The sequence below is a fragment of the Amycolatopsis sp. WAC 01376 genome, assembly GCF_003947415.1.
In the GTDB taxonomy this organism is placed as follows: Bacteria; Actinomycetota; Actinomycetes; order Mycobacteriales; family Pseudonocardiaceae; genus Amycolatopsis.
Genome location: NZ_QHKL01000004.1, coordinates 111,828 through 168,988, shown reverse-complemented (window position 1 = coordinate 168,988; position 57,161 = coordinate 111,828). Strand labels below are relative to the sequence as shown.

Below are 57,161 nucleotides of genomic sequence, written 5' to 3'. Positions count from 1 at the left end.
AACCGAGAATGTCGGAGACAGCGAGCACAGCGCTCGGAAGACGGGTAGCGTCGGGATTGCCGTCGCTTGGTCGTCGAGACAAGCGTTGCAGCCCGTGCGCACGAGAGGGAGGCGAAGCCCGATGAGCGAGATGCGCGTCGTCGGCGTGCGGGTGGAGCTACCCGCGAATCAGCCGATCTTGTTGCTACGGGAAACCGAAGGCGAGCGTTACCTGCCGATCTGGATCGGCTCGGTCGAGGCCACCGCCATCGCCTTGGAGCAGCAGGGAGTCCGCCCGGCCCGTCCGCTCACCCATGACCTGCTCAAGGAGGTCATCGGGGCGCTGGGCCGTGAACTGGAGCAGGTCGTCATCACCGACTTGAAGGAAGGCACGTTCTTCGCGGAACTGGTCTTCGACGGGGACATCCGGGTTTCCGCGCGACCGAGCGATTCGGTGGCGCTGGCGCTGCGGGTGGGGGTCCCGATCCACGCCGTCGACGCGGTGCTGGAGGAAGCGGGCCTCATCATCCCCGACGAGCAGGAGGACGAGGTCGAGAAGTTCCGCGAGTTCCTCGACTCGGTCTCGCCGGAGGACTTCCGCGGCGCGGACACCTGAGCACATCCTGGATCTCGTACGAAGGGGCGGCGCCGCTGGGCGCCGCCCCTTCGTCGTACGTGCGGTCGCCCTTCGCGAGCGTCCGGATGTCATGAAAGGGTCGTTCAGGACGAAAAACGTCCTGAACGACCCTTTCATGACACTTGGCCTGCCAGGGCTCAGGCCGCGGTCGCCTTGACGAACAGGTCCGCCAGCTCCCGCCCGTACCGCTCCAGGTCCAGCTTCCGGTCCGCCGCGAACTTCGCCGCGACACCGTCGATGGCCTGCGCGATCGACAGCGCCATCACGTCCGGCGCGAACTCGCCGAAAGCGCCTTCCTGCTGTCCCTGCCGCAGCTGGCGTTCGAGCCGGCCGGTCCGGAACTCCTCGACGAGCGGCGCCGACATGAACCAGCCCTCGGCGTCCGAGCCGCTCGAAGCCATCTCGACCATGACCCGCACCAGTTCCGGGTACGAGCCGAGGAACGCGATCTCCGACTCGATGTAACCGCGCAGCAGCCCGGCCCGGTCGGTCGTGCCCTGGATCCGGTCCTCGAGGAACTTGTCCTTCATCCCGGTCGCGGTGGTGACCACGGCCTGCATCAGGCCCGCCTTGTTGGTGAAGTGGTACGAGATGATCCGGGTGCTGGAGAGCCCGGCGCGCTCCTTGATCTTCGCGAACGACGTCTTGTGGTAGCCGAGGTCGGAGATCGTCGCGATCGTGGCTCCGATGATCTGGGCCCGCCGGGCCGCCTCGGTGACCGAGAGCCCCAGCTCCGCCTGAACCTCTTGCATGGCACTTTGGGTGGAGGGAGTTACTTGCATGAGTAAAAATTAACACGACCGAGTAAAAGTGGCAAGCGTGCGGCCGAACGGGGGACGGTGCTCGGCAAGCCTCAAGAAGAGCTTGAGGCCGACCGCGCGTCGCGTTGACCGGTTTGCCGGACGCGCTTACCGTCAATGAGGGTGAATCGCCAAGGTGTGATTCGGATGTCTGGGGCATTCGTCTTGACGAGGAACTCCGGTGCGGGCTCACGTGGGTCCGCGCGGCTTTGTTCGCCGGCCGCCAGGTCGGGCGAGGGGAGGCATGGCGTGGTCGAGGCTGGTAGCCCTCAAGAGCCGCTCGTTCCGGTCGCTGACGGCGAGCAGGGCGAGCTGTTCCCCGACTCTTCCCTCCCGGACGAACTCGTCGGTTACCGCGGTCCCGCAGCCTGCCAGATCGCCGGGATCACGTACCGGCAGCTCGACTACTGGGCCAGGACGAAGCTGGTCGCGCCGAGTATCCGCACGGCGCACGGTTCCGGTTCGCAGCGGCTCTACTCGTTCAAGGACATCCTCGTCCTGAAGGTCGTCAAGCGGCTGCTGGACACCGGCGTCTCGCTGCAGAACATCCGCGTCGCCGTCGACCACCTGCGCCTGCGCGGTGTCCGCGACCTCGCCAGGGTCACCCTGTTCTCCGACGGCACCACCGTCTACGAGTGCACCTCGCCCGAAGAGATCGTCGATTTACTGCAAGGTGGCCAGGGCGTTTTCGGGATCGCGGTCAGCGGTGCGATGCAGGAGATCAGCGGCACCATCCACGAGTTCCAGGCCGAACGCGCCGACGGCGGCGTGATCGAAACGGTCACGCCGGACGAGCTCACGCAGCGCCGTAACGCACGTCGCACCGGCTGATCATGAAGCCGCGCGGGCGGCAGGGTAGGCTCACTTCCGCGGTCGACGAATCCGCGCGGGAGAGACCGAGCCGATAACCGTTGAGCTCGGCGCCGAAGGAGCAAGTCCTCCCCGGAACCTCTCAGGCACCCTGGACCGCGCGGAAGAGACGCCTCTGGAAAGTGGTTCGCCAGGTCACAGCCTGGCGGCCCCGCCGACGGTGCAAGCCCGGCTCAACACTCGGGCGAAACTCTCAGGCGCCCCCACGGGGGTACGGACAGAGTGGGGAGGGCCAGGACAATCCGTCCCGGCCCCACCCCCGCGTCTTGGGAGGTCCCCGTTGGAGCCCGTTTCACTGGCCGCTCTCGAATCCGGGACCCCCTTCGCGGACCGGCACATCGGTCCCGGCGCCGAAGAGCTCGCGCGCATCCTCGACGTCGTCGGCGTCGCCTCGCTGGACGAGCTCGGCGAGCGGGCCGTTCCCGCGTCACTGCGGGAATCCGCGACACCCCTGGAGCTTCCGCCGCCCGCCACCGAGACCGGCGCGCTCGCCGAACTCCGCGCGCTGGCCGCGCGCAACCGGCCGATGGTCCAGATGATCGGCCTCGGCTACCACGACACCGTGACCCCGCCGGTGATCCGCCGGAACGTGCTGGAGAGCCCGGCCTGGTACACCGCGTACACGCCGTATCAGCCGGAGATCTCGCAGGGCCGCCTCGAAGCGCTGCTCAATTTCCAGACCATGGTTGCCGATCTGACCGGCCTGCCGATCGCCAACGCGTCGATGCTGGACGAGGCGACCGCCGGGGCGGAGGCGATGACGCTGGTCCGCCGGGCGGGCAAGGCGAAGTCGGCCCGCTTCGTCGTCGACGAGGACACCCTTCCGCAGACGATCGAGGTCCTGCGTACCCGCGCCGAACCGCTCGGCATCGAGCTGGTGACCGCGGATCTGTCCCAAGGCATCACCGGGCTCGGGCTCGGCGGCGACTTCTTCGGCGTGCTGCTGTCCTATCCGGGCGCGTCGGGCGTCGTCCGCGAATGGGACCACACCATCGCCGAGGCCAAGGCACTGGGCGCGGCGGTGGTGATGGCCGCGGATCCGCTGGCACTGACGCTGCTGCGGTCGCCCGGTGAGCTCGGCGCCGACGTCGCGATCGGGTCGACGCAGCGATTCGGTGTCCCGATGGGCTTCGGCGGGCCGCACGCGGCGTACCTCGCCGTCCGGCAAGGGCTCGAGCGGCAGCTGCCCGGCAGGCTGGTCGGGGTGTCGAAGGACGCCGATGGCGCGCCCGCGTACCGGCTCGCGTTGCAGACCCGCGAGCAGCACATCCGCCGCGAGAAGGCGACGAGCAACATCTGCACCGCCCAGGTGCTGCTGGCGGTCATCGCGTCGATGTACGCGGTGTACCACGGTCCTGAAGGCCTGCGTGCCATCGCGAACCGCGCGCACCGGATGGCCACCGTGCTCGCGGCGGGGCTCGCCGAAAGCGGTGTCGACGTCGTGCACTGCGAGTTCTTCGACACCGTCATGGTCGCCGTCCCCGGCCGCGCGACCGGGATCGTCGTCACCGCCAGGGAACTCGGGGTCAACCTGCGGCTCGTGGATGCGGACCACGTCGCCATCGCCTGTGACGAGACGACGACCCGTGAGCACCTTTCCCTGGTGTGGAAGGCGTTCGGGGTCGCGGTGTCCGATGTGGACTCACTCGACGCGGACACCGCCGACGGCTTTCCGCCGGATCTGCGCCGCACCAGTGCGTACCTGACGCATCCGGTCTTCCACGCGCACCGCTCGGAGACGGCGCTGCTCCGGTACCTGAGGGCGTTGTCCGACAAGGACGTCGCGCTCGACCGGAGCATGATCCCGCTCGGCTCCTGCACGATGAAACTCAACGCCACGGCCGAGATGGAGCCGATCACCTGGCCCGAGTTCGCCGGTCTGCACCCGTTCGCGCCCGCCGAGGACGCGGCCGGGCTGCTCACCGTCGTGAAGGATCTGGAGCGGTGGCTCGCCGGCATCACCGGCTACGACGCGGTCTCCCTGCAACCGAACGCGGGAAGCCAGGGCGAGTTCGCCGGGCTGCTGGCGATCCGTGCCTATCACCGCGAACGCGGGAACGCGGCACGTGACGTCTGCCTGATCCCGTCCAGCGCGCACGGGACGAACGCGGCCAGCGCGGTCATGGCGGGGATGCGCGTGGTCGTGGTGAAATGCGACGACGAGGGCAACATCGACCTCGGCCACCTCAGGTCCACTGTGGACGAGCACGCGGACGACCTCGCCGCGATCATGATCACCTACCCCTCGACACACGGTGTCTACGAGGACACCGTCCGCGAGGTCTGCGCGCTGGTGCACGACGCGGGCGGCCAGGTGTACGTCGACGGCGCGAACCTGAACGCGCTGATCGGGGTGGCGCAGTACGGGAAGTTCGGCGCCGACGTCTCCCATCTGAACCTGCACAAGACCTTCTGCATCCCGCACGGTGGCGGCGGGCCGGGCATCGGGCCGATCGGCGTCCGCGCGCATCTGGCGCCGTACCTGCCGAACCACCCGCTGCAACCGGAGGCAGGCCCGGCCACCGGTGTGGGCCCGATCAGCGCCGCGCCGTGGGGGAGCGCGTCGATCCTGCCGATCTCCTGGGCCTACGTCCGGATGATGGGCGCCGACGGCCTGCGGCGCGCGACCCTGACGGCGGTCGCGAACGCGAACTACGTCGCCAAACGTCTCGCCGGGCACTATCCGGTGCTGTACTCCGGGCACGAGGGACTCGTGGCGCACGAATGCATCCTCGATCTCCGCGCGATCACCAAACGGACCGGCGTCACGGTCGACGACGTCGCCAAGCGGCTGGCCGACTACGGCCTCCACGCGCCGACGATGTCGTTCCCGGTCGCGGGAACGCTCATGGTCGAGCCCACCGAGAGCGAGGACCTCGGCGAACTCGACCGGTTCTGCGACGCGATGATCGCGATCCGCGGCGAGATCGAGAAGGTCGCCGCGGGGGAGTGGCCGGTGGCCGAAAGCCCGCTGCGCAACGCCCCGCACACCGCACGCTGTCTCGCCGGTGAGTGGGATCGCCCGTACAGCAGGGAGATCGCGGTCTTCCCCGCCGGTTTCACCGCCGCGAAGATCTGGCCTCCGGTGCGGCGGATCGACGGGGCCGCGGGCGACCGCAACCTCGTCTGCTCCTGCCCGCCACCGGAGGCCTTCGCCTGATTGTCAGCCGGGCATCTTGTCGAGAAAGCCCAGCACCTGCTTGATCCGCCCGTCCTCGACGGTGATGACGTCGAAGCCGATCGCCAGCGGCTCTTCGGCGCCTTCCGGCGCGAGGTACCACTGGAACCGCGCGATGTCGTGGTGCGCGTCGGGAGCGGCCGGCAGGCTGAACCTCAGACCCGCGAACTGGGCCTGCGCGCCGGCGATGAAGCCGTCGACCCCGTCGTGGCCGGTGACGGCGCCGAGCGGGTCGGTGTAGGTGGTGTCCTCGGTGAACACTTCGGCGATGAGGGCGCGGCGCTTGTCCGCGTCGGTCTCGTTCCACACGGCGATGTACTGCTCGGCGACGCGCTGGATGTCCGACATGGTGTCTCCTCGTTTTCTTGGGGGCTGACCGATGCCACAACTCTGTCGGCTGAGGGCGGGGCCCGTCGATTACGCGGGAGGTAATGGCGGCCCGTCATCCGTGGCCGTAGGTTCGTTATCGTGACGACCACAGTGACCGTGAGCCGCGCGGGCCGCCCCGTCGGCGAACTCCTCCGCGAATGGCGCGACCGCCGCCGGATCAGCCAGCTGGATCTCGCCATCTCGGCGGACATCTCCACCCGGCACCTGAGCTTCGTGGAGACCGGCCGCTCCAAGCCCAGCCGCGACATGGTGCTGCGGCTCGGCGAACATCTGGAGGTGCCCTTGCGGGAACGCAATCAGCTGTTGCTGGCGGCGGGATACGCGCCCGCGTACGCCGAAAGCGGTCTCGGCGCCCCGGAGATGGCGGCGGTCCGCAAGGCGGTCCGGCAGCTGATGACCAGCCACGAACCGTATCCGGCCGCCGTCGCCGACCGCTGGTGGAACCTGGTCGACGCCAACTCGAGCATCTCGATCATGACCGGCCTGGTCTCGCCCGCCCTGATGACGCCACCGGTCAACGTCCTGCGGGTGACGCTGCATCCGGACGGGATGGCGCCGCATGTGCTGAACCTGGGGGAGTGGCGCGCTCATCTGCTTGGCAGGCTGCGGCGTCAGGTGACCCAGACGGCTGATCCGGTCCTGACCGATCTCCTCGAGGAACTGCTCACCTACCCGTGTGCGGATCCCGTCCCCGAAGTGGAGGTCCCCGGACCGGGCGACATCTTCGTCCCGTTGCGGCTGCGGCACGAGGGCACCGAACTCACCTTCTTCAGCACGGTCTCCACATTCGGGACGCCGTTGGACATCACGGTCGCCGAGCTGGTGATCGAATCCTTCTTCCCCGCCGACGCGGACACGGCGGAGTATTTGCGCGCGTACGCCGCGCGCGGGGTGGAATGATGCGGGGCAAGAAGCCCCGCCGCAGACCCCAGTGAGGATTCCCCTTCCATGGCCGTGCCTTCCGTCGTCCTGAACAACGAGGTAGCCATCCCCCAACTCGGTTTCGGCGTCTGGCAGGTACCCGCCGGCGACACGGCCAAGGTCGTTCGGACCGCCATCGAAGCCGGGTACCGCAGCATCGACACCGCCGCGTCGTATGGGAACGAAGCCGGTGTCGGCGAAGCGATCCGCTCCGCCGGGGTACCGCGCGACGAACTGTTCATCACCACGAAGCTGCCGAATCCGGGCCACGGCTACGACGAGGCGCTCCGGGCGTTCGACGCGAGTCTCGCGGAGCTCGGCCTGGACCACGTCGACCTGTACCTGATCCACTGGCCGATGCCGACCCGCGGGAAGTACGTCGAAACGTGGCGGGCGCTGGAAAAGCTGTACGAGGACGGCCGGACACGGGCCATCGGCGTGTCGAACTTCCACGTCCCGCATCTGCGGCGGCTGTTCGACGAGACCGGGATAGTGCCCGCGGTCAACCAGGTCGAGCTGCACCCCAGGCTCCAGCAGAAGGCGCTGCGGGACTTCCACGCCGAGAACGGCATCGTCACCGAGGCGTGGAGCCCGCTCGCGCAGGGGTCGTTGCTCTCGGACCCGACGCTGACCGCCCTCGCGGCCAAATACGGCAAGAGCCCGGCGCAACTGGTGCTGCGCTGGCATCTCCAGCTCGGCACCGTGGCCATCCCGAAATCCGTGACCCCGTCCCGGATCCGCGAGAACTTCGCCGTCTTCGACTTCGAACTCGCCGAGGACGACCTCGCGGCCCTCGCCGAGTTCGACGACGGCACCCGTACCGGCCCCGACCCGGACACGTTCGGCTCGTGAGGCTTGAGCGGCTCGGTACCTCGGCAACGTGTGAAGGCCGAGTTTCTTCGGCTGAGCCGAGGGAAGGGGGCCTTCACGGACTCGGGCCTGGCATCAACCGGAGCCGGAATCCAGGCAGGTACCTAAGCCACCCTTGGCTCTAACTGTCCCTACCACTCACGAGACTCGAGATACGGGAAAGGCCCCTTCCCGAGCGGTGAAGGGGCCTTTCCCGTAAGTCCGAAGGCTCAGGTGGCCTTGATACCCGCGGCGGCGAAGTCGGCCTGCTGGGCGGGCTGCTGCAGGAATTGCCGGAACGTCTGCGAGGCGCGCATCTGGACCTCGTCGATGTTCTTCCCGGCGAGCCCGACGAGCGGGTAATCGGCCGAACGCGCCGTCGCGACCGACTGGGCGGGCGAACCGACCAGTTCGGGCTTGGCGGTGTTCAGCTCGGTCACCCAGTAGGTGGACTCGGGGATCCAGGCGGCGGGGAGCCCGCCGATCGCGTCCAGGTTCGTCCGTCCGACGAGGCCGTCGAGCACGGACGCGGAGGACAGCGCGTCGATCTGGATGATCACACAGTGGTCGCGGACCACGGTCGCGGCGTTGTTCCACCGCTCGGCCGCCGCCCGGACCGGCTTCTCGATGCTGGGGGTGACGATGACCCGCATCGGGGTGTCGCCGGCGCTGCAGGCCTTGGCCTGGGCTTCGGCGCGGGTGTTGAGCTCCCCGTCCGCCCAGTTCCAGCCGAAGACGCCGATCGCGACCAGTACCAGGAGGACCAGGCAAGCGATGGGCCACTTGGCGATCCGTCGCCGCGGGGCCTTCTTCCCGACGATCCGGTGCGAACCGGTCGCCTCACCGCGACCCTGCGGCAGCTTCGGGTCGAGGGGATGCGGCACCGGCTCTTCGGCCACGCTGTGTCGCCCCATCGTTGTCCTTTCGAAACGTGCGCGCTCGCGCTGCGTATGCAATCAAACCGTTATCACTCTAACAGGGGAGGATGTTACGGGGAATGCGGCAACTCACAGTTGTTTTCCGCGTGTCGCGGGCGCCTTCTTTAACTCGGTCAGGAGCCGTTGGCAATGCGCTATCAGGTGCTCACGCAGCGGCGCGGCCCGGCGGGCGAAACCGGCCTGCGCGCGGGCGTACTCGGCCCGGCCCTCCGGGGTCTCGATCCGGACGGGCGAGTACCCGAACTCCGCCAGGTCGTACGGGCTGGCCCGCATGTCCAGCTCACGGATGTCCGCCGCCAGCTCGAAGCAGTCCCCGACCAGCTCGGCGGGCACGAACGGGTCGAGTTTGTACGCCCACTTGAACAAATCCATGTTGGCGTGCAGGCAGCCCGGCTGCTCGAACTCGATCTGGTTCTCCCGCTCCGGCCGCAGCGTGTTGCGCGGCCGGGCGGGTTCGGTGAAGAACCGAAAAGCGTCGAAATGTCCGCACCGGATCTCCAGCGACTCGACGACGCCGTCCGTTCCGGCCGAACCGAGCCGGAGCGGAAGTTGTGAGTGACGAACCTCATCCGCCGATTCCCGGTAAACCATTGCCCATTCGTGAAGTCCGAAACAACTGAGTCTCGGCGAGCGGGACGCCGTCGCGGAAAGCAGTCCGAGGACGAATTCTGCGGTCTTGGCCCGACCTTCGGTGAAGCCCGCCGGATCGAGCATGACTCCGTCCGGCGTCTCCAGATAGCCCTTGCGCTCCAGGAACCGGCGCGCGGACGCGCCTTCGAGCAGGACACCCGCGCCCGGCTGCCAGCGTTCGACATGCCCGGGCCGGTGCGAGTAATAGGTGAAGAGGAAGTCGAGCACCGGATGCTTCTCGCCCCGCGAGCGGCGGCGCTGGTGCGGTGTCGTCCAGCGCCGCATCCGCGTGACGTGGTCCTCTTCCCGAGCCCGCCACACGGGCTCGGGAAGAACGATCGGACCGGTCATGACATGACGTGGGTACCGTCGCGGACAGTTCCCACGTATTCCTCGACGAGGTCCTCCAGCGCGACGACGCCCACGGCGGCCCCCGCCGGGCTCAGCGCCCGCGCCAGGTGACTGCCTTCCTTGCGCATCGCCGAAAGCGCCTCGTCCAGCCGGGCGTCGGCGTGCAGTTCGGTCAGCGCCCGCGTCTTGTCCGACGGCACCACGGTGCCCGGGTCCTCGCCCACGAGGTCGAGGATGTCCTTCACGTGGATGTAGCCGGTCAGTGTCCCGTCGTCGGTGCACACCGGGAAGCGGGAGAAGCCGGTGGAGGACACCGCGCGCTCGACGTCGCCCAGCGTGGGCGAGCAGGGCAGCGTGGTCAGTTGCGCCGTCGGGACCAGGACGTCGGCCACCGTCTTCTCGACCGAAGACAGCGTCTTGCTCAGCCGCTGGTGCTCGGAGTGCTCCAACAGGCCCTCGCGCCGCGACTCGCTGAGCAGTTCGGCGAGTTCGTCGGAGGTGTAGGCGGTTTCGAGCTCGTCCTTCGGCTCGACCTTGAACAGCCGCAGCAGCGAGTTCGCCACGAAGTTCAGCAGCCAGATGAACGGGTTGGCGAGCTTCACCCAGGCCACGTGGACCGGGACCAGCCACAGCGCCAGCCGCTCGGGCTCGGCGATCGCGAGGTTCTTCGGCACCATCTCGCCGACGAGGACGTGCAGGACGGTGATGAACGCCAGCGCGATCGCGAACGAGATCGGGTGCAGCAGCACCTCCGGAATCCCGAACAGTTCGAAGAACCCGGCCAGCTGATGTGCGATGGCGGGCTCACCGAGCCGCCCCAGCAGCAGCGAGCAGATCGTGATGCCGAGCTGCGCGCCCGCGAGCATCAGCGAGACGTTCTTGCTCGCGTTGATGACGATCCGGGCGCGGGTCTTTCCCTGCTCCAGCAAGGCTTCCAGCCTGTCGCGCCGCGAAGAGATCAGCGCGAACTCGGCACCGACGAAGAACGCGTTGGCCAGCAGCAGGATCACGACGAGGAAGATGTTGAACCAGTCGCTCATCGGGCGGGCTCCTGCTCGGCGGAGGTGGCGGTCTCGCTGACCCGGCGGACTTCGACCTCGGCGATGCGGAGACGGTCCATTTTGGTCACCGTGAGCCGCCAGGCGTCGAGTTCGGTGGCGTCGCCGGGGGAGGGGATCCGGCCGAGCCGCTCGAGGATCAGCCCCGCGATGGTCTCGTAGTCGCCGTCGGGCATCCGGAATCCGGTCTCGTCGGTGACCTCGTCGGCGCGAAGCTGTCCCGAAACGAGCCAGTTGTCGGTGCCGACCTGCTGGGAGGACGGCGCTTCACGCTCGTCGTGCTCGTCGCGGACGTCGCCGATGATCTCCTCGACGACGTCCTCCAGCGTCACCAGCCCCGCGGTGCCGCCGTACTCGTCGACGACGATCGCGAGCTGGAACCGGGAATCACGCAGCCGGTTGAGCAGCGAGTCGCCCGGCAGCGATTCGGGCACCGTTGGGATCGGCCGCATGACCGAACCGATCCGCACCGTGGCGCGCTGGGCGGCCGGGACGGTGAACGCCTGCTTGATGTGCACCGCGCCCTGTACGTCGTCGAGATCCTCGGTGTAGACCGGGAAACGCGAGAAGCCGGTACGGCTCGAGATCTCGATGAGGTCGGAGATCGTGTCGTCCACGGTCAGCGATTCGAGCTGCACGCGCGGGGTCATCAGCTCGTCGGCCGTCCGCTCGCCGAAGCGCAGGGACTTGTCCAGCAGTTCGGCGGTCGACGTGTCGAGCGTGCCGCTTTCCGCGCTGGAGCGCACGATCGAGCCCAGCTCCTGCGGCGAACGGGCCGAACGCAGTTCCTCCTGCGGCTCGACGCCGAACTTGCGGACAAGGAAGTTGGCGCTGTTGTTCATCAGCGTGATCAACCAGCGGAACAGCGACGAGAACCGCGAGTGGTACCCCGCGACGGCTCGCGCGGTCTGCAGCGGCCGGGCGATCGCGAGGTTCTTCGGCATCATTTCGCCGAGGATCATCGACAGCGACGTCGCCAGGATCAGCGCGACGGCCAGCGACACGCCGTTCGCCACGCCTTCGGAGAAGCCGACGGCGGTGAACAGCGGGTGCAGCAGGTCGCCGATCACCGGCTCCGCGAGATAACCGGTGATCAGGGTGGTGATGGTGATCGCCACCTGCGCGCCGGAGAGCTGGAACGAGAGCGTGCGGTGCGCCTTCTGCACGGTGTGCGCGCGCCGGTCGCCGACCTGGCGGACGTTCGCGTCGACCGTGCTGCGCTCGAGCGCGGTGAGGGAGAACTCGGCGGCGACGGCGAGGCCGGTGCCGACCGTCAGCAGGAGGAACAGGAGAATGCCGAGAACGGCGAGCAGGACTTCCATCATTTCCTGCCGATGGGGTCGGCGGGAAAGTCCGCGGAACAGCCGGGTGTGCCACCCGGCTCGATACTGTCACCAGGTGACTGCGCGTCGCGCACGAAAAGAGTCACTCCTCGATCGAAACCAACGAATACCGCCGCTGTACTGCGGCGATAGGACAATCTTAACGCGTTCCCCCGGCAGCGTGGGCGCGGTGCCGCCGTACGCTCTCCTCGACCAGGTCGAGCACCGGACCGAGATCATCACCCGGCTGGCCCATCGCGAGGTGCGAGACGAGTCCCTCGAGGACGAGCTCGAGATACGCGGTCAGGACGTCGACGTCGACGTCGTCGCGCAGGATCCCGGCGTCGCGTTGGCGCAGCAGACGACGTCGGGTCGCGGCCGTCAGCTGATGGGACCGCTCGGCCCAGCGGGCACGGAACTCGGGGTCGGTGCGCAGCCGGCGGGAGACCTCCAGCCGCGTGCCGAGCCAATCGGCGGGATGCTCACTGCGGTTCGTCAGCAGCTCGCGCATCACCTGGACGAGACCCTGCTCGGCGACGATGTCCGCCATGCGGACCGCGTCATCCTCGGCCAAGGCGAGGAAGAGGGACTCCTTGTCGCGGAAATGGTGGAAGATCGCACCGCGGGACAGACCGGTGGCTTCCTCCAACCGCCGGACAGTGGCACCCTCGTAGCCATAACGTGCGAAGCACACGCGGGAGCCGTCGAGGATCTGGCGCCGGCGTGCGTCGAGGTGATCCTGGCTGACCCGTGGCATCCTGGAATCCTGTCACCGGGAACCCGGTTAAGCAATCCGTACGTACGTACTGTGACCAGTTCGCGGGACGTCCGGCCGGCCGGGGAACCGGACGGCCGCGCAACACGTCCGACTACTCGGCCGGATCGGCTGACACGCCGTCCGCCACTTGGCTACGCTTTGTCCGTCACGGTGCGTGAATGCTGAGGGGAAGGTGCGGGCGTGAACATCATCGAAGACGCCGCGAGCGCGATCAAGGCCGTCTGGGGTGACCTCACCACGCCGAAGGAGCCGACCGTTTACGGCGGTGGCGGCGGTGGTGGCGGCGGGTTCGAGATGAGCCCGGAGGAGCTGAAGACCGTCATCGGGCTGTGGCAGGACGAGCTGAAGAAGGTCTCCAAGGACGGTATGAAGATCCAGGACATCCTCGCCGATCTGATGCCGCCTGGTCAGGACGAAGCCAGCTCCAGCTACGTCGATTCCGGGGTCGACTCGTTGCTCGCCCTGCAGAAGCAGAATGATTCGATGAAGACGTACATCGAGGGCTACATCGAGAAGCTCGAGATCGCCCGCTCTAAGACGATGGCCACCGACCAGGCCAACACCCTGCGCACGACCTGAGGATGCCGAACGTGTTGAGGAATCGCGTCGCCGCGGCGGCGCTCGTGCTCGTTTCCGTCGCGGTAGCGGGCTGCACAGGGGAGAACCCCGGGACACCGTCGCCCGGTACCGGATCGGCGCCGTCATCGGCTTCGTCGGTAGCGCCCGAGGATCCGAACGTCCCGAAGGTGGCGATTCCGCTGGACGCCTCGGCCTACGCCGGTGACGCCTGCAAACTGCTTCCGGCTGCCGCCGCTGCGGAACTGGGGTTCACCGAGCCTGGCGAACCCAGTTCCGAGTCGAGCAATCCGAGTTGTGGCTGGTTCATCAAGGGCAAGGCGGACACGCTGCAGATCATTCTCGGCAGCGGCAACCGTGAAAAGGGCATGGGTGGCCTGGCCGGGATGCACAAGGCCAAGGAAGCCGGGCAACTCAGGTTCCTGGAGGCCGGCCCGGACGTTGACGGCTATCCGACCGTCTATTACGGAATTCAAGACAGGCGGGCGCGCGGCAACTGCGATCTCGCGGTGGGGGTCGCGGACGATCTGACGATCAACACGCTCGCCGGCGGTTATGACAACGAGCAGGATTCCTGTGGGACCGCGCAGAAACTTGCGTCGGCCGTGATCAAGACACTCAAGGGGGCATGAGGGTGGACGGCAAGCAGATCTACGAAAACTTCACCCAGGGCGACACCCGCAATTTGCGCTCCGCGGCCGATGGCGTCGCCGAACTCGCTGACGCCTATGTCGAACGCGGCATGGCCATCAAGTCGCTGCAGACGCGGATGGCGTCCTCCTGGACGGGGTCCGGCGCCGACGCGGCGAACGCCGGCGCCGGCCCGCTTGAGCAGGCTTTCAAGGAGACGGCGGACCCGCTGTTCACCACGAAGGCCTCGGTCACCATGCAGGCCGACAGCTTCGACGACTCGGGGTCCTCGGTCGTGCCCGTGCCGCCGAAGCCGGACAAGCCCAACCCCTGGACCACCGGCCTGAAGGGCGCGATTCCGTTCGCCGGGCCGTTCATGGTCAACAACGACATCAAGAACTACCAAGAGGGCGTCGCGAAGCACGAGGCGGCGAACCAGAACAACGTCCGCGTGATGGACCAGTACGACTCGGTCACCAGCAGCACGAGCTCCAGTCTGCCGACCGATTACGGCGTGCTGAAGAACGACGGTGCGAACGTCAGCGTCAAGGTCGATGACGGTCCGCCGCCGATCAAGCCGCCGCCGGTCATCCCGGTGAAGCCCGGCCGGAACGGCGGCGGGGACGACAACGACGGCACCGACACCAGCGGCACGGACGACAACGGCACCAACCAGAACCAGAACAAGCCGGGTAGCGACCAGAACCAGACCAAGCCGGGCTCGACCGATGATCGTCCGGTGAACCCGAGGGACAAGCCCGGCGGCGACACCAACATCACGACGCCGACGCGGAAGCCGGGTTCCGGGGACACGACGCTGCCATCCGGTGGTGGCCGGGGCAAGCCGGGATCGACGACCGAGATCCCGGGCAGGAACCCCGGACGCGGAACCGGTGACTCGGACAACGTCATCGGCCTCCCGAACGGGCCGGGCCAGAACTACAACCCGGGCGGTGGCAACACCGGGCAGAACCCGCCCGGCGGCTCCAGCGGACGCAACGTTCCCGGGCCCAACAGCGCGGCGGGCAGGCTCCTCGGCGGCGAGGGCGGCACCGGTGGCCGCGCGGGTGGTCCCGGTGGACCGGGTTCCGGCGGACTGGGCGCGGGCAGGGGCTCCGGCATGGGCGGTCTCGGCGGCCTGGGTGGCGCCGACGTGGCCGGTGGTCGTGGTGGCGCAGGCCGCGGTGGCGGCGGTCAGATGGGCCCGATGGGGGCAGGTGGCAGGCGTGCCGACGGTGACGAGGACGACGAGCACCAGCGTCCCGATTACCTGATCGAGGCCGACCCAGACGCGATCTTCGGCACTGACCAGCGGACCAGTCCGCCGGTCATCGGCGAGTAGCGGATGACCGTCAGAACAGGCCGGGTGGACGTCCCGGTCGAAGCCTTGGCGGTGCTCGCCGAACGCGAACGCGTCGGCGACCTGCACATCACGCTGCGCCCCGAGCCGCGCTGGCTGTCGAGGACGGCCCGCGCGGAGGCGGACCAGCGAGTGCAAGCGGCGTTGGCGCAGGCCGGGCTGCTGGATTCGAGCGGCCGCGCGTCGGTCGACTTCCTGGACTGGCTTCCGGTGCTCACGAAACCGGCCATCGAGTACTACGGCTGGGTGAACACCGGAGGCGAGACCTACGGCGTTCTCGCCGCCTCGCTGGGACTGCAAGCGGTCCTGGCGGTGGCGTCCGGCGACTGGGTCGGACTCCAGGAGATCGACCGCCGTCGGCTGCCCGAAACGCTGATCGAGCAGTTGCCGCCCGTTCCCGCGGGCGGTGGCAGGCTTCGCACGGTCCGCGCGTACGAGCTCGAAGAGGCGGCACGGCGCAATCCGGACACGCATTCGCTGCCGCCGGTGATCGCGGACATCGTGAGCCTCGTGCAGCGGCCGGTCGAGGGGAGCGGCGAGCTTTACGTCGGCAAACGGGACGAGGTCGGCAGGCACGTCGCGGTCGAGGATCCGCTCCACTTCGCCGACACCGACTGGGGCCGGTACCTCAGCTACACGATCGGACACGGCAAGGACGCGGTGGTCCACATCGGACCGGCCGGTCCGTCGGAACTGGCCGACGCGCTCCGGCACGTCTCCGGGACCCTGCCCGGCTAGGTGTGTGGATATAGGGACGTTGAGTGTCCGTATATCCACACACCGCTCACTCACTGTCAGGACCATCGCTGACTGTGTGGATTTTGGGGCGTTCGATGACCCGAAATCCACACGGTCACCGCGCAAGAGAGCAAGGGACCTTTGCTCTCGCCTCCGGGGCAGTCCACCCGGCCCGCCCACAGCATCGCCCGGCTAGGCGGTCGTCGGCTGGATCGCCCGTGCCGTCAGGGGCCGCCTGGGTGCGAAGACCGCGAACATGACTTGCAGGGCACGGCCTAGTCACAGGCAAGTACGTGAAGGCCCCCTTCCTCGCGCTAGACGCAAGGAAGGGGGCCTTTCATGTATTTAAAGCACGCGCACCCAGGCGCCGTACCCGGCTATTGTGACAGCGCTGTTGTATTTCGGGCGGGGTCTGGGAGGACGAGAAGTGACACGGCTGTATCCGGAAATCGAACCGTACGACCACGGGATGCTCGACGTCGGCGACGGGCACCTCATGTACTGGGAGGTCTGCGGGAACCCCGACGGCAAACCCGCCGTCACGCTGCACGGCGGCCCGGGGTCGGGCTGCAGCGCCGGTCTGCGCCGCTATTTCGACCCGGCCAAATACCGCGTCGTGCTGTTCGACCAGCGTGGCTGCGGCCGGAGCACGCCGCACGCGGGTGAGCCCGAGGCCGACCTCTCCGCCAACACCACCGACCACCTTCTCGCCGACATGGAGCGGCTCCGCGAGCATCTGGGCATCGAGAAGTGGCTGCTCTTCGGCGGTTCCTGGGGTTCGGTGCTCGCGCTGGTCTACGCCGAGCGGTATCCGGACCGGGTCTCGGAGATGGTCCTGATGGGCTTGGCCACCGGGCGCCGGAGCGAGACCGACCTGCTCACCCGCGGCCTCGGCGGCGTCTTCCCCGAGGCCTGGGCCAAGTTCCGCGACGGCGTCCCCGAAGAGGATCGCGACGGCGACCTGGCGGCGGCGTACCTCAAGTTGCTGATGGACCCGGATCCGGCGGTGCACCAGAAGGCGGCGGCCGACTGGTGTACCTGGGAGGACGCGATCATCCCGACTTCCCCGCCGTACAAGAGCTTCGAGACGCCGGAGTTCCGGCTGGCGTTCGCGAGGCTGGTCACGCACTACTGGAGCCAGGGGTCCTTTTTGGACGAAGGCGTGGTCCTGCGGGAGGCCGGGAAGCTCGCCCACATCCCAGCCGTGCTCGCCGAGGGGAGCCTCGACCTGGGCAATCTCATCGGTACGCCGTGGGAACTGGCGCACGCGTGGCCGGGCAGTGAGCTGGTGGTCATCGACGAGGTCGGCCACAGCACCCAGGACGAGCCGATGCGCGAAGTCCTCATCGGCGCGACGGACCGCTTCGCCTCCTGAGCGACGGATCGCGCGTGAAGGCCCCAGCCAAGCGAAGGGGCCTTCACGCGCATTGTCGTCAGGGGATGACCAGGACGGGGGCGGCTTCAGGGGTAGTGGCGGCGTCCGAACGGGTGGTTTCGGCGAGCCGCAGGCCCGTGGTGCGCGGGGCGATCCGGTCGAGGTTCCAGGAACTCAGCAGCAGCGCCACCTTCGCCCGCATCTCGGTGCGCAGCCGCAGGAACGAGTCGGCGGGATCGGCGCCGACCTCGCCGAGCAGCAGCCACCAGGCCCACGCGGCCGCGCCGGCGTTGGCGACGAAGTCCGGGATCACCGGGATGCCACGGGCCGCCAGGCCGGCTTCGGCGTCGGGTGTGGTCGCCGCGTTGGCCGCCTCGATGACGACCTTCGCCTTGACCAAGCCCTGATTCCCGGCACGCAGCGCATAGGAGATCGCCGCCGGGACGAAGATGTCGGCCTCCGCCGACACGATCTCGTCGCGGGGGAGCAGCTGGACGTCGGCGGGGAGCCGGGCGCGGTCGATCTCGCCGTAGGAGTCACGTAGCTCCAGCAGCGCGGGGATGTCGAGGCCTTCGGGCCGGTACAGCGTGCCGGCGGCGTCGGCGACCGCGACGACGGTCATGCCGGCCTCGTGCAGGTACCAGGCCGCGCCCCCGCCCATCGTGCCGATGCCCTGGACGGCGACCGTGGTCTTCCTGACCGGCCACTCCCACGCGTCGGCGACACCCAGACAGGCCTGCGCGACGCCGTAGCCGCCGATCACGTCGCCCAGCAGGAGTCCCCCGGGGACCGGGGTGTTCAACCCGGCCTGAACGCGGCGAAGGGTGTGCGCCGGATCGGCCGAACGACGGATCGCGGCGTGGTACGACTGCTCCAGCCCCAGTTTCGCGAACACCTCGTCGATCAGGTGCTGCGGGACGCCGAGATCCTCGGCGGTCACCCAGTGGTTGTCGATCCACGGCCGCAGGAACGAGCAGAACCGTTCCAGCACACCGAAAGCGCGTTCGTCCTTCGGATCGAAGTCGATGCCGCCCTTGGCGCCGCCGACCGGCAGGCCGAAGGTCGCGGTCTTGTTCGCCATCCCCCTTGCCAGGTCCTCGACCTCGGACATCGTGCAGCCGGCGCGCATCCGGGTCCCGCCGGTCGCGATACCGGAGACCAGGGTGTGCACGACGAGGTAGCCGGTGGCACCGGTGACGGGGTCGGTCCAGATCAGCCTCATCAGCGGTTCGGCGTTCCTCGCGGCCATGCGGCCACCTCCTTCGGGGATTCGGGGTCGTCCTGCGCCACTTCCGAGGGTGCGCCCTGCCGGGCACAGGCGTCCATTTACCGAATCTGAACGATGACGTGCAGAGAAACTGGTGTAACGCGTCACCCGGCATGCGCGACCGCACCCGATTACGTTGGGCTCATGGAGCTTTCGTTGCACCGCCTGAGGATGCTCCGCGAGCTGAGCAGGCGCGGCACCGTCACGGCGGCCGCTGCTTCGCTGCATTACACCGCTTCGGCGGTGTCGCAGCAGTTGGCGCAGCTGGAGCGGGACGTGGGCGCGAAGCTGTTCGAACGGTTCGGCAGGCGGGTGCAGCTGACGGAACTGGGGTTGCTGCTCACCGAGCACGCCGAGGAGATCCTGGGTTCGGTCGAGCGGGCGACGCTGGCGCTGGAAGAGGCGCAGGAGACCGTTTCCGTCCGGCTCATGGCCGGGGTGTGGGCGTCGGTCGCTTCGGGGCTGCTGCCGCACGCGCTGACCGCGCTCGCGGGCGAGCATCCGGGGATCCAGGTCCGGACCCGCGAGCTGGCGCCCGAGGACACCGCCGACGCGGTCCGGGACGGCGAGCTGGACCTGTCGTTCGTGATCGACTACTCCGACGCGCCGATGCCATGGGACGCGGGTCTGGAACGCGCGGTGATCGCGGTCGAACGGCTGCACGCCGCGGTGCCCGCCGGCGCCGTTCCCACGGGCAGCGCGTCCCTGCTCGAACTGGCCGAACATCCGTGGATCCTCGCCAGCCCGAAGAGCCACTTCGGCCGTGCCGTGCGCACTGCCTGCCATCGCCACGGGTTCGACCCCAAGATCAACCACGAGGTCGAAGAACAGTCCACGGCGATGGCGATGGTCCGCGCCGGACTCGGGGTGACCCTCGTTTCGGATCTCGGGCTCGGCCTCCGGCCGCCGGGGATCGACGTCGTCGCGTTGACCACACCGTTGCTCCGGACGGTTTCGATCGCCTACCGGACGACTTCGAAGCGGCGGCCCGCCTTGCAGCTGGTGATCGAGGCGGTCCGCGCCGCGGCCGCGGCGCTGGGGCTGGGCACCGAGCCCGCTTTGCCCTGATTCGTCCCGTCCTGAGAGCTGGGCCGCCGATCCTGCCCGGCGAGAACCCGCCTGATTTTGTCGGACCTCGCGTGTAGCGTCCGAAGTCAAGATTTCTCACTGATGGACAACCGACTGGACGGCGGAAAGATGACTACTGTTCATGATTTCCCCGAGAAGTCCGGGAGTGCGTCGAACGCGACGGCGAAGGTCCTCTCGGACCGCGCCGAGGGCGAGGCGTATGTGGCTTCCGTGTGCTTCAAGCACGGGCCACCGAGACTTCTCGGCGTGGAGCTGGAATTCACCGTGCACTACGCCGACGAGCCCGCCCGGCCTCTCGACCCCGACGATCTCGCCACCGCGCTCGGCCCGCACACCCCGCGGACGCTGAGCCCCGACAGCCCCGCCCTCCCGCTTCCGGCAGGTTCACCGCTGAGCCTCGAGCCCGGATGTCAGGTGGAGATCTCCGCTCAACCACAGACCTCGCTGCGCCACCTGGACGCCGTCGTCTCGGCCGATCTGGCCCACCTCGAAACTCTTCTCGCCGCCCGAGGCCTGCGCCTGGGTGACTCCGGGATAGACAGGCATCGCGCCCCTGTCCGCAAACTGGGCACACCGCGCTACGCCGCGATGGAACGCCGTTTCGCCCCCATGGGCACCGGGGGCGCGACGATGATGTGCAGCACCGCCGGCCTGCAGGTCTGCGTGGACACCGGTGAAGCGGGCGATCTCGCCGATCGCTGGGCCGCCGTCCACGCGCTGGGGCCGCCCTTGCTGGCCACCTTCGCCAACTCCCGGGTCCATGCCGGACGCGACACCGGCCACGCGTCCGCGCGCTGGCTGGCCGTGATGGAAACGGAAAACGTCCGCACTCGCTCGGCGGAACCGACGACGGATCCGGCGGGGGAGTGGGCACGCAGGATCCTGGACACCCCGCTGATGGTCCTGCCCGGCGGCGACGGCCGCTGGGACGCGCCGGATTCCCTGACCTTCGCCGACTGGATCGACGGACGGGGCGAAGCGGCCCGGCTCGGCAGGCCGACCGAGGACGACCTCGCCTATCACCTGACGACCTTCTTCACCCCGGTCCGTCCACAGGGGTATCTGGAGATCCGCTACCTGGACGCCCAGCCCGCCGCCAAGTGGCTGCATCCGGTGGCGCTGCTGGCCGCACTTCTCGCGCGCCCGTCCACAGTGGACAGGGTGCTCGAACTGTGCGAGCCGGTCGCGGGCCGATGGGAGTGCGCGGCCCGGTTCGGCCTGGCCGACCGGGCGATCGCCGCCGTGGCGAGCGACGTGGTGGACCTCGGCTGTGCCGAACTCGGCATGACCGGTCTGCCGCCGGAGACCATCACAGAGATCACCGAGGGCGTGCAGTCCCTCGTGCGCGGTTCGAGGAGCCACCAGTCATGAGCGTGGAAAGCACCGAGACCAACCCGCTTCGCGCGTTGAGCCCGCAAGACCTGCGGGCCCACGCGGCCGAGGCGCTCACCAGGGCCCGCGAGCGCAGTGTCGCGTTGACGGACGTCGACGACGAAGAGCTGGTCCGCCAGCATTCGAAACTGATGTCGCCGCTGGTCTGGGACCTCGCGCACATCGGCAGCCAGGAGGAACTCTGGCTGGTGCGCGACGTCGGCGGCCGCGAGGCCCTCCGGCCCGACATCGACGACATCTACGACGCGTTCCAGCACGCCCGCGCCGATCGTCCGGCGCTGCCGCTGCTGGGCCCGGAGGAAGCCCGCAAGTACGTCCGCGAGGTCAGGGAGAAGTCCTTCGACATCCTGGAAACCGTTCCACTGCAAGGCAGGCGGCTCACCGAGGACGCCTTCGCCTTCGGCATGGTCACCCAGCACGAGCAGCAGCACGACGAGACGATGCTGGCCACGCATCAGCTCCGCAAGGGTGATCCGGTGCTGCACGCGCCCGCCCCGCCGCCGTCGAGGTCCGGCCCGTTGCCCGCGGAGGTCTTCGTGCCCGGTGGCGCTTTCACCATGGGCACCTCCGCCGAGCCGTGGGCGCTGGACAACGAACGTCCGGCGCACGAGGTCGCGGTTGAGGCGTTCTTCATCGACACCACGCCGGTCACCTGTGGCGCGTACGCCGAGTTCCTCGACTTCGGAGGCTACGAAGACCCGAAGTGGTGGAGTGAACGAGGCTGGGCGTACCGCAGCGAGCACGGCATCACCGCGCCGCGCTTCTGGAAGCGAGAACAGGACGGCTGGTGGCGGACGCGGTTCGGCGTCTACGAGAAGGTGCCCGCGGCGGAGCCCGTCGTCCACGTCTCCTTCCACGAGGCCGAGGCGTACGCCGCCTGGGCCGGGCGGCGCCTGCCGACGGAAGCGGAGTGGGAGAAGGCCGCCCGGTTCGACCCGGCGACCGGCCGTTCGCGCCGGTTCCCTTGGGGCGACGAGGAACCCGGCCCCGACCACGCCAACCTCGGGCAGCGGCACCTGCGGCCCGCGGAGGTCGGCGCGTATCCGGCTGGTGCCTCCCCGCTGGGTGTGCACCAGCTGATCGGTGACGTCTGGGAGTGGACCAGCAGCGGATTCGAGGCGTATCCGGGATTCGCCGCGTTCCCGTACAAGGAGTATTCGGAGGTGTTCTTCGGCGGCGACTACCGGATCCTGCGCGGTGGCTCGTTCGGCACGGACGCGGCGGCCATCCGCGGCACGTTCCGCAACTGGGATCACCCGATCCGGCGGCAGATCTTCTCCGGGTTCCGCTGTGCCCGGGACGCGCGGCCGAGCGAGGTGGCCTGAGCGGCATGTGCCGTCACCTCGCGTATCTCGGCGAGCCGCGTTCGCCCGCCGAGACGCTCTTTCACGCCCCGCATTCACTGCTCGTGCAGTCCTACGCCCCCGATGACATGCGGGGCGGTGGCTCCGTCAACGCGGACGGGTACGGCCTCGGCTGGTACGCCGAAGGTCCCGAGCCGGTGCGGCTGCGCCGGTCCGCTCCCTTGTGGACGGACGGGGACCTGCCCGCGCTGGCCGCGTCGGTCCGGTCGCACGCCTTCATGGCCGCGGTCCGCAACGGTACGACCGGGATGCCCGTGGTCGAGCCGGCGAACGCGCCGTTCACCGGCGGCGGCTACCTCTTCAGCCACAACGGGCTGGTGAGGGGCTGGCCGGATTCGATGGCCGAGCTCGCCGCGAAACTGCCGATCACCCGCCTGCTGACCCTGGAAGCGACCACGGATTCGGTACTGCTGTGGGCTTTGCTGCGTGAGCGGCTCGAGGCGGGTGAAGACCCGCTCGCGGCCGTCACGTGGCTGACCGGAGTGGTCGAGGAGGCGGGGCCCGGTTCACGGCTCAACCTCCTGCTGACCGACGGCCGGACGCTCATCGGTACCGCGTGGACGCATTCCCTGTCCTATCTGGACATCGGCGACGGCGTGCTCGTCGCGTCGGAACCGTGTGACGACGAGCCCGGCTGGACTCCCGTTCCCGACCACCACGCCGTCCGGGTGACCGGCGCGGGCGTGGAAATCATCGCCCTTCAAGAAAACGCCGCCCTCGAAGCCGATCGGAGCCCTGAGGCACGATGACCGAAGTCGACCTCGACGTACACCACAGCGAATCGGACATCACCGAGCAGCTGCGCGCGGACGTCCGCGCCGGCCTGGAAGCGGACCAGAAATGGCTGTCGCCCAAATGGTTCTACGACGCGCGCGGCAGCGAGCTGTTCGAGAAGATCACCACCCTTCCCGAGTACTACCCGACTCGCAGCGAGCGGGAGGTGCTCGCCGCGCGCGGCGGTGAGATAGCCGAAAGCTCGGGCGCGCACACCCTGGTCGAACTCGGCTCCGGATCGAGTGAGAAGACCAGGCTCCTGCTCGACGCGCTGACGAACCACGGCACCTTGAAGGAGTTCGTCCCGCTCGACGTCTCCGAAACCGCGCTCGCCGAAGCCGCGGAAGCCATCACGGCCGACTACCCGTCCCTCGAAGTCCGTGGCGTGGTCGGCGACTTCACCCGGCATCTCGACCTGCTGCCGGGTGACCGGCCGCGGCTGGTGGTCTTCCTCGGCGGCACGATCGGCAACTTCCTGCCCGCCGACCGCGCCACCTTCCTGCGCTCGGTCCGCGACGTGCTCGACGAAGGGGAGTGGCTCCTGCTCGGGACGGACCTGGTGAAGGACCGGGAAACACTGGAGCGTGCCTATGACGACGCGGCCGGGGTCACCGCCGAGTTCAACCGCAACATGCTCCACGTGATCAACAACGGCCTCGGCGCGAACTTCGATCCGGCCGCCTTCGACCACGTCTCGTATTGGGACGAGGAGAACGAATGGATCGAAATGCGCCTGCGTGCGCGTGAGCCGCTGACCATCGACATCCCCGGTGCGGACCTGCGGGTGAAGTTCGCCGAGGGCGAGTACGTGCGCACGGAGATCTCCGCGAAGTTCCGGCGGGAGGGAATCGCCGCGGAACTGGCCGAAGCCGGGTTCTCGGTGGAGAAATGGTGGACGGACTCGGAATCGCGGTTCGGCGTGAGCCTGGCAAGATCAGTCCGTGGCTAACCCTCTCACGTCGCTCGCCCGCGTGCTCGGCACGAAACCGTGGCTGATGGGGCTCGCGGGCGGGATCATCTGGGTGGACAAGAGACTCCACCGCCTGTTCAAGGGGAAGGTGAGCCTGGTCGCGCTGGCCGGGCTCCCTTCCCTGCGGCTGACCACGACCGGGCGCAAGAGCGGGCTGTCTCGCGATACCAACCTTCTGTACTTCCCGCACGGGGAGGATTTCGTACTCGTCGGCTCCAATTGGGGGAGGCCGAACGATCCCGCGTGGACACACAATCTGCGTGCGCATCCGGACGCGGTCATCGCGCTGGCCGGCAAGGAGATCCCGGTCAGGGCCAGGGAACTCCTCGGTGACGAGTACGAAGCGATGTGGAAACTGCTCCTGGACTTCTGGCCCGGTTACTCCATGGAAGCCCACGCCGCTCGCCGTGTGTTACCGATTTTCGAGTTGAAGACAACCACTCGATAGGTTCGTACCATCCTTTCGGCCGGTGACTGGGTTACCGGCTTGTGCGAGGCTCGCTTGGTGTTACGCGCCGTGACGTCGGCGGCGCATGGTGCGACGTGGTCCGTCACGTCGCCAGCCGAGGGAGGAGTCGTTTTGCCGAGATCCACAAGGAGGCCGGTGCGCGGTTTCGCACTGGTAGGGGCACTCGTGGCCGGCGCCGCGTTGACCGGTGCGTCCGGGACGGCGGTCGCCGCACCGGAAGCCGGGACGCCGGCCGCCCAAGTCGGCGCGACCGCGCCGGTGACCTGGGGTGCCTGCACGGCGGACCAGATCCGCGGTGTTCCCGCCGACCAGGTCAAGTTCTACAGCTGCGCGCGGTATCGCGTGCCGATCGACCACGACAACGCGGCGCTCGGCACCATCGACATCGCGATGCTGAAGCGGGCGGCGAAGACGCCCGACAAGAAGGTCGGTTCGCTGTTCCTCAACCCGGGCGGGCCCGGTGGCTCCGGATTCAGGATGCCGATCGGCGCGGCGAATTACTTCCAGCCGCAGGTGCTCGACCGGTTCGACCTGATCGGGTTCGACCCGCGCGGGGTCGGCGCCAGCAACCCGCTCAAGTGTTTCACCACGCAGGAGGACGCGAACGACGTCTTCGCCGCGCAGATCCCCGTGCCGTTGTCGCGGCAGGAGATCTCCGGCACGCTCGCGTCGTACCGCGACTACGGCCAGTTCTGCAAGAACAACGCCGGCGCGCTGCTGAACCACATGTCCACCAAGGACGTCGTGCGTGACCTCGACAAGATGCGGGCCGCCGTCGGCGACCAGAAGCTGACCTTCGTCGGCTTCTCGTACGGCACCTTGATCGGGTCGACGTACACGTCGATGTTCCCGAAGCAGAGCCGCGCGATCGTCATCGACGGCAACGTCGACCCGGCGCTGCGCACCAGCGACGGCGTGCAGTACGACCGCGAGCGCGCTCGCGGGTTCGAGATCGCGCTGGACGCCTTCCTGCGCAAGTGCGCACAGGTCGGGCCGAAGTGCTCCTTCAGCCCGGGCACGCCGCGGGAGAAGTTCGACGAGATCCGCGACCACCTGCGCCAGCAGCCGATCAAGCTGCCGGACGGGAGCAACTACGACATCAACGCGTTCACCAGCACGGTGGCCGGGGTGCTGTACTCGCCGACGTCGTTCCCGCCGCTGGCCGACGACCTGCAGGCGCTGTACAACGTCGTCCACCCGCCGGCGGCGCAGACGCAGACGGCGCAGGCCGTCGAGCTGAAGGTGCTGCGGTCGGGAGCGAACGGGCGCGCGGACGCGAACCCGGACAGCCCGTACGTCGGCGACGACTCGTACTTCGCCGTGAACTGCTCGGACAAGAAGATCACGATCAAGCAGGAGAAGGTCCCGGAGATCGCCGCGAAGTGGGAGAAGGAATCGCCCACTTTCGGTCGCTACCAGGCGTTCTCGGACGTGGCGGGCTGCCCGGTGTGGCCGGCGAAGAAGCCGGATGTCTACCGCGGCCCGTGGCAGGCCAAGACCGACACCCCGGTCCTGGTCGTCGGCAACTACTACGACCCGGCGACCCAGTACCTGTTCTCGAAGCGGATGGCCGACCAGCTGGGGAACGCCCGGCTGCTCTCGGTCGACGCCTTCGGGCACTGCATCCTGGGCGACTCGCTCGGGGTGGACAAGGTGACGGCCGACTACCTGATCGATCTGAAGGTCCCGGCCAACGGCCAGGTGTTCCAGCCGAACGTCCAGCCGTTCGAAACCACTGCCTGATCGTAGGCTCTTGAACACGAAGGCCACCGTCCCGGCGGTGGCCTTCGTGGCGTCCGGGGACCGGTCCCGAACACCCCGGCCTAGGGTTCCGGCGGGGAGGCCGGCTCACCCGGACGGGATTCTCGTCCGGGTGACCCGGGTGGGTAACCAGGGCACCGGCTACGGCCATGGTCGCGGCCGCCGGTGCACCTGGCCCTCGCTGGCTTCAGACGTTGACGCTCGCGTAGGCGTCCAACCCGTAGTTCGTGGCGTACGCGTTCTCGACGCCGACCAGAAGGTCGACGACCTCGAAATACCGGTCCCAGAACGGCGTCTCACGCAGCGCCTCGATGAGCAGTTGGTACGAGTGGTGGTCGTCGGCCTCCCAGACCCACACGTCGGTCACTCGCGCGGAGTAGAACTCGGTGTCGAAGAACCGGGACCGGACTCCTTTCACCTTGCTCTCGATCGCCGGGAGCACCTCGGTCTTGAAGGCCTCCACCCGTTGCTCGACGGTGAGGCCGAGCCATTCAGGCGTGGTCTTCACCAGCATGAAAGCGGTCACTTCGGACATGGTGATTCCTTTCGATCAGGCGTAGGCGCCGGCGGGGTTGCCCCAGTCGTGTTTGTCGCCAGGTGGATGACGGCCTCGGTCTCTTCGGCGCCCGCGCGGAGGCCGTCGAGCGGGCGAGGCCGGTGACCTCGTGGCCGGGCTCGAGCAACTCGTCCACGACGGCCGAGCCGATCCAGCCGGTCGCCCCGGTGACGAATACATGCATGGGCGTACTCCCTTTACTTGGTGTTACGGGAAAGGCGGGACTGCAGGACGACGAGCGCCCCGAGGACGAGCACGCTCACGCCGATCACCCGGAGGGCCGTGCTCGCGCCGGTGACGAACGCGGAGACCACTTCGGGTGCGCGGCCGGGCGCGGTGACGGCCAGCGCCTGCGCGACGGTGTGCGGATCGTGCTCCGCCTGGATGTCCGGCGGAAGCGCGGCCACGAAGCGTCCGGTGAGAACGGTGCCGATGACGGCGACGCCCAGTGCGCTGCCGAATTCGCGGGTGGTGGCCTGGAGTCCGGCGCCGACACCGGCCTGTGCGGGCGGCAGCGAACCGGAGATCGCGGCGGACAGCGTCGGAAGGGCCAGTGTGACACCGATACCGGTCACCACGAGCCAGGCCGCGTACACCGGGTACGGCGTCGAACTGTCACTTGTGGACAGTCCGATGAGGCCGCAACCGCAGAAGACGAACGCGATGGTGACCGTGGTATCGACGCCGACGCGCCGGACGAGCCTGCCGGCGTGCCGCGCGCCGAGGATGACCGGGACGGTCAGCGGGATGATCCCGAGCCCGGTCAACAGGACCCCGAAACCCTTGCCGTACTGGAGGAAGGACGCGTTGACGTAGAACAGCGCGAACATCCCGAAGAAGATCGTGGTCATGCCGAGACAGGCACTGCGCAGCGCGGGCACCCGGAACAACCGGGGATCGAGCAGCGGGTGCCCGGCCCTCAGTTCGACGACCGTCCACAAGGCGAACAGCAGGACCGCGCCGGCGAATCCGGTCAGGACGATCGGGCTTCCCCAACCCTCTTCGGGTCCTTCGACGATGCCGAGTAACAACGCGACCGACGCGCCGACGAGCAGGACGGCGCCGAGGGGGCTGAGCGGCCGGTCGTGCCGAGGGGAAACGGGCGCGATCCGGGCGACGAGCGCGGCCAGCACGACGGTGAGCGGGACGACGGCCGCGAACAGCCAGCGCCACGACCCGCCCGCCAGCAGCGCGCCGCCGCCGACGTTCCCCACGACACCGCCGATCCCGGTCATCGACGCCCAGGTCGCGATCGTCACGCCCTTGCGCTCGGCGGGTACGGCGTGCAGCAGCACGGCGAGCGTGTTGGGCAGCACCGCGGCGGCCCCGATCCCGGTGACGGCCCGGCCCGCCAGCAGGAGCGGCACGTTCGGCGCGATCGCCGACAGCAGCGCGCCGAGCGCGAACAGCGCCAGGCCGGCGAGCAGGACGCCTTTGCGGCCGAAGCGGTCGCCCGCCGCGCCGCCGGGGATCACGAGACAGGCGAAGAAGACGACGTAGGTGTCGACGATCCAGATCAGCGCCGACGCTGACGGATGGAGGTCGCTCGCGGCCAGCATCGGGACGGCGAGGTTGACGGCGGCGACCATCCCGACCACGAGTACGACACAGGCACACATGGCGGTCAGCAGGCCGCGTCGGTCCGCCGCGGCTTCGGGGGCGTCGCGGAGATGAAGTCGGAGTGGCATGTCCACGACGCTATGGGCCAGGGTGTTCTTCGTGCCACGCAACGTTGGTAAGTAGTAGTTGCGTACGATGCAACTATGGATCAGCTGGACCTCAACCTTCTGCGGGTGTTCGACGCGCTGCTGCGGGAGGGCAGCGTGACGGCGGCCGCCGAACGGCTGCACCTGTCGATCCCGGCGGCGAGCCGGGCGCTGGGCCGGTTGCGGCGGGCGATGGGGGATCCGATCCTGGTGCGCGCCGGACGCGGGATGGTGCCGACGCCGTTCGCGCTGCGGACCGCCCCGCGGGTGCGGTCGCTGCTCGACGAGGCGTCGGCCCTGATCAGCGCCGACCGTGACCTCGCGATCGCCGACCTCGAACGCACCTTCACCATCCGCATCAACGACGGCGTCGCCGCGACCTTGGTGACGGCGGCCGTCGAGGCGACCGCCGCCGTCGCGCCGGGTGTGGTCCTGCGTTTCGTCGCCGAAGGCAGCGAGAGCACCGAGGCGTTGCGAGACGGATCGGTGGATCTGGACATCGGCGCGGGCGACATCGCGGCGCCCGACATCCATTCGACCCTGCTGTACCAGGAACGCGTGGTCGCGATCGTCCGGGCGGACGGCCCGCTCGGCGGCGTACGTCGTCCGACGCTGGCGCAGCTTTGCCGGTATCCGCACGTTTCCGCTTCACGGCGCGGCAAAGGCAGGGGCCCGCTCGACGACGTGCTCGAGGCGGCAGGCCTCCAGCGGCGGGTCGCGGCGGTCGTCCCCACCTCCGCCGTCGCCGCGTTCCTGGTCGCTTCGAGCGACTACATCGGTCTCGCGCCCCAGCGGCTCGCCGAGCAGTACGGCCGGTCACTCGGCATCCGCTGGTTCCCCGTCCCCGCGGACCTCCCGGCGATCGAGGTCTGCCAGCTCTGGCACGCGCGGCTCGACGCCGATCCGGCCCAGCGCTGGCTGCGTGACACGATCCACGCCGCGCTCGGACCGTCCGGTGGTAGAGTCTCGAAGGTTGATCAACACCGATCGAGTACGAAAGCGAGGTGAGCGGCACATGCCGGAAGACAGTTCTGGATCGACCGGAAGTGGTCGCCGTTCACCCGTGCGCGCGGTGCGCTGACCTTCTCCGGTCTCCTTTCCCTGTCTGGCTTTGTGTACGCACGCCAGAAAAGAGCCGGAATCATGAACACCTTCGAAATGCTGCTCAGGGTCGGCACGGGCGTCGGCCTCGGCGCCGTCATCGGCATCGAGCGCCAGTACCGCGCCCGGATGGCCGGACTCCGCACCAACGCCCTCGTCGCCGTCGGCGCGACCCTCTTCGTCCTGTTGTCCGCCCACGGTTTCGGCGGGCTGAACACCAGTGGCGACGCCGACCCGACGCGCGTCGCCGCCCAGATCGTCTCCGGTATCGGTTTCCTCGGCGCCGGGGTGATCCTTCGGGACGGCCTGAACGTGCGCGGACTCAACACCGCGGCCACCCTGTGGTGCTCGGCGGCCGTCGGATCCCTTGCGGGAGCAGGACTTTACGTCGTCGCCCTCGCCGGGACGGCGGTGATCGTCGGGGTCAACGTGCTGTTGCGCCCGCTCGGCCGCGTCGTCGACCGCCGGCCGGAGCGCCGGGAAGAGTGCTCCGAGCAGGAAGAGCGGGAGACGGCTTAGTTGGTCGCGGTGGCCTTCGCGGTCGCTGTCCGCCAGTTGTCGCTGGCCCTCGCGACCACTAGCAGTCCAGGAACTCCAGCAATATCCCCGAAAACTCGGCGGGTTTCGCCAGATTGATCATATGCGCGACCCCGGGAACGACGAGTTTCCGGGCGTCGCGTGCTTCGCTTTCGATCTGGTCGGAGATGGCGAGGATATCCGAGGAATCCAGATCGCCCGCCAACGTCAACGTGCGCGGGGTCAGCTCGCCGGTGCGCTCGATGGCCCGCAGTTCGTCCATCAGTGTGAAGCCGGAGAGCCCGTGCCGCACGATCGTCTGCGTGTACATCTCCTGGCACAGCCGCCGGACATCCTGATCGACGTCTGCGGGCGCGCGCCGCGGCCCGTCCACCCACATGCGCAGGATGCACTCGATGGCGGCGGGGAGATCACCTCGGGCGCCCGCCTCCTCGAGTTTCTTGTTCTGCTCCAAGACGAAAGGATCCTTCGTCACCATCGAGCTGAGGCCGGTGGCCACGAGGACGAGGTTCTCGACGAGGTCCGGGTAGGTCAGCGCGAAGTCGACCGCGATCCGCCCGCCGCCGGACAAGCCGACCAATGACGCGCGGGGAATCCCCAGCGCGGTCATCAGCTCGCGGAGATCCTCGTAGTGTTTGAACCGCTCTGTCGGCGTGGACGATTCGCCATGTCCGCGCGCGTCGTACCTGATAGCGGTGTGGTGCGGTGCGAGCGCCGCCATTTCGGCGTCCCACATCCGGGAGTCGAGGATCCCGCCGTGCAGCAGGATCACCGGATCGCCTTCGCCGCGGATCTCGTACGCCAATTCGCCGTTCTCGACCTGAACTCTCCCCGTGGTCATACCGTACGGTACCGGAGAACGACGAAGGCCCCTTTCCCCGAAGTGCGGGGAAAGGGGCCGACGTGGGAGGTGCTTACGCCTGGGTCATCTTCCGCAGGACGTACTGCAGGATGCCACCGTTGCGGTAGTAGTCCGCCTCACCAGGGGTGTCGATACGGACGTCCGCGTCGAACTCCACCTTGGTGCCGTCGGTCTTCGTCGCGGTGACGTGGACCGTGCGCGGGGTCTCGCCGTCGTTCAGCTTCGTGATGCCCGAGATGTCGAACGTCTCGGTGCCGTCGAGGCCGAGCGACGAGGCCGACTCGCCTGCCGGGAACTGCAGCGGGATGACGCCCATGCCGATCAGGTTCGACCGGTGGATGCGCTCGAACGACTCGGTGATCACCGCGCGCACACCCAGCAGCGAGGTGCCCTTGGCCGCCCAGTCACGCGACGAACCGGAGCCGTACTCCTTGCCGCCCAGGACGACCAGCGGGATGTTCCGCTCCGCGTAGTTCTGCGCCGCGTCGTAGATGAACGCCTGCGGGGCGTCGTCCTGGGTGAAGTCGCGGGTGTAGCCGCCCTGCACGTCGTCCAGCAGCTGGTTGCGCAGCCGGATGTTCGCGAAGGTGCCGCGGATCATGACCTCGTGGTTACCGCGACGCGAGCCGTAGGAGTTGAAGTCCTTCTTCTCCACGCCGTGCTCGGTCAGGTACTGCGCGGCCGGGGTGCCCGGCTTGATCGCGCCGGCGGGGGAGATGTGGTCGGTGGTGACCGAGTCGCCCAGCTTCGCCAGCACGCGCGCGCCGGCGATGTCGGTGACCGGGGCCGGCTTCGCCTGCATGCCCTCGAAATACGGGGGCTTCCGGACGTAGGTGGACTCCGCGTCCCACTCGAAGGTCTTGCCCTCGGGGGTCGGCAGCGACTTCCACCGCTCGCCACCGTCGAAGACGTCGGCGTAGTCCTTGGTGAACATCTCCTGCGTGATCGCGTAGTCGATGGTCTCCTGGATCTCCTTGGCCGCGGGCCAGATGTCCTTCAGGAAGACGTCGTTGCCGTCGGTGTCCTGGCCGAGCGGCTGGTTCTCGAAGTCGAAGTCCATCGTGCCGGCGAGCGCGTAGGCGATGACCAGCGGCGGCGACGCGAGGTAGTTCATCTTCACGTCGGGGTTGATCCGGCCTTCGAAGTTCCGGTTGCCCGAGAGCACCGAAACCGCGGTGAGGTCGTTCTCCTGGATCGCCGCGGAGATCTCGTCCGAGAGCGGGCCCGAGTTGCCGATACACGTGGTGCAGCCGTAGCCGACCAGGTGATAGCCCAGCTTCTCCAGGTACGGCCAGAGACCGGCCTTGTTGTAGTAGTCGGTGACGACCTGCGAACCCGGCGCCATCGAGGTCTTGACCCACGGCTTGACCGCGAGGCCCTTGTCGACCGCGTTCCTGGCGAGCAGCGCCGCGCCGAGCATGACCGACGGGTTGGAGGTGTTGGTGCAGGAGGTGATCGAGGCGATCACCACGGCGCCGTGGTCGAGGACGAACTCGCCGCGGTCCGAAGTGCTGACCTTGACCGGCTTGCTCGGGCGGCCGCTGTGGCCGTTCGCCGCGGACTGGATGTCGACCGCGCCCTCGTCCTTGAACGAGAGGGCCGCCGGGTCGCTGGCCGGGAAGGACTCCTCGACGGCTTCGTCGACGTTGGTGTGCGGGGTTTCCTGCTCGCCGCCGACGTAGTCGTGGATCGACTTGCGGAACGAGTTCTTCGCGTCGGTGAGCTCGATGCGGTCCTGCGGGCGCTTCGGGCCGGCGATCGACGGGACGACCGTCGACAGGTCCAGCTCGATGTACTCGGAGTACTCCGGCTCGTGCGACGGGTCGTGCCAGAGGCCCTGCTCCTTGGCGTAGGCCTCGACGAGCGCGACCTGCTCCTCGGAGCGGCCGGTGAGCTTGAGGTAGCGGACGGTCTCCTCGTCGATCGGGAAGATCGCCGCGGTGGAGCCGAACTCCGGGCTCATGTTGCCGATGGTGGCGCGGTTGGCCAGCGGCACCGCGCCGACGCTCTCGCCGTAGAACTCGACGAACTTGCTGACCACACCGTGCTTGCGCAGCATCTCGGTGATGGTGAGCACGACGTCGGTGGCGGTCACGCCGGTCGGGATCTCGCCGGTGAGCTTGAAGCCCACGACGCGCGGGATGAGCATGGAGACCGGCTGGCCCAGCATGGCGGCCTCGGCCTCGATGCCGCCGACGCCCCAGCCCAGCACGCCGAGGCCGTTGACCATGGTGGTGTGCGAGTCGGTGCCGACGCAGGAGTCGGGGTACGCCTGGCCGTTGCGGGCCATCACCGTGCGCGCGAGGTGCTCGATGTTCACCTGGTGCACGATGCCGGTGCCCGGCGGGACGACCTTGAACTCGTCGAAGGCGCCCTGGCCCCAGCGCAGGAACTGGTAGCGCTCGCGGTTGCGCTCGTACTCGATCTCGACGTTGCGCTCGAAGGCGTCCGGGCGGCCGAAGACGTCGATGATGACGGAGTGGTCGATGACCAGCTCGGCGGGAGCGAGCGGGTTGACCTTGTCCGGGTCGCCGCCGAGGTCGGTGACGGCCTCGCGCATGGTGGCGAGGTCGACGACGCAGGGCACGCCGGTGAAGTCCTGCATGATCACGCGGGCGGGCGTGAACTGGATCTCGATCGACGGGTCGGCCTTGGCGTCCCAGTTGCCGAGCGCGCGGATGTGGTCGGCGGTGATGTTCGCGCCGTCCTCGGTCCGCAGCAGGTTCTCGAGCAGGATCTTCAGGCTGTAGGGAAGGCGCTGGGAGCCCTCGACCTTGTTCAGGCGGAACACCTCGTAGGAGGCGTCGCCCACCTTCAGCGTGTCTTTGGCGCCGAAGCTGTCCTTGCTGGCGGGTGCGGTCACTTCTAACTCCAGTGGCGGGTCAGTTCGGTGAGTTCTCCAGGCCGTTCGGGTCGGCCGGGAGCGAGTCTTGCGCACCCCCACCGTAGGTCCGGACGCGGGATGGCACACCTCGTTCGTCTCTTCAAACAGTACGCCCGTCCTTTTTACCTGGCAAGCCGACACGCGGGTCATGAAGGTCTCACCGACCTGCGTCCGTTCGAGTGACGAAACGTTCGTCTGTTCGTCCCCCGTTGAGGGGAAATGGTGCCTACGGTGTGTAAGTTCCTGGTGGTGCTTCTGGTAATGCTGTGACGGCAGTGGCACAGTGAGTCCATTGTTCAAGATCAGGAGGTGGGCGGATCGTGCGTGGTGAAGCCGGGTCTGGGACGAGTGCCCGCCGTGGCATGACCATCGGCGCGCTCGCCGTCGCCCTGTTGCTCGGGGTGACGGGCACGGGGCTCGCGGTTCCGCCGCCCCCGCCGAACCCCAGCGACTCCGAGATCAACTCCAGCAAGGCCGAGGCCAACGCCAAGGCGGGCGACGTCGGCAGGCTCACGAACCAGCTGGCCCAGGCCGAGTCCAAGCTCGCCCAGCTCAACGACGACGTCGAGCTGAAGATGGAAGAGGCGAACAAGGCCAGGGTCGACGCGGAGACCGCGCAAGACGAAGCCGCGCAGGCCGATCGTGAGGCGCAGTCCGCACGCACCGAATCCGACGCCGCGCAGGCGACCATCGACAAGGCCCGAACCGACCTCGACAAGTTCGCCGCCGCCAGCTTCCAGCAGGGCAGCACCGTCGGCTCGGTGTCGGCGTACCTGACGGCCAACAGTCCGAAGGAACTCCTCGGACGCGCCCAGATGCTCGACGCGGTCGGCGGCAGCAGGCTCAACGCGCTCGACACGATGAAGCGCGCGCAAACGGACAAGTCCAACAAGGACGCGACCGCGCGCAAGAAGCTCGAGATCGCGCAGGAGCGCAAGCGCGCTGCCGAAGCGGCCAAACACGAGGCCGACAACGCGCAGAGCGCCGCCCAGCACGCGCAGGACAACCAGGCCACGCAGAACCAGAAGCTCGAAGCCGACAAGGCGGGCGTCGAGAAGCAGCTCTTCGAAGCGCAGCAGAAGGTCAGCGGCCTGCAGGGGCAGCGGCAGCGCTACGAGGACTGGAAGGCGCAGAAGGCCCGCGAGGACGAGGAACGCGCTCGTCAGGCCGCGCTCGCCGCGTCGAGGCCCAGCCCCAGCCAGGGTGGAGGCGGCCGTCCGACGGGCAGGCCCGTCCAGTCGGCCCCCGCCGGGGCGAGCGTCGAAGCCGTCGTCCGGCGGGCGCTGTCGCAACTCGGCGTGGTCTACGCCTGGGGTGGTGGCAACACGGCCGGTCCGACCCGCGGCATCCGCGACGGTGGCACGGCCGACCGTTACGGCGACTACAACAAGATCGGCTTCGACTGCTCCGGCCTGATGATCTACGCGTTCGCCGGGGTGAAGTCGCTCCCGCACTACAGCGGCTACCAGTACAACGCCGGGCGGAAAGTGCCGCTCTCGCAGATGCGCCGCGGTGACATGCTCTTCTGGGGCGGCAGTGCGCGGGGCATCCACCACGTCGCGATGTACCTCGGGAACGGGCAGATGGTCGAGGCGCCGCAGTCGGGTCTGCGGGTCCGCATCGCGCCGGTGCGCTACGGCGGCATCATGCCGTACGCGACCCGCTTGATCGGCTGAGCGTGACTCACGCGGGGATCGTGCTGGCGGGCGGCGCCGCGCGTCGCCTGTCCGGTGTGGACAAACCCGCGCTCCCCGTCGGGGGAAAACCGTTGCTGGCCAGGGCGCTGGCCGCGCTCGAGGACGCGGATCCGGTGATCGTCGTCGGCCCGGAACGACCGGGTTTCGGCGACGTCGTCTGGACCCGGGAAGCTTCACCCGGAACGGGTCCGGTGGCCGCGCTGGCCGCCGGCCTCGCGTTGGTGCGCACGGAGATCGTCGTGGTGCTGGCCGGTGACCTCGCCGGGGTCCGGAAGTCCACTGTGGATCGGCTGGTGACCGCACTCGGTGCCGCGTCGGGCGCGGTTCTGGTCGACGGTTCGGGGGAGCGGCAGTGGCTGCTCGGCGCCTGGCGCGCCGAGGCGCTGCGCGCGGCCTTGCCGGAGACGGTGGAGAACGCCTCGCTGCGGCGGACGTTGGGCGGGCTGGACATCGTCGAGGTGCCCGAGGAGCCGGGCGAGAGCGACGACATCGACACGCCGGAGGATCTGGACCGGTTTTCCTAGGCGCTGTCTTCTGTGTCTGTTCGATGGGCAGGGGAACGCGGGGAGGCGGTTCGGCATCATAGGCCGGTGAACTCGTCGCGCAGGGGGAAGTACCGACCGACCGTTCTTCTCGACAGCGAAGCGTTCTTCGCGGACTTCGACACCTGGTCCACCCGGTTGGCCCTGGAAGAACTGCTCGACGAGGCACTGGGGCTGCCGGAGGTGTCGCAGGCGCTCAATCAAGAAGAACTGCGCGCCGAGGAGGCGCGGGACGCGGTACTCGGCAGCGCGTCGGCTCTCGCCAAGGTCAGGATGGAACGGGAAAGGGCCGGGCGCGTCCCAGATCGGCCGAAGTCGAGGGCGTCGGCTTTGTGGGAAGCGCGGTGGCTGGTGACCGCCGGGATCATGGTGGCCGGCTACCTCAGCTTGCTGCAACTCGCCTGGCAGCCGATGTCGCTGACCTTGAAGGTGTTCTGCCTGATCGGTTTCGGGTGTGTGCTCGTGCTGGCCGCCGGGCTTGTCATCCGCCGGTTCCCGGTCTTGTTCGTCAGGGAAAGAGAGCGGTCGGCAGGAGCCCTCCCGCATCCGGACATGGTCGCACTCGGCGACCGTCGGGAGTACGCGCTCCGGGAGGTCGTCCTGCCGGAGCTTCAGGCCTACATCCAGGAGCACCGGCGCACGCGTGACCGGACGAACCTGATCTTCACCGAGCCCGATCCGGAGGGGCCCGAGCTCGTGCACACCGCCGCGGTCAAGAGACTGCGGCGGATCGTCGACCGGGCCGATTCCGTGGCCGTGGCGCTGGCGGGATCGCGAGGGGCAGGGAAGACCACCTCGATCCGGTCGCTCGAACGCGGGCTGCTCAGCCGCACAGGTCAGGCGCCACTGGTCGTGGTCGCCTCCGCGCCCGCCGCCTACGAAGCCCGCGACTTCGTGCTGCATCTGCACGCGCTGCTCTGCAAGGCCGTTCTCGCCACGATCTCGCCGGGACTCACCTGGGGAACGGTCCGCGTCCGCTGGTGGCGGGAGCTGGGCCGGGCGGTCCGGCGCACGCTCTGGGGCCTGATGAAGATCGGCGTCGCCGCGGTGGCCGTCTGGCTGCTCTGGGGCGGTGCGCCGAGGCAGGTCGTCGCGGACCTCGGTGTATTCGCCGCTGAAGTGATGAGCGGCAGGATGACGTTCGAGCAGTTGTGGACGGGGTTACCTGTCCGCCGGGTGCTGGCGCTCGGAGTGCTGGCCGTCTTCCTTCTGGGGCTCGTGTTCGGTCTGTTCGAAGCGGCTGTGCGTGCGCTCCGTGGCGTGCTCGCGCGGCGGAGGGAAGCGAGGCTCACGAACCTGAAACGACTGGCCGAGGCGCAGCTCGAGCGGATCCGGTTCCTGCAGACCTACACGACCGGATGGTCCGGGAAGCTCAGTATGCCGCTGAAGGGTGAAGCAGGCCGGACGTGGTCGACGCAGCGCGCCGAGCAGCAGCTCACTCATCCCGAGGTCGTCGACAAGTTCCGTGAGTTCGCCGAAGAGGCGGCCCGGCGGCTGGCAGCGGAGAGGGTCGCCGGACGGGTCGTGATCGCGATCGACGAACTGGACAAGATCGGCGAGCCCGACAAGGCACACCAGTTCATCAACGACGTCAAGGGTGTCTTCGACGTACCGGGGTGCCTGTTCTTCGTGTCCGTTTCGGACGACGCCGTCCTGGGTTTCGAACAGCGCGGGCTCGGCGTCCGCGACGCGTTCGACAGCGCGTTCTCGGAGATGGTGCGACTCGAACCGTTCACTTTGGACGAAAGCAGGCTCTGGATGGCGTTGCGGCTGCGGGGGATCTCCGAACAGTTCTGCTACCTGGCGCACTGTCTGTCGGGAGGGTTGCCCCGGGATCTCAAACGCTGCGCCACCGAGATGGTCGATCTCGCGAACGAGGTCTACCAGCCGTCACTGGAGATCGTCACCCGAAGCCTCGTCACAGGGGAACTGGCGGGCAAGGCCCGTGCGTTCACCGCCACCGCGGCGACCTTGGATCGGTCACCGGAACTGACCGCGCTGACCACGGAACTACTCGGCATTCCCGGGACGGAAGAGCCGGCGGAACTGGCCGCGATCGCCGAGCGGCTGGTGGCCGGCGGCGAAGAGGACGCCGCGGTGATCAGCGATCTGCGCTGGCACAGTGGCTGTTTCGTGTTGTTCTGCGCGACCGTGCTGGAGATCTTCGACGACACGCTGACCGGCGACCGGCTGACTCCCGCGCTGCACCGGCTCGCCGTCGTCCGGAAGCGGATGGCGATGCACCCGAAACAGGCCTGGGACGACCTGGTCGGGTTCAGGAAGGCGCGCGAAGTCCCTTCACAGCCGTCATACCGCTGATCGGGTTGGCTACCTTCACGAACGGCTGTGTCACCGACCACTACGGTCACATCCGGACGCAAGAACGCAAGCGGGGAACACAGGAGGCACGAGTGACCGAGCCCGGCTACGCCGATGGCGCGCAGCAGCAGCCCGGAACGCCGGCGCGGGACGCCCAGTTGCTGGAGCGGACCGTGTTCGAGGTCAAGCGGATCATCGTCGGCCAGGACAGGCTGGTCGAACGGATGCTGGTCGGCCTGCTGGCCAGGGGGCACCTCCTGCTGGAAGGCGTTCCCGGCGTCGCGAAGACCCTCGCCGTCGAGACCTTCGCGCGAGTGGTCGGCGGCTCGTTCTCGCGCGTGCAGTTCACCCCGGACCTGGTCCCCGCCGACATCCTCGGCACCCGGATCTACCGGCAGGGCGCCGAGCGGTTCGACGTCGAGCTCGGCCCGGTGGTGGCGAACTTCGTGCTCGCCGACGAGATCAACCGCGCGCCTGCCAAGGTGCAGTCGGCGATGCTCGAGGTGATGGCCGAGCGGCACGTGTCGATCGGCGGCCAGACCTTCGAGATGCCCGACCCGTTCCTCGTGCTCGCCACGCAGAACCCGATCGAGAACGAGGGCGTGTATCCGCTGCCCGAGGCGCAGCGCGACCGGTTCCTGTTCAAGATCGTCGTCGAGTACCCGACCGCCGAGGAAGAGCGGGAGATCATCTACCGGATGGGCGTCACCGCGCCCACTCCGCAAGAGGTGCTGTCCCCGGGTGAACTGGTCCGCCTGCAGGGCGTGGCCTCGCAGGTGTTCGTGCACCACGCGCTGGTCGACTACGTCGTCCGCCTCGTGCTCACCACCCGTACCCCGAACGACCACGGCCTCGCCGACGTCGCGGGCTGGGTGTCCTACGGCGCCTCGCCGCGTGCCAGCCTCGGCATCATCGCCGCCTCGCGGGCGCTGGCCCTGGTCCGCGGCCGGGACTACGTGCTGCCCCAGGACGTCGTCGACGTCGTTCCCGACGTGCTGCGCCACCGGCTCGTGCTGTCCTACGACGCGCTGGCCGACGGCGTCCCCATCGACCACATCATCACGCGGGTGCTGCAGACCGTGCCGTTGCCGCAGGTCTCGGCCCGCCCGCAGGGCGGCGCCGGGCAGAGCGGCCCGGTCCCGGCCGGCGCACCCGTCAGGTAAGGAACTCGCGTGAAGAACGAGAAGGGCGAACGTCCTTCCTGGGCTCCGCCGGTACTCCGCGGGGAGCGGATGGAGGCGGGCCTGCGCACGCTCGAACTCGACGTGCGCCGCCGTCTCGACGGTCTGCTGCAGGGAAACCATCTCGGCCTGGTGCCGGGGCCCGGTTCGGAACCGGGGGAGGCCCGGCCGTACCAGCCCGGTGACGACGTCCGCCGGATGGACTGGGCGGTCACCGCGCGGACGACGAGCCCGCACATACGGGAGACCGTCGCCGACCGCGAACTGGAGACGTGGCTGGTGGCGGACGTGTCCGCGAGCCTCGACTTCGGCACGGCGCTGTGCGAGAAGCGAGACCTGGTCGTCTGCGCGACGGCCGCGGTCGCCCACCTGACCGGCGGTGGCGGCAACCGGATCGGCGCGCTCGTCTCCAACGGGGCGGGCAGCATCACGCGCATCCCGGCACGCGGCGGGCTTCCGCACGCGCGGGGACTCGTCCGCAAGATCGCCGAAACCCCGCGTGCCGAGGAAGGTGTCCGCGGGGATCTCGCCGCGGCGCTGGAGAAACTGCGCCGCCCGCCCCGCCGTCGCGGGCTCGCCGTCGTGATGTCCGACTTCCTCGGCGACATGGAATGGCAGCGCCCGTTGCGCGCGCTCGGCGGGCACCACGATCTCATCGCCATCGAAGTCCTCGACCCGCGCGACATCGACCTGCCCGACGTGGGCACCGTCGTGCTGGCCGATCCGGAGACAGGGAAACAGCGCGAAGTGCACGCTTCGGCCTTGCTGCGCAAGGAATTCGGCGCCGCGGCGCATGCTCACCGGCAGGAGGTCGCGGCCGCGCTGCGCCGGGCCGGTGCCGCGCATCTGGTGCTGCGCACCGATTCGGACTGGATCGCGGACATGGTCCGGTTCGTGGTGGCCCGCAAGCGCCGCTGGTCCGGTGGTGTCGCGTGAGCCTGACCGGATTCGCGTCGCCGTGGTGGTTCCTGCTGCTGCTGGCGGTCGCCGCGGTGGCCGTCGGGTACGTGCTCTCGCAGCGCGCGCGGCGCAAGCGCACCATGCGGTTCGCCAACCTGGAACTGCTGGAGAAGGTCGCGCCGAAGAGCCAGGGGTGGGTGCGGCACGTTCCCGCCATCCTGATCGTGCTTTCGCTGCTGGTGCTGACCGTCGCGCTCGCCGGGCCGACGGCCGAGCAGAAGGTGCCGCGCAACCGGGCGACCGTGATGCTGGTGATCGACACCTCGCTGTCGATGGAAGCGACCGACGTCGCCCCGACCCGGTTGAAGGCGGCCCAGGAGTCGGCGCGGTCGTTCGCGCAGAACATGACCCCCGGGGTGAACCTCGGGCTGATCTCGTTCGCGGGGACGGCGACCGTGCTGGTCGCGCCGACCACCGATCGCGGCGGCGTGGTGAAGGCGATCGACAACCTCAAGCTGGCGCAGTCGACGGCCACCGGTGAGGGGATCTTCGCCGCGTTGCAGTCGATCGAAAGCTTCTCGGCGATCGTCGGCGGCGCGGAAGGCCCGCCGCCCGCCCGCATCGTCCTGATGAGTGACGGCAAGCAGACGGTTCCGGACGACCTGTACGCCCCGCGAGGCGGCTACACGGCCGCGCAGGCGGCGAAGCAGGCCCAGGTGCCGATCTCGTCGATCTCGTTCGGGACCACGCACGGCTCGGTCGACATCGACGGCAAACCGCAGGACGTGAAGGTCGACGACGAATCGCTGGAGGAGATCGCCCGGCTTTCGGGCGGCGACTTCTACAAGGCGGCGAGCGCGGACGAACTGAAACGCGTGTACGACGACCTCGGCGAGCAGATCGGATACGAGCTGAAGGACGCCGACGCGAGCCGGCCTTGGGTGATTCTGGGGACGCTGATCTTGATGATCGGGGCGGCGGCTTCGCTCTTCCTGGGGCAGCGCCTGCCTTAGTAGCTCTTGTGCCAAGTGTCATGAAAGGGTCGTTCAGGACAAAAAATGTCCTGAACGACCCTTTCATGACATCCGTGCGGGGCTGGGGCCAAGCGGTCAGGGCGTCGCGAAGCCGTTCTGCCGCCAAGCCTCGTAGACGGCGATCGCCGCGGTGTTCGACAGGTTCAGCGACCGGCTCGTCGGCAGCATCGGCAGCCGCACCCGATCGGTCACCTCGGGGGCCGACTGGACCTCCGCGGGCAGCCCCGCCGACTCAGGTCCGAACAGCAGCACGTCTCCCGGCTCGTACGCGACGTCGGTGTGCAGCCGCGTCGCCGAAGCGCTGAACGCGTAGACCCGGGCGGGGAGCAGCGCCGCCCACGCGGCGTCGAGATCCGCGTGCACATGGACGCGCGCGAGGTCGTGGTAGTCGAGCCCGGCGCGGCGTAACTGCTTGTCCTCCAGCGTGAAACCGAGTGGCCCCACCAGGTGGAGTTCGCAGCCGGTGTTCGCGGTCAAGCGGATCGCGTTACCCGTGTTGGGCGGGATTTCCGGGCGGTAGAACAGGATGCGGAACACGAGGGTTGATCGTCTTTCGTTCACGGGCGCTTCGCCTGAGCGCGGCCGGGTGGCCATCAAGCCGGACGAGCATGAGGCCCGCCCGTGACCATCCCACCACAGGAGGGCTTCATGCCTTCGCTCCCTCACCCCCTGTCGCGGCGTCGCTTCCTCGGTTATGGCTCCGCCGGCGCGGCCGCCGTCCTGCTGGGGACCGGTGCCTGGAACGCCGCCGGTGCGATGCCGCTCGCTCGCGGTGCCGGAAACCCGTTCACCCTCGGTGTCGCGTCGGGTGATCCGTTGCCCGGCGGTGTCGTGCTCTGGACCCGGCTCGCGCCGAAGCCCTACGAGGCAGACGGCTTCGGCGGTATGCCGCGGACGCCGGTCCGCGTCGAGTACGAAGTGTCGCTCGACGAGCGCTTCCGTGCCGTGATCCGCCGCGGATCCGTGGTCGCCACGCCCGAACTCGGCCACTCCGTGCACCCCGAGATCCACGGCCTCGCACCGGATCACGAGTACTTCTACCGGTTCCGCACCGGTGACGAGGTCTCGCCGGTCGGCCGTACCCGGACGGCGCCCGTCGCGTGGTCGTCGCCGCGCGAGCTGAACTTCGCATTCGCGTCGTGCCAGAACTGGGAGGCCGGGCACTTCACCGCGTACGAGCACATGGCGGCCGAGGACCTCGACCTGGTCGTGCACCTGGGCGACTACCTCTACGAAAGCGGCGTCACGGGTGTCGGCCGCGGCACGCCGGTGGGGCCGCAGTTCAAGGGCGAGACCTTCGACCTGGCCCGCTACCGGCTCCAGTACGCGCTTTACAAGTCCGAAGCGCCGCTGATGGCCGCGCACGCCGCCTTCCCGTGGATCCACGTCAACGACGACCACGAGGTGGAGAACAACTGGGCGGGCGACGTCTCGCAGATCGACAAGGAACCGGACCAGGACCGCGCGGTGTTCCGCCGCCGTCGCGCCGAGGCGTTCCAGGCGATGTACGAGCACCTGCCGTACCGCATCGCCCAGCTGCCGAAGGGGCCGGACGCGCGGCTTCACCGGCGGCTGAGCTACGGCACGCTGGCCGACTTCACCATGCTCGACACCCGCCAGTACCGCGACGACCAGCCGTGCGGTGACGGCCAGTCGGCGAACTGCACCGAGCGGTTCGACCAGGACCGCACGCTGCTCGGCTCGGAACAGCGGGACTGGCTGCTCGACGGCTTCTCCCGATCCCGCGCGCGGTGGCAGATCCTCGGCAACCAGGCGCCGATGGGCCAGACCGACACCGACGCCGGCGAGGCCACGAACGTCTACCTCGACCCGTGGGACGGCTACGTCGCCGACCGCGACCGCGTGCTCGCGGCCGCGCAGGACCGCGGAGTGCGGAACCTGGTGGTCATCACCGGCGACAGGCACCAGAACTACGCGTGGGACCTCAAACGCGACTTCGGCGACCCGGGTTCGCCCACCGTCGCGAGCGAGTTCGTCGGGACGTCGATCACCAGCGGCGGCAACGGCGCCGACATGACGCCGGGCGGTGAGAACCTGCTGAAGGCCAACCCGCACATGAAGTTCTTCAACGGCCAGCGCGGATACGTCCGGGTCAACGTCAACCGGCAGCGCTGGCGGAGCGACTTCCGGGTGGTGCCGTTCGTCAACACCCCCGGCGCGCCGATCAGCACGCGGGCCAGTTACGTCGTCGAGGACCGCCGCCCCGGCGTTCAGTCCGCCTGAGCGGGCAGGAGGGCGGCGTACACCTCGCGTACCGACGCGGGTGGCGCCGCCTTCTTGAGCGTCTTCGGGTCGACGAAGACGTAGCGGGTCTTCACTTCCGTGCACAGGTCGCCGCCGCGGCTGATCTCGAAGTCGATGATCAGCGACGTCGTGCCGAGGTGGTTCAGGTACACGGCCACGACCAGTTCGTCGTCGTAGCGGCAGGGCGCGCGATAGCGGAGGTTCGACTCGGCGACCACGACGTCGACGCCGCTGTCCAGTGCCGCTTCGTGGGAGCCGAAGAGGGCTTTCTCCACTTCGAACATGGCCATGTCGACGTAGGCGAGGTAGTTCGCGTTGAACACGATGCCCTGTCCGTCGCATTCGTGGTAGCGCACGCGCAGTGGCATTTCGACGATCGGTTTCCGTGGCTCTGTCACGGTTTCCAACTTACGTGAAGGACTCCTTCCCTTGGTTCGAGGAAGGGGCCCGGCGTCGAGCTCTTATGTCGTAAAGGGCCCCTTTGAGACCTTCAACGTCTCAAAGGGGCCCTTCACGACATCCCCACAAAACTCACGTGAGCGCCTGACACGCGCCACTGTTGTGGCTGCTGGTGCCTTTGGGGCGAACGTGCGATGATCGAGTCCGTGAAGGCCGCAGCCGGAATCCACGCAGGTACCTAAGCCACCCTTGGCCCGAATCGTCCGGCTCAGTCGATGAAATCGATATTCGGGTGGCGCGGCGACTCGCCGTCGAACAGGTGCCGGTCGCGGCCCTTCAGGTGCAGATCGAAGAACGCGCCGATGTACTCCCGTTGCGCGGCCAGCGATCGGCGGGGATCGATGGTGCCGATGACCGCCTCACGCTTCTCCGGCGCCACTCGCGAACCGAGTTGCGGCACGACGACCTGAAGATCGCTGTAGGCCATGTGCGTGCTGCCGCCGCGCAGCAGCAGATCTCGCTTCCAGCCCCGCTGGTTGGCCCAGAAGTCCGCCCAGCTGCGGTCGAAATCGGGCTGCTTGTGCGTGTGCTCCAGCGGTTTCCCGTTCTCGTCGACGCCCTCGGCGCCCATCAGCATGAACGGCCGGTCCAGGCCGCGTTTCGTGACCTCGCCGGGCACGTAGGCGCTGCCCGGCGGGTAGCCGAACGCGGTCGCCATCGCGCCGTCCAGGTTGATCCCGGCGTCGATCCGGCGGTCGTGCACCATCGTCTCGCCGGAGGTGAACCCGCCGTAGGAATGCCCGTAGGCACCGACCCGGGACAGGTCGAGTGACCAGCCGAGGCCGCGGGGGAGCTGCCGCTTCTCCGCGTCAGGATTCTCGCCGCGGGCGATCTTCGCGAGCTGGTCGAGGACGAATCGGGTGTCACCGACCCGCGCGTCGAGCGCCTTTTTCATGAACTCGGATCCCTCGCCCGGCGGCAAGGCCGTTTCGAGCCGCCCGCCGGGGAATTCGACCGCCGCGCTCTCGTAGGTGTGCGAGAGCGAGACGACGACGTAGCCGCGGCTGGCCAGATCGTCGACGATCGCCGAGTACGTCTCCCGGGGCCCGCCGAAACCGGGCGAGAAGAGCGCGACCGGCTTGGGCGCGCCGTGCGCCGCGGGAACGCCGAGCTCGGCCCGCCGCTTCGCCGACTTCCAATCGATGGAGCCCGCCGGGAGATCGAGATAGTCCTTGCTGGCCAGCGTCTGGTCGATGACGCCGCTGATGCCGGGCGTGAGCCACGGCGCGCGCGGTCCGTCGGCGAACCGGTCCGCCGGATAGGTGACGGTGACCATGAGTTCCCGGCGCCGTTCCGGTTTCCACGGATCGGGGCGGGACTGGTCGACGAGGTGGAGGTCGGTGGTGCCGACGTCGTGGTGGCCGGTGAGGGCCGGTGCGGTGAGCTTGGCCTGGTCGGCCGCGACGGCGGGGGCCGCCGTGGCGAGGCCGCCCGCGAGCGCCAGGCCCGCGATCAGCGCCGAACCCCGCACCACCCTGGTGTGTCTCGATGACACTGTCCCAGGTAGACCATGTTGCGACGACCGCATGAATTCGCCCACTGCTGGAGTCCTTCCGGATCGGGGCGGCCCGGCGGCCGCCTGCCTCCGACCCTGGCAGCGCGCCAGGTCGGCGCGCATCCCTCTGAAGATGGAGCGCGGGTCACCCGTGCAGGGCACGGTAGGCCGACGCGGCACCAGGGTGCAGCGGGACCTTGCCGGTGCCGATCAGCGTCCGGACGTCGAGGAACTGGGTTCCGACCGCGGGTGCCGGGACGAGGTCGGCGGCGTGTCCGGCCAGCACGCGCGCGACGGCGGCCGCGACGTCGTCGGGCAGCGAAGGCGCGGCCAGCAACAGGTTCGCGACGCCGATCGTCCGCAGTTCGCCGACACCGTGGTAGGCCTGCGCCGGGACATGGACCTGGTCGTACACCGGGCCGTAGCCCGCCCGCAGCGCCGGCAGATGGGCGTCGAGGGGGAGCAGGGTGATCGCGGTGGACCGGTTGAGCTCGGTGAGCGCGGGAGTCGGGATCCCGCCGGACCAGAGCAGCGCGTCGACCTCGTGTGCCGCCAACGCGTTGATCGCTTCACCCAGGAGCAGGTTCTTCGCCTTCACCGGCACTTGGGCGCGGGCGAACAGCCGTGAGCTGAACACCGCCACGCCGGAGCCGCTCGCGCCCATCGCCACCGGCCGCCCGGCCAGATCGGCGAGCGATCGCACGCGGCCGTCCGCGCGGACCACGAGCTGGTGGTAGTTCTCGTAGACGCGGCCGATGGCCGAGAAGGCGATCGGGACGGAGAACGGCTCCGCGCCGGTGAAGGCCGCCTCGGCGACGTCGCCGAGGACGAGCCCGAGATCGGCCCGGCCGTCCCGCAGCCGCCGCAGGTTCTCGACGCTGGCCTCGGTGGCGACGGCCGTCGCGCGCAGCCGCGGCTCCGCCCGGTTCAGCTGCTGGGCCAGCAGTTCCGCGAAGGCGAGGTAGAAACCGCCGCTCTCGCCCGCCGAAATGACGACCTCCCGCTCCGGCCCCCGGTAGCCCGCCGTTGAGCAGCCCGCGAGTGTGGCGAGCCCAGCGAGGATCGCCGTACGCCTGGTGACGGTCATGATGTCCCTCCCGTGGCGAGAGGGAGTTCGACGCGGACTTCGAGCCCGTGCGGTTCGGCTTGGCGCAGTTCGAGTTTCCCGCCCCGGGCGAGCACGTGCTGGTTCGCGATCGAGAGGCCGAGTCCCGTCCCGCGCGGCGCCCCGTCGCCGCCTGCCCGCCAGAACCGTTCGGTCGCCCGTTCACGGTCCTCTGTGGACAGACCAGGACCGTTGTCGGACACGAAGACCGTGGCGGTCGTGTCACCGGTCTCGTAGCCGGTGGTGATCGTGGCGCCGCGGCCCGCGTAGTGCACCGCGTTGTCCAGCAGGACGTCCAGCACTTGGGCGAGATCGCTTTCCGGGCACCGCACGGGCACCGGCTCGTCGTGGCCTTGCGACGCCGCGAGGCGGACTCCCGCGCCGTCCGCCGAGGGACGCCACGCGTCGACCCGTTCGGCCAGTACGGCCGGGAGATCGCAGGGTTCGTCGCCGGATTCCCCAGCGGCGAGCCGGGTCGCCGCGCTTTCGGCGAGCGCCAGCGCGAGCAACCCGTCGAGCAGGGACTCCAGGCGCTCGACCTCCGCGACGGTCGCCCGGTAGGCCCGCTGGCCGTCCCCATCGACCTGCGCGGCCAGCGAATCCACCCGCAACCGCAAGGCGGCCATGGGATTGCGCAGCTGATGTGACGCGTCCGCGACGAGCCGCCGCTGCTGCTCGGATGCCTCGACGACGGCGTCGGACATCCGGTTGAACGACGTCGCGAGCGAACGCAGCTCGCGGGGCCCCGCCCGATCGGGAACCTGGGCGCGATGCCCCTCGGTCACCGCCTGCACGCCGGTCTCCAATTCGTGCAGCGGCCGCACCATCCAGCGGGCCAGCAGGACCGCGACGAGCACGAACAGCGCCGCGACCAGCGCCGCGCCCGCGACGATCGTGGCCCAGCGGGTGGCGACGTCGGCCGCCGCCGCGGTCACCGACGCGCGAAGGACGACCACTCCGGCCACCCGGGTCCCGGTGCCCACCGGGCGGGCGAAATAGACCGGATCCGCCGACCACGGGCTCAGCTGCTCCGGTCCCTTCGCGAGCTGGTTGCGCAGCGCGGCCTCGACGAGCGAGCGGACCACCGGTTCCCCGGCGGTCATCCCGCCGGTTTCGACCAGCGGCCCTCCACGCGCGTCGACCACCACGACGGCCTCGCCGTATAACGACGAATACCGCGCGGCGTCGACCGTCAGCGTGGTCGCGTCGCCGGCGTCGACGGCTTGCTGGGCGAGGACGACGAACCGGTCGACGTCGGCGTTGCGGGCGATCACCAGCTGCTGGGTCCGCTGCGCGGCGGTCGACCCGAACAACGGGATCGCGAACGCGGCGACCACGGTCAGCGCGAGCGCGACGAGGACGACCAGCAGCCGGGTGCGCACCGGTCAGCCCCGGCCGAGGCGGTAGCCGAAACCCCGGATCGTGGTGAGCAGTCCCGGCCGGTCGAGCTTCGCGCGCAGCTGGGTCAGGTGCACGTCGAGCGAACGGGAGACGGCGAGGTACGCGTCGCCCCAGACCTCGTCCATCAGCTGCTGGCGGCTCACCGCGGTGCCCGGCCGCGCGGCGAGCACGGCCAGGACGGCGAATTCCTTGGCGGTGAGCCCGATGTCGGTCCCGTCGACGAGCACGCGCCGCGCGCCGAGGTCGATCTCGACGTCCTCGACGCGGACGACGCCGTCCTGCGGCGTTGCCGAGACCGCGGCACGCCGGACGACCGCGTCCATCCTCGCCAGCAGTTCGGCAAGGCGGACCGGTTTGGTCAGGTAGTCGTCGGCGCCGAGCCGCAGCCCGCGCACCACGGACCGCTCGTCCCCGCTCGCGGTGAGCACGAGCACCGGCACCGGAGAGACCTGCCGGACCTTCCTGAGCACGTCGAGCCCGTGCATGTCCGGCAGGTTGAGGTCCAGCAGGATCACGTCGGCCGCGCGATGCCGGTGCAGCGCGTCGCTGCCGCGGATCGCGTGGGAGACGGTATGGCCGCGCGATTGCAGGGCTTCGGCGAGCGCGTCGGCGACACCGGCGTCGTCTTCGACGAGCAGCACCCGCACGGCCATACCTTCCCGCCTAGCCTTCCCGGCCGGACACGAGCTCGGGCTCGGGCCGGCTCTTCTTGTCCAGCTCCGAGGTCTTCGAGGTTTCCCGCATTGTGCCGTACACGATCAGCGACACCAGGACACAGCCCGCGACGTAGAAGAAGAACACCGATTCGTGACCGGCGCCCTTCAACGCCTGCGCGATGAGCTCGGCGGTGCCGCCGAAGATCGCCACGGTGAGCGCGTAGGGGAGACCGACGCCGATGGCGCGGATCTTCGTCGGGAACAGTTCGGCCTTCACGATCGCGTTGATCGAGGTGTAGCCGGTGACGATCACCAGCCCGGCCAGCATCAGCAGGAACGCGAGCACCGGCTCCTTCGTCCCGCCCATCAGCGTCATGATCGGGACGGTCAGCAGCGTGCCGGCGATGCCGAAGAACATCAGCAGCGGACGGCGGCCGATGCGGTCGGAGAGTTTGCCCGCGAACGGCTGCAGGATCGCGGCAACGAGGATCGCGCAGAACAGGATCAGCGTGACCGTCCGGCGCGGGATGCCCGCGGTGTTCTCCATGAACTTCTGGCTGTAGGTGGCGAAGGTGTAGAACGACACCGTGCCGCCGAGGGTGAGGCCGACGACGAGCGCGATCTCCTTGGGGTACTTGATGAGCGCGCGCAGCGTGCCCTTGTCGCCCGCCTCCTTGCCGGTGCCGGACGCCTTGGCCTCTTCGAAGCTGGCCGATTCGTCCATCCCGCGGCGCAGGAACATCACCACGACCGCGGCGAGCGCGCCGACGACGAACGCGATCCGCCAGCCCCACGACGTCAGCTGCTGTTCGGTCAGGATGGCCTGCAGCAGCAACTGGAGACCGAGCGCCAGCAACTGGCCGCCGTACAGCGTCACGTACTGGAAGCTGGAGTAGAAGCCACGTTTGCCCGGAGTGGCCACTTCGGACAGATAGGTCGCGGAGGTCGAATACTCCCCGCCGACCGAGAGCCCTTGGATGAGCCGGGCCACCAGCAGCAGGATCGGTGCGGCGATCCCGATCGAGGCGTAGGTCGGGGTGACCGCGATCATCAGCGACCCCGCCGCCATCAACGTGACGGAAAGCACGAGTGCGCTTCGTCGCCCGAAGCGGTCGGCGAAGCGGCCGAGCATCCAGCCGCCGAGCGGTCGCATGAGGAAACCGACGGCGAAGACCGCCGCGGTGCCTAGGAAGGCCGCCGTCGTGTCCTTGGTGGGGAAGAAGGACTTGGCGAAGTACGTGGTGAAGGCGGCGTAGGCGTACCAGTCGTACCACTCGACCAGGTTGCCGATGGAGCCGCGCAGCACGTTGCCGACGACTCGCCTCTCGCTCACGGGCGGCGAGGATTCGCCGATCCGGGTTGTCATCTTTGACCTCCTGTGTTCCGGCTCACGGTGAACAATCCGTGACCGCCGGGCAAGGTTTCGGCGCGGTTCCTAACATCCGCTTAGGACGGTCGCGGTTACCCGGAGGTAGGGGTGGCGCGGCTCCGGCGGGCGCCGGGCGAGCCGATAACCTCAGTGCCGTCAGCGCGACACGACGAGGCGAGGAGAGCTCTGTGGGACGGTCGGTACTGGTCACCGGCGGCAACCGCGGCATCGGTTTGGCGATCGCGAAGGACCTCGCGGCGCAGGGGCACAAGGTCGCGATCACGCACCGCGGTTCCGGAGCACCCGAAGGTCTCTTCGGCGTGCAGGCCGACGTCACCGACGCCGAGCAGATCGACGCCGCCTTCAAGCTCGTCGAGGAGCACCAGGGCCCGGTCGAGGTCCTCGTCGCGAACGCGGGCATGACCGACGACACCCTCCTCATGCGGATGAGCGAGGAGCAGTTCACCCGCGTGGTGGACGCCAACCTCACCGGCGCCTACCGGGTCGCCAAACGCGCCTCGCGCGGCATGCTGCGCGGCAAGTGGGGCCGCTACATCTTCATCTCGTCCGTCGTCGGCCTCAGCGGCTCGGCGGGCCAGGTCAACTACGCGGCGAGCAAGGCCGGTCTCGTCGGTCTCGCCCGTTCCCTCGCGCGTGAGCTGGGCTCGCGCAACATCACCTCGAACGTCATCGCGCCGGGCTTCGTCGCCACGGACATGACCGGCGAACTCGGCGAGGACCGCAAGAAGGAGATCCTCGCCCAGGTTCCCTCCGGCCGGTACGCCGAGCCGTCGGAGATCGCCGCCGCCGTCCGCTACCTCGCCTCCGAAGAGGCCGGGTACGTCAACGGCGCGGTGCTGCCGGTCGACGGCGGCCTCGGCATGGGCCACTGACGTCCCCGTTTTCCCGTACCGATCGAAACCACCCGGACTGGAGGTCCCGTGCCAGGACTGCTCGAAGGCAAGCGCCTGCTGATCACCGGCGTCATCACCGACGCCTCGCTCGCGTTCCACGCGGCCAAGATCGCGCAGCAGGAGGGCGCGAAGGTCGTGCTCACCGGCTTCGGCAGGCTGTCGCTCGTCGAGCGCATCGCCAAGCGTCTCCCCGAGGAGGCGCCGGTGCTGGAGCTGGACGTCACCAACCAGGAGCACCTCGACTCGCTCGCCGACCGCGTCCGTGAGCACGTCGACGGCCTCGACGGCGTGCTGCACTCGATCGGGTTCGCCCCGCAGTCCTGCTTGGGCGCGCCGTTCCTGGACGCCCCCAGCGAGGACGTGAAGGTGGCCGTCGACGTCTCGGCGTACTCCTTCAAGGCGCTCGCGGTCGCGACCCTGCCGCTGCTGTCACGTGGTTCGTCGATCGTCGGCATGGACTTCGACGCGCGCGTCGCGTGGCCCGCCTACAACTGGATGGGCGTCGCGAAGGCCGCGCTGGAGTCGGTCAACCGGTACCTGGCCCGCGACCTGGGCCCGCAGGGCATCCGGGTCAACCTGGTCAGCGCCGGCCCGATGAAGACCATGGCCGCGAAGTCGATCCCCGGGTTCGCGGATCTGGAGAACGGCTGGGGCGACCGGGCCCCGCTCGGCTGGGACAGCTCCGACCCGGACCCGACGGCGAAGTCCGTCTGCGCCGTGCTGTCGGACTGGCTGCCCGCGACCACCGGCTCGATGATCATGGTCGACGGCGGTCTGCACGCCACCGGCTTCTAGGTCTCGACGCGCGTGAAGGCCCCCTTCCCACTGCTCAGCCGAGGGAAGGGGGCCTTCACGCGCATCAGGGCAGGACGGCGTTGGCCACGTGCCACGAGTCCTCGAGCAGCAGGTACTTGGTGATCAGGCCGTCGCCGTTCACCTCGAACTCGATGGTGAAGGCCGTCTCGATCACCTTGCCGGTACTGCGGATCGTCGAGCGGAGTCGGCCGATCGCGACCGCGTGCGGCCCGTCGACGAGGACGCGTTCGACGTCGAACCGGTCCTTGATGAGCCCTTTGTCGAGCAGTTCGTGGAACTCGCGGATCTCCGCCCGGTTCCGCCGCGGGCCGATCCACGGGACCAGCTCGGTCGCGCCGGGGATGTCCCACGCGACGCTGTCGGCGAACAGCTCCGTGGCTCCGTCGGTGTCCCCTGTGGACATTCGGCGGAAGAACTCGTCGAGGGTGGCTCGGGTTCGTTCGGACATGATTCTCCTTACTGGGTAACGGGTTCGCGGAGCAGGCGGGTGTCGTCGGTGCGCTGGACACCGGCGGCGAAGGTGAGCGCGACGATGGTGGCGACGCCGAGGCCGACGCTCACCCAGGCGACGCTGGGATAGCCGAGACCGGCGTCGATCGACTCGCCGCCGAGCCACGGGCCGACGGTGTTGCCGACGTTGAACGCGGCGGTCGTGCTCGCGCCGACGAGCGTGGGCGCGTTGCCCGCCACGGCGAAGGCGCGGACGTTCAACGCGGGATTGACCCCGAATCCGGCGACGCCGAACAGGAAGACGGCGAAGATCGCGACCGGGGTCGCCGGGCCGGACAGCGCGAGCAGCACGAGGGCGAGCAGGTCGACGGCGAGGCCGCCGTAGAGGGTCGCGAAGGGCCTCGCGTCGGCGAGCCGTCCGCCGACGGTGATACCGATCAGCGCGCCGAGCCCGAACAGGGAAAGCACGCCAGGAACCCAGCTTTCCGGCAGTCCGGCGACTTCGGTGAGCATGGGCGCGAGGTAGCTGAAGGTCGCGAAGATCATCGCCTGCGCGAACGCGATGACGCCGAGTGCCAGCCAGAACCGGCCGCCGCGGTAGAGCCGCAGTTCGGTCGCCACGTCGGTCTTGGTCTCACCGTTCTGCGTCTCCGGGACCAAGGCGAAGACCCCGATCAGCGCGACGACGGTCAGCGCCGTGACCGCCCAGAACGCGGCCCGCCAGCCCGCGTGCTGGCCGAGGAAGGTCCCGGCGTCCACGCCGGCGATGTTCGCGACGGTGAGCCCGCCGACCAGGATGGCCAGCGCGCGGCCGCGGCGCTCGACCGGGACCAGCGCGACGGCGGTGGCCGCCGCGACCGCCCAGAACCCGGCGCAGGCGACGGCGCTGACCACGCGGGTCGCGAAGAGCAGGGCGTATCCCGAACTCAGCGCGCCGACCACGTGCGAGACGCCGAAGACGACGAGCAAGGCCATGAGTGTGGCGCGCCTCGGCACCCGCAGCGTCGCGATCGCGAGCAGGGGAGCGCCGACGACCATGCCGATCGCGAAAGCCGAGATGAGCAGCCCGGCCTCCGGGATGCCGACGTTCAGATCGGCCGCCATCCCGGGCAGCAGGCCGGTGATCATGAACTCGGACGTGCCGAGCGCGAACACGCTCAGTCCGAGTACGCAGACTGCCAAAGGCACGGGGATTCCCTCCAGTTTTGTATTGATCAGTCCAAAATGTGGGCAGCGTTGCGCACAGGGGTTTGGTTCCAGGTGTTACTTCGCGGCGATCGCGTCCAGTGCGATGGCGGAGACGGCCTCCATGGCCGCCCGTCCGGCACCGCGGCGGGACATCAGCCGCAGTCCGGCGACGGTGCTGTGCGCGAACTCGGCGATGGCGCCGGGCTCGCGGTCGCCGTCGATCGTCCCGTCGAGCTGTCCTTCCCTGGCGCAGGCCGAGAGAAGGGTGAGATGCCGTCCGGTGTCGGCGTCGATCCGCGCCTTGATCTCGGGATCGCGATCGCCGAATTCGGCCACCGTGTTGACCACGAGGCAGCCTCGGCCGTGGTTCGCGACTTCCTCGTCGATCGTGTACGAGAACAGGGCGCGGAACCGATCGAGGCCGGTCCCGGACTCCTCCAGCAAGGCCGTCCTGGCCACGATCCCGCGTTCGGCGTAGTGGTCGAGCGCGCGCACGAACAGTTCGTGCTTGCTGGTGAAGGTGTTGTAGATGCTGCTGCGGCCCAAGCCGGTGGCTTCGCAAAGGGCCTGCGTCGACGTGCCCTCGTAACCGCGAAGCCAGAACGCGTCCATGGCGCGCCCGACCGCGGCGCGCTCGTCGAATTCCTTCGGCCTGGCCATGGGAGCGACCGTACCAGGTTTTGGATCGCTCGGTTCAAAACGGGCCGGGTCAGCGTGCGGGGCGCCACAGCGGCAAGATGAACAGGGTGGGTTACGACGCGCTGCTTTGGCTTTCGTTCGGTGGTCCCGAGGGACCTGACGAAGTGATGCCGTTCCTGGAGAACGTCACGCGGGGCCGCGGGGTCCCCCGGGAACGACTGCTCGAGGTCTCCGAGCACTACCAGCACTTCGGCGGGGTCTCGCCGATCAACCGGCTGAACCGGGACGCGATCGCCGCGGTGGAGAAGCAGCTCGCGGCCGCCGGGATCGAGCTGCCCGTCCACTTCGGCAACCGCAACTGGCGGCCGATGGTCGAGGACACCCTCGCCGAGATCACCAAGGCGGGTGCCCGGCGCGTCCTGGTCTTCCCCACGAGCGCGTACGGCGGCTACTCGGCCTGCCGTCAGTACGACGAGGACATCGAGCGCGCCCGTGCGTCGGTCGGCGACGGCGCGCCGGAACTGGTGAAACTGCGGCAGTTCTTCGATCACCCGCTGTTCATCGCCGCCTTCGCCGACGCCGTTCGCGCCGCGCACGCGAAGCTGGGGAACCAACCTGGAACCAGGACCGTCTTCTGCGCCCACTCGGTGCCCGAATCCGCCGACACCGCGTCCGGGCCGCCCTCGGAAGGCGGGCGGCGCTACTCGCGTCAGATCGCCGAGGCCGCGCGCCTCGTCGCGGCCGAAGCGGGAATCGAGACCTACGACGTCGTGTGGCAGTCGCGCTCCGGTCCGCCGCAGGTGCCGTGGCTGGAGCCGGACATCGTCGACCACATCGACGCGCTGCACGCGGAAGGCGTCACCTCGGTGGTGGTCTGCCCCGTGGGTTTCGTGTCCGACCACCTCGAGGTGATCTGGGATCTCGACAACGAAGCCGCCGAACGGGCGGCGGAGCACGGCATGGGCTTCGCGCGGGCCGCGACGCCGGACACCGACCCGCGTTTCGCCGAGCTCGTCGTGGAACTGATCCGGGAGCACACCGACGGGGCACCCGCGCGGAAGCTGTCGCCGTTCCCGGCGGCCGGGTGCACGGTCAACGGCGCGCCTTGCGCGATCGGGTGCTGCGAGCCCGCGAAGAGGCCCGCGCGTCCCTGAAGAGCCCAGGCCTCGTGAGTGGCTAGGACGGTTAGAACCTCCCTTACCACTCGCGAAGGCTCGGCCAGTGCCCTCCCGATGTACATGAAGGACCCCTTCCTTGCGCCAGGCGCAAGGAAGGGGTCCTTCATGTACCGGGGAAGGGGTGAAGGTCGAGTTCCTTCGGCTGAGCCGAGGGAAGGGGGTCTTCACGCGCGGCCGCTGTGGCTGCTGGTGCCGGTGGGGTGAACGTGGCGGTAATCGAGTCCGTGAAGGCCTCCTTGAGGGACCCAGAGTCCCTCAAGGAGGCCTTCACGGACTCGGGCCTGGCTTCCAGAACCGGCGATGTCACGTGACTGGACGGACGACAAACGTGATCCGGCGGACGACACGCGTGAGTGGATGGACGACACGATGGCGGCCGGGTCCGCCACGAGTCGTCCGCCCGAACACGCGTGTCGTCCGTCCAATCACGCGAAACCGCCATCCGCGCACCGGTCCGCGGCCAAGCTCGCATCCAGGCGCCCGTAGGTACCTAAGCCACGGCCCGAACCGTCATCACCACTCATGAGGTCGATCGTCGTCAGGCGGCGATCCTCGACAGGTGGAGGTCGATCAGGGCGACGGCCTCTTCGCCGGACTGATAGCCGAGCAGCACCGCGTCGCCGAGGCCGGAGACCAGCGCCAGCAGGAGCGCGGCTTCGGTGGCCGGGTCGACGGTGGGCACGAGTTCGCCGTCGTCCCTGGCGGCGGTGAGCATGGCCGCCACTGCGTCGCGGAGCTGGCCGTGGCCGGTCCGGAAGTGGCCGGCGATCTCCGGATCCTTGAGCGCGCGCATCAGGAAGGCGTTGGCGACCAGCGCTTCGTCCCTGGCGGCCTCGTCCAGGGGGAGCAGGGCGACGAGCAGGTCCCGGACGCCGAGTTCTGACGGGGTGGCGATGCGTTCTTCGAGTCCGCTTCGCAAAGTGGTCGTCGCGAAGCGCAGCATGTCGTCTCTCGACGCGAAGTAGTGCTGGACGAACCCTTTCGAGATGCCCGCTTCGGCCGCGACCTCGTTCAGGCTGACCCCTTCGAGCCCCCGGTCGGCTGCGATACGCCGGACGGCCGCGGCGATCTGCTGCCGCCGGTCCTCGTGATCGACTCGTTTGGGCACCCGCTCCTCCTTTTGGCAGTCCGATCGGATTGCAAACTTCTCACCAACTGTTTACAATCCGATCGTACCGTAAAAGGAGGGGTGTAGATGAAGGTGGGCGGTTTCGCCTCGTCGGAGGCACGGGCCGAGTACGAGGTCGTCTACGAACGAGGTCTGGCGGCTTTGCCCGCGCCGGCCGGGATCCACGACGTCGAGACGGCGTTCGGGGTGGCGCGCGTGTACCGGTTCGGGCAGCCGGGCGGAACGCCGATCGTGTTGTTGCCCGGTCGTGCCGGGACCGCGGTGATGTGGGAACCCAACCTCGCCGCGTTGCTCCGGCACGGCGAGGTCTAC

At 68.9% G+C, this 57,161-nt stretch carries 52 protein-coding genes, 2 pseudogenes and 1 riboswitch (1 of these 55 only partly in view); of the genes and pseudogenes, 30 read left to right on the top strand and 24 right to left on the bottom strand.

What is annotated here, in order from left to right; genetic code table 11:
* Positions 1-121: 121 nt before the first annotated feature.
* Positions 122-595, top strand: a complete 474-nt coding sequence (locus tag DMH03_RS23555; RefSeq protein ID WP_005150031.1) for a bifunctional nuclease family protein — start codon at positions 122-124, stop codon at positions 593-595.
* Positions 596-753: 158 nt separating this feature from the next.
* Here DMH03_RS23555 and DMH03_RS23550 read toward each other — a convergent pair whose 3' ends face one another.
* Positions 754-1,368, bottom strand: a complete 615-nt coding sequence (locus tag DMH03_RS23550; RefSeq protein WP_125794183.1) for a TetR/AcrR family transcriptional regulator — start codon at positions 1,366-1,368, stop codon at positions 754-756.
* 297 nt (positions 1,369-1,665) lie between these two features.
* Between DMH03_RS23550 and DMH03_RS23545 the strand changes: the two genes are divergently transcribed.
* A complete protein-coding gene (locus DMH03_RS23545; RefSeq protein ID WP_125794182.1) occupies positions 1,666-2,247 on the top strand; it encodes a MerR family transcriptional regulator in 582 nt (193 codons plus the stop codon).
* Positions 2,248-2,293: 46 nt separating this feature from the next.
* Positions 2,294-2,395: riboswitch (glycine riboswitch) on the top strand.
* Positions 2,396-2,566: 171 nt separating this feature from the next.
* The gene (gene gcvP / locus DMH03_RS23540; RefSeq protein WP_125794181.1) at positions 2,567-5,446 is read left to right on the top strand and encodes an aminomethyl-transferring glycine dehydrogenase; all 2,880 of its coding nucleotides are present in this window, start codon (positions 2,567-2,569) and stop codon (positions 5,444-5,446) included.
* A 3-nt stretch (positions 5,447-5,449) separates the two neighbouring features.
* On the opposite strand, the gene DMH03_RS23535 is transcribed toward gcvP, so the two are convergent.
* Positions 5,450-5,812 (bottom strand): nuclear transport factor 2 family protein, encoded by a 363-nt coding sequence (locus DMH03_RS23535; protein WP_125794180.1) that lies wholly within the window; start codon positions 5,810-5,812, stop codon positions 5,450-5,452.
* Between the two features lie 120 nt (positions 5,813-5,932).
* Between DMH03_RS23535 and DMH03_RS23530 the strand changes: the two genes are divergently transcribed.
* Positions 5,933-6,754, top strand: coding sequence for a helix-turn-helix domain-containing protein (locus DMH03_RS23530; protein ID WP_233611603.1), 822 nt, complete (start codon positions 5,933-5,935; stop codon positions 6,752-6,754).
* 48 nt (positions 6,755-6,802) lie between these two features.
* Complete coding sequence (locus DMH03_RS23525; RefSeq protein WP_125794179.1) at positions 6,803-7,627, top strand: aldo/keto reductase; 825 nt, start codon at positions 6,803-6,805, stop codon at positions 7,625-7,627.
* Between the two features lie 227 nt (positions 7,628-7,854).
* On the opposite strand, the gene DMH03_RS23520 is transcribed toward DMH03_RS23525, so the two are convergent.
* From DMH03_RS23520 to DMH03_RS23500, 5 genes are all read right to left on the bottom strand, one after another.
* Positions 7,855-8,538, bottom strand: a complete 684-nt coding sequence (locus DMH03_RS23520) for a hypothetical protein (RefSeq protein ID WP_233611602.1) — start codon at positions 8,536-8,538, stop codon at positions 7,855-7,857.
* Between the two features lie 93 nt (positions 8,539-8,631).
* The gene (locus tag DMH03_RS23515) at positions 8,632-9,543 is read right to left on the bottom strand and encodes a 3-methyladenine DNA glycosylase (protein ID WP_125794178.1); all 912 of its coding nucleotides are present in this window, start codon (positions 9,541-9,543) and stop codon (positions 8,632-8,634) included.
* Positions 9,540-10,583 carry a hemolysin family protein gene (locus tag DMH03_RS23510; protein ID WP_125794177.1) on the bottom strand — a complete coding sequence of 348 codons (1,044 nt, stop codon included), beginning with the start codon at positions 10,581-10,583 and terminating at the stop codon, positions 9,540-9,542. Before DMH03_RS23510 ends, DMH03_RS23515 begins: the two co-directional genes overlap by 4 nt.
* Positions 10,580-11,926 carry a hemolysin family protein gene (locus DMH03_RS23505; RefSeq protein ID WP_125794176.1) on the bottom strand — a complete coding sequence of 449 codons (1,347 nt, stop codon included), beginning with the start codon at positions 11,924-11,926 and terminating at the stop codon, positions 10,580-10,582. The genes DMH03_RS23510 and DMH03_RS23505 overlap by 4 nt, the downstream gene beginning before the upstream one ends.
* Positions 11,927-12,083: 157 nt before the next feature.
* Positions 12,084-12,680: a TetR/AcrR family transcriptional regulator gene (locus tag DMH03_RS23500; RefSeq protein ID WP_125678272.1), complete on the bottom strand. Its 597-nt coding sequence runs from the start codon at positions 12,678-12,680 to the stop codon at positions 12,084-12,086.
* A gap of 201 nt (positions 12,681-12,881) precedes the next feature.
* On the opposite strand from DMH03_RS23500, the gene DMH03_RS23495 reads away from it, so the two are divergent.
* The 5 genes from DMH03_RS23495 (at position 12,882) to pip (ending at position 17,380) form a co-directional block, all read left to right on the top strand.
* Positions 12,882-13,280 carry a hypothetical protein gene (locus DMH03_RS23495; RefSeq protein WP_125794175.1) on the top strand — a complete coding sequence of 133 codons (399 nt, stop codon included), beginning with the start codon at positions 12,882-12,884 and terminating at the stop codon, positions 13,278-13,280.
* Positions 13,281-13,282: 2 nt separating this feature from the next.
* The gene (locus tag DMH03_RS23490; RefSeq protein ID WP_125794174.1) at positions 13,283-13,909 is read left to right on the top strand and encodes a DUF3558 domain-containing protein; all 627 of its coding nucleotides are present in this window, start codon (positions 13,283-13,285) and stop codon (positions 13,907-13,909) included.
* Positions 13,906-15,249, top strand: coding sequence for a hypothetical protein (locus tag DMH03_RS23485; RefSeq protein ID WP_125794173.1), 1,344 nt, complete (start codon positions 13,906-13,908; stop codon positions 15,247-15,249). Before DMH03_RS23490 ends, DMH03_RS23485 begins: the two co-directional genes overlap by 4 nt.
* 24 nt (positions 15,250-15,273) lie before the next feature.
* Positions 15,274-16,005: an ESX secretion-associated protein EspG gene (locus DMH03_RS23480; protein ID WP_125794612.1), complete on the top strand. Its 732-nt coding sequence runs from the start codon at positions 15,274-15,276 to the stop codon at positions 16,003-16,005.
* Between the two features lie 427 nt (positions 16,006-16,432).
* The gene (gene pip / locus DMH03_RS23475; protein WP_125794172.1) at positions 16,433-17,380 is read left to right on the top strand and encodes a prolyl aminopeptidase; all 948 of its coding nucleotides are present in this window, start codon (positions 16,433-16,435) and stop codon (positions 17,378-17,380) included.
* Positions 17,381-17,438: 58 nt separating this feature from the next.
* Here the strand turns inward: pip and DMH03_RS23470 are convergent, their stop codons facing one another.
* Positions 17,439-18,629, bottom strand: coding sequence for a Glu/Leu/Phe/Val dehydrogenase dimerization domain-containing protein (locus tag DMH03_RS23470; protein ID WP_125794171.1), 1,191 nt, complete (start codon positions 18,627-18,629; stop codon positions 17,439-17,441).
* A 162-nt stretch (positions 18,630-18,791) separates the two neighbouring features.
* On the opposite strand from DMH03_RS23470, the gene DMH03_RS23465 reads away from it, so the two are divergent.
* The 7 genes from DMH03_RS23465 to DMH03_RS23435 all read left to right on the top strand — a co-directional run bounded on the left by DMH03_RS23465 (position 18,792) and on the right by DMH03_RS23435 (position 26,448).
* A complete protein-coding gene (locus DMH03_RS23465; protein ID WP_125794170.1) occupies positions 18,792-19,715 on the top strand; it encodes a LysR family transcriptional regulator in 924 nt (307 codons plus the stop codon).
* A 129-nt stretch (positions 19,716-19,844) separates the two neighbouring features.
* Positions 19,845-21,107: a glutamate-cysteine ligase family protein gene (locus DMH03_RS23460; RefSeq protein ID WP_125794169.1), complete on the top strand. Its 1,263-nt coding sequence runs from the start codon at positions 19,845-19,847 to the stop codon at positions 21,105-21,107.
* Positions 21,104-22,453 (top strand): ergothioneine biosynthesis protein EgtB, encoded by a 1,350-nt coding sequence (egtB, locus tag DMH03_RS23455; RefSeq protein WP_125794168.1) that lies wholly within the window; start codon positions 21,104-21,106, stop codon positions 22,451-22,453. The genes DMH03_RS23460 and egtB overlap by 4 nt, the downstream gene beginning before the upstream one ends.
* A gap of 5 nt (positions 22,454-22,458) precedes the next feature.
* Entirely contained in the window at positions 22,459-23,241 is a 783-nt protein-coding gene (gene egtC / locus DMH03_RS23450; RefSeq protein ID WP_125794167.1) for an ergothioneine biosynthesis protein EgtC, read from the top strand.
* On the top strand, positions 23,238-24,215 hold the full coding sequence (egtD, locus tag DMH03_RS23445; protein ID WP_125794166.1) for an L-histidine N(alpha)-methyltransferase: 978 nt from the start codon (positions 23,238-23,240) through the stop codon (positions 24,213-24,215). Before egtC ends, egtD begins: the two co-directional genes overlap by 4 nt.
* Before the next feature lie 46 nt (positions 24,216-24,261).
* A complete protein-coding gene (locus DMH03_RS23440) occupies positions 24,262-24,684 on the top strand; it encodes a nitroreductase family deazaflavin-dependent oxidoreductase (RefSeq protein ID WP_125794611.1) in 423 nt (140 codons plus the stop codon).
* 156 nt (positions 24,685-24,840) lie between these two features.
* On the top strand, positions 24,841-26,448 hold the full coding sequence (locus DMH03_RS23435) for an alpha/beta hydrolase (protein WP_125794165.1): 1,608 nt from the start codon (positions 24,841-24,843) through the stop codon (positions 26,446-26,448).
* Between the two features lie 205 nt (positions 26,449-26,653).
* Here the strand turns inward: DMH03_RS23435 and DMH03_RS23430 are convergent, their stop codons facing one another.
* The 3 genes and pseudogenes from DMH03_RS23430 to DMH03_RS23420 all read right to left on the bottom strand — a co-directional run bounded on the left by DMH03_RS23430 (position 26,654) and on the right by DMH03_RS23420 (position 28,641).
* Entirely contained in the window at positions 26,654-27,001 is a 348-nt protein-coding gene (locus DMH03_RS23430) for a darcynin family protein (RefSeq protein ID WP_125794164.1), read from the bottom strand.
* A gap of 40 nt (positions 27,002-27,041) precedes the next feature.
* Positions 27,042-27,206 (bottom strand): annotated as a pseudogene (locus DMH03_RS23425) (NAD-dependent epimerase/dehydratase family protein); the annotation flags it as partial.
* A gap of 13 nt (positions 27,207-27,219) precedes the next feature.
* Positions 27,220-28,641 (bottom strand): MFS transporter, encoded by a 1,422-nt coding sequence (locus tag DMH03_RS23420; protein WP_199749022.1) that lies wholly within the window; start codon positions 28,639-28,641, stop codon positions 27,220-27,222.
* Between the two features lie 144 nt (positions 28,642-28,785).
* On the opposite strand from DMH03_RS23420, the gene DMH03_RS23415 reads away from it, so the two are divergent.
* On the top strand, positions 28,786-29,736 hold the full coding sequence (locus DMH03_RS23415) for a LysR family transcriptional regulator (protein WP_125794162.1): 951 nt from the start codon (positions 28,786-28,788) through the stop codon (positions 29,734-29,736).
* A 135-nt stretch (positions 29,737-29,871) separates the two neighbouring features.
* Positions 29,872-30,333, top strand: a pseudogene (locus DMH03_RS23410) (MgtC/SapB family protein); the annotation flags it as partial.
* A gap of 73 nt (positions 30,334-30,406) precedes the next feature.
* Here the strand turns inward: DMH03_RS23410 and DMH03_RS23405 are convergent.
* Complete coding sequence (locus tag DMH03_RS23405) at positions 30,407-31,207, bottom strand: alpha/beta fold hydrolase (protein ID WP_125794160.1); 801 nt, start codon at positions 31,205-31,207, stop codon at positions 30,407-30,409.
* A gap of 73 nt (positions 31,208-31,280) precedes the next feature.
* Positions 31,281-34,091, bottom strand: coding sequence for an aconitate hydratase (locus DMH03_RS23400; RefSeq protein WP_125794159.1), 2,811 nt, complete (start codon positions 34,089-34,091; stop codon positions 31,281-31,283).
* A gap of 341 nt (positions 34,092-34,432) precedes the next feature.
* Between DMH03_RS23400 and DMH03_RS23395 the strand changes: the two genes are divergently transcribed.
* The 6 genes from DMH03_RS23395 (at position 34,433) to DMH03_RS23370 (ending at position 41,764) form a co-directional block, all read left to right on the top strand.
* Positions 34,433-35,788 carry an NlpC/P60 family protein gene (locus DMH03_RS23395; protein ID WP_125794158.1) on the top strand — a complete coding sequence of 452 codons (1,356 nt, stop codon included), beginning with the start codon at positions 34,433-34,435 and terminating at the stop codon, positions 35,786-35,788.
* A 2-nt stretch (positions 35,789-35,790) separates the two neighbouring features.
* Complete coding sequence (locus tag DMH03_RS23390; RefSeq protein ID WP_125794157.1) at positions 35,791-36,333, top strand: molybdenum cofactor guanylyltransferase; 543 nt, start codon at positions 35,791-35,793, stop codon at positions 36,331-36,333.
* A 66-nt stretch (positions 36,334-36,399) separates the two neighbouring features.
* Entirely contained in the window at positions 36,400-38,670 is a 2,271-nt protein-coding gene (locus DMH03_RS23385) for a hypothetical protein (RefSeq protein WP_125794156.1), read from the top strand.
* A gap of 92 nt (positions 38,671-38,762) precedes the next feature.
* Positions 38,763-39,833, top strand: a complete 1,071-nt coding sequence (locus DMH03_RS23380) for a MoxR family ATPase (protein WP_125784095.1) — start codon at positions 38,763-38,765, stop codon at positions 39,831-39,833.
* 69 nt (positions 39,834-39,902) lie between these two features.
* On the top strand, positions 39,903-40,787 hold the full coding sequence (locus tag DMH03_RS23375) for a DUF58 domain-containing protein (protein ID WP_233611648.1): 885 nt from the start codon (positions 39,903-39,905) through the stop codon (positions 40,785-40,787).
* On the top strand, positions 40,784-41,764 hold the full coding sequence (locus DMH03_RS23370) for a VWA domain-containing protein (RefSeq protein ID WP_125794154.1): 981 nt from the start codon (positions 40,784-40,786) through the stop codon (positions 41,762-41,764). Before DMH03_RS23375 ends, DMH03_RS23370 begins: the two co-directional genes overlap by 4 nt.
* 96 nt (positions 41,765-41,860) lie before the next feature.
* On the opposite strand, the gene DMH03_RS23365 is transcribed toward DMH03_RS23370, so the two are convergent.
* Positions 41,861-42,322: a tRNA (cytidine(34)-2'-O)-methyltransferase gene (locus DMH03_RS23365; RefSeq protein WP_125794153.1), complete on the bottom strand. Its 462-nt coding sequence runs from the start codon at positions 42,320-42,322 to the stop codon at positions 41,861-41,863.
* A 111-nt stretch (positions 42,323-42,433) separates the two neighbouring features.
* On the opposite strand from DMH03_RS23365, the gene DMH03_RS23360 reads away from it, so the two are divergent.
* The gene (locus DMH03_RS23360; RefSeq protein ID WP_125794152.1) at positions 42,434-44,029 is read left to right on the top strand and encodes an alkaline phosphatase; all 1,596 of its coding nucleotides are present in this window, start codon (positions 42,434-42,436) and stop codon (positions 44,027-44,029) included.
* On the opposite strand, the gene DMH03_RS23355 is transcribed toward DMH03_RS23360, so the two are convergent.
* The 6 genes from DMH03_RS23355 to DMH03_RS23330 form a co-directional block, all read right to left on the bottom strand.
* Positions 44,017-44,448 (bottom strand): thioesterase family protein, encoded by a 432-nt coding sequence (locus DMH03_RS23355; protein WP_125794151.1) that lies wholly within the window; start codon positions 44,446-44,448, stop codon positions 44,017-44,019. The two genes, DMH03_RS23360 and DMH03_RS23355, sit on opposite strands and share 13 nt — an antisense overlap.
* 269 nt (positions 44,449-44,717) lie before the next feature.
* Positions 44,718-46,004: a lipase gene (locus DMH03_RS23350; RefSeq protein ID WP_125794150.1), complete on the bottom strand. Its 1,287-nt coding sequence runs from the start codon at positions 46,002-46,004 to the stop codon at positions 44,718-44,720.
* A 145-nt stretch (positions 46,005-46,149) separates the two neighbouring features.
* On the bottom strand, positions 46,150-47,091 hold the full coding sequence (locus DMH03_RS23345) for a TAXI family TRAP transporter solute-binding subunit (RefSeq protein WP_125794149.1): 942 nt from the start codon (positions 47,089-47,091) through the stop codon (positions 46,150-46,152).
* Complete coding sequence (locus DMH03_RS23340; protein ID WP_125794148.1) at positions 47,088-48,491, bottom strand: HAMP domain-containing sensor histidine kinase; 1,404 nt, start codon at positions 48,489-48,491, stop codon at positions 47,088-47,090. The genes DMH03_RS23345 and DMH03_RS23340 overlap by 4 nt, the downstream gene beginning before the upstream one ends.
* A gap of 3 nt (positions 48,492-48,494) precedes the next feature.
* Positions 48,495-49,163 (bottom strand): response regulator transcription factor, encoded by a 669-nt coding sequence (locus DMH03_RS23335; protein ID WP_125794147.1) that lies wholly within the window; start codon positions 49,161-49,163, stop codon positions 48,495-48,497.
* Between the two features lie 10 nt (positions 49,164-49,173).
* Positions 49,174-50,532, bottom strand: coding sequence for an MFS transporter (locus DMH03_RS23330; protein WP_125794146.1), 1,359 nt, complete (start codon positions 50,530-50,532; stop codon positions 49,174-49,176).
* A gap of 191 nt (positions 50,533-50,723) precedes the next feature.
* On the opposite strand from DMH03_RS23330, the gene fabG reads away from it, so the two are divergent.
* A complete protein-coding gene (fabG, locus tag DMH03_RS23325; RefSeq protein WP_125794145.1) occupies positions 50,724-51,428 on the top strand; it encodes a beta-ketoacyl-ACP reductase in 705 nt (234 codons plus the stop codon).
* 48 nt (positions 51,429-51,476) lie between these two features.
* Positions 51,477-52,244, top strand: coding sequence for an enoyl-ACP reductase FabI (gene fabI / locus DMH03_RS23320; RefSeq protein WP_061986623.1), 768 nt, complete (start codon positions 51,477-51,479; stop codon positions 52,242-52,244).
* A 64-nt stretch (positions 52,245-52,308) separates the two neighbouring features.
* On the opposite strand, the gene DMH03_RS23315 is transcribed toward fabI, so the two are convergent.
* From DMH03_RS23315 to DMH03_RS23305, 3 genes are all read right to left on the bottom strand, one after another.
* Complete coding sequence (locus DMH03_RS23315) at positions 52,309-52,713, bottom strand: nuclear transport factor 2 family protein (RefSeq protein WP_125794144.1); 405 nt, start codon at positions 52,711-52,713, stop codon at positions 52,309-52,311.
* An 8-nt stretch (positions 52,714-52,721) separates the two neighbouring features.
* Positions 52,722-53,903 (bottom strand): Cmx/CmrA family chloramphenicol efflux MFS transporter, encoded by a 1,182-nt coding sequence (locus DMH03_RS23310; RefSeq protein WP_125794143.1) that lies wholly within the window; start codon positions 53,901-53,903, stop codon positions 52,722-52,724.
* Between the two features lie 75 nt (positions 53,904-53,978).
* On the bottom strand, positions 53,979-54,563 hold the full coding sequence (locus tag DMH03_RS23305) for a TetR/AcrR family transcriptional regulator (protein WP_125794142.1): 585 nt from the start codon (positions 54,561-54,563) through the stop codon (positions 53,979-53,981).
* Between the two features lie 86 nt (positions 54,564-54,649).
* On the opposite strand from DMH03_RS23305, the gene DMH03_RS23300 reads away from it, so the two are divergent.
* The gene (locus DMH03_RS23300) at positions 54,650-55,696 is read left to right on the top strand and encodes a ferrochelatase (protein ID WP_125794610.1); all 1,047 of its coding nucleotides are present in this window, start codon (positions 54,650-54,652) and stop codon (positions 55,694-55,696) included.
* 562 nt (positions 55,697-56,258) lie between these two features.
* Here DMH03_RS23300 and DMH03_RS23295 read toward each other — a convergent pair.
* The gene (locus DMH03_RS23295) at positions 56,259-56,828 is read right to left on the bottom strand and encodes a TetR/AcrR family transcriptional regulator (protein ID WP_125794141.1); all 570 of its coding nucleotides are present in this window, start codon (positions 56,826-56,828) and stop codon (positions 56,259-56,261) included.
* Between the two features lie 87 nt (positions 56,829-56,915).
* On the opposite strand from DMH03_RS23295, the gene DMH03_RS23290 reads away from it, so the two are divergent.
* Positions 56,916-57,161, top strand: the beginning of a protein-coding gene (locus DMH03_RS23290; protein WP_125794140.1) for an alpha/beta fold hydrolase. The gene runs 639 nt beyond the window's last position; 246 of the gene's 885 nt are visible here — the first part of the coding sequence; it begins with the start codon at positions 56,916-56,918; the stop codon falls past the right edge of the window.

Bases quoted from the DNA above. Each gene is read 5' to 3' on its own strand.
- DMH03_RS23555 (WP_005150031.1), top strand. From the start codon at position 122: ATGAGCGAGATGCGCGTCGTCGGCGTGCGGGTGGAGCTACCCGCGAAT.
- DMH03_RS23550 (WP_125794183.1), bottom strand. From the start codon at position 1,368: ATGCAAGAGGTTCAGGCGGAGCTGGGGCTCTCGGTCACCGAGGCGGCC.
- DMH03_RS23535 (WP_125794180.1), bottom strand. From the start codon at position 5,812: ATGTCGGACATCCAGCGCGTCGCCGAGCAGTACATCGCCGTGTGGAAC.
- DMH03_RS23525 (WP_125794179.1), top strand. From the start codon at position 6,803: ATGGCCGTGCCTTCCGTCGTCCTGAACAACGAGGTAGCCATCCCCCAA.
- DMH03_RS23520 (WP_233611602.1), bottom strand. From the start codon at position 8,538: ATGGGGCGACACAGCGTGGCCGAAGAGCCGGTGCCGCATCCCCTCGAC.
- DMH03_RS23515 (WP_125794178.1), bottom strand. From the start codon at position 9,543: ATGACCGGTCCGATCGTTCTTCCCGAGCCCGTGTGGCGGGCTCGGGAA.
- DMH03_RS23510 (WP_125794177.1), bottom strand. From the start codon at position 10,583: ATGAGCGACTGGTTCAACATCTTCCTCGTCGTGATCCTGCTGCTGGCC.
- DMH03_RS23505 (WP_125794176.1), bottom strand. From the start codon at position 11,926: ATGATGGAAGTCCTGCTCGCCGTTCTCGGCATTCTCCTGTTCCTCCTG.
- DMH03_RS23500 (WP_125678272.1), bottom strand. From the start codon at position 12,680: ATGCCACGGGTCAGCCAGGATCACCTCGACGCACGCCGGCGCCAGATC.
- DMH03_RS23490 (WP_125794174.1), top strand. From the start codon at position 13,283: ATGCCGAACGTGTTGAGGAATCGCGTCGCCGCGGCGGCGCTCGTGCTC.
- DMH03_RS23485 (WP_125794173.1), top strand. From the start codon at position 13,906: ATGAGGGTGGACGGCAAGCAGATCTACGAAAACTTCACCCAGGGCGAC.
- DMH03_RS23470 (WP_125794171.1), bottom strand. From the start codon at position 18,629: ATGGCCGCGAGGAACGCCGAACCGCTGATGAGGCTGATCTGGACCGAC.
- DMH03_RS23465 (WP_125794170.1), top strand. From the start codon at position 18,792: ATGGAGCTTTCGTTGCACCGCCTGAGGATGCTCCGCGAGCTGAGCAGG.
- DMH03_RS23460 (WP_125794169.1), top strand. From the start codon at position 19,845: ATGACTACTGTTCATGATTTCCCCGAGAAGTCCGGGAGTGCGTCGAAC.
- egtB (WP_125794168.1), top strand. From the start codon at position 21,104: ATGAGCGTGGAAAGCACCGAGACCAACCCGCTTCGCGCGTTGAGCCCG.
- egtC (WP_125794167.1), top strand. From the start codon at position 22,459: ATGTGCCGTCACCTCGCGTATCTCGGCGAGCCGCGTTCGCCCGCCGAG.
- egtD (WP_125794166.1), top strand. From the start codon at position 23,238: ATGACCGAAGTCGACCTCGACGTACACCACAGCGAATCGGACATCACC.
- DMH03_RS23440 (WP_125794611.1), top strand. From the start codon at position 24,262: ATGGGGCTCGCGGGCGGGATCATCTGGGTGGACAAGAGACTCCACCGC.
- DMH03_RS23430 (WP_125794164.1), bottom strand. From the start codon at position 27,001: ATGTCCGAAGTGACCGCTTTCATGCTGGTGAAGACCACGCCTGAATGG.
- DMH03_RS23420 (WP_199749022.1), bottom strand. From the start codon at position 28,641: ATGTGTGCCTGTGTCGTACTCGTGGTCGGGATGGTCGCCGCCGTCAAC.
- DMH03_RS23415 (WP_125794162.1), top strand. From the start codon at position 28,786: ATGGATCAGCTGGACCTCAACCTTCTGCGGGTGTTCGACGCGCTGCTG.
- DMH03_RS23405 (WP_125794160.1), bottom strand. From the start codon at position 31,207: ATGACCACGGGGAGAGTTCAGGTCGAGAACGGCGAATTGGCGTACGAG.
- DMH03_RS23375 (WP_233611648.1), top strand. From the start codon at position 39,903: ATGGAGGCGGGCCTGCGCACGCTCGAACTCGACGTGCGCCGCCGTCTC.
- DMH03_RS23360 (WP_125794152.1), top strand. From the start codon at position 42,434: ATGCCTTCGCTCCCTCACCCCCTGTCGCGGCGTCGCTTCCTCGGTTAT.
- DMH03_RS23345 (WP_125794149.1), bottom strand. From the start codon at position 47,091: ATGACCGTCACCAGGCGTACGGCGATCCTCGCTGGGCTCGCCACACTC.
- DMH03_RS23335 (WP_125794147.1), bottom strand. From the start codon at position 49,163: ATGGCCGTGCGGGTGCTGCTCGTCGAAGACGACGCCGGTGTCGCCGAC.
- DMH03_RS23330 (WP_125794146.1), bottom strand. From the start codon at position 50,532: ATGACAACCCGGATCGGCGAATCCTCGCCGCCCGTGAGCGAGAGGCGA.
- DMH03_RS23315 (WP_125794144.1), bottom strand. From the start codon at position 52,713: ATGTCCGAACGAACCCGAGCCACCCTCGACGAGTTCTTCCGCCGAATG.
- DMH03_RS23305 (WP_125794142.1), bottom strand. From the start codon at position 54,563: ATGGCCAGGCCGAAGGAATTCGACGAGCGCGCCGCGGTCGGGCGCGCC.